Genomic DNA, 46889 nt, shown 5'->3' on the forward strand with positions numbered 1-46889 from the left:
GCAGGCTCGCCTCCGGCCCCACCAACAGGACGATGCCCCCCAGCCCCAGCATCACGCCCCAAAGCCGCTGCCACTCGAAGGTCTCGTTGCCCATCAGCACAGCGATCGGCAACGAGAACATGGCGACCGAGGCGATCACGATCGACATCACCCCGCCCGACAGCTGGGCCGCCGCTGTGTAAAAGAAGATATCCGGCAAGACCGCCCCGCACAGCGCCACCATCAGGAACAGCCGCAGGTAGGCCCGTGCGAAGACAGGCCTGCGCCCCCGCAAAAGCGTCACCGCGCCTAGGCAAACCACCACGATGATCAGCTGCCAGAAGATCAGGCCGAAGGGCTGGTGCCCGGTGCTCACCGCAATCTTGCTCAGCGGAATCGACAGGCCCCACCCCAGCCCCATGGCAACCAGAGCGGCATAAAGCCCGAGGGTCCGCCTCATGGACCGCTGGCCGCCAGCCGCCCGCCCTCGCGGACCATCTCAACCCGGACCGCTTTTCCGGTGGCGTCGTCCGTCTCCACGTACAGCCCGCACAAGGTCACCTCGCCCAGGGCCGGCGTGAATCGCTCCTTGCCCATCCCGGTCACGAAGCGCCGCATCGGCTCGGTCTTGTCCATGCCGATCACGCTCAGGTAATCGCCGCACATGCCCGCATCCGACTGAAAGGCGGTGCCGCCCGGCAGGATCTGCGCATCGGCGGTGGGCACATGGGTGTGGCTGCCCACGACGATGCTTGCGCGCCCATCGCAGTAATGCCCCATGCCCATCTTCTCGCTGGTGGCCTCGCAATGGATGTCGATCAGGCTGGCCTGCACCGCGCCGCCCGGCAAATGCGTCCGCATCACCGTGTCCACGGCGCTGAACGGGTCGTCAAAGGCCCGTTTCATGAATACTTGCCCCAGCACCTGCGCCACCAGCACCTTGCGCCCCCGCGCATCGGAAAAGACGGCCGAACCGCGCCCCGGCGCGCCCTTGGCAAAGTTCAGGGGCCGCACGATCCGCGGCTCGCCCTCGATATATTGCAGCATGTCCTTCTGGTCGAACGCGTGATCGCCCAGCGTCAGGCAATCCGCGCCCGCCTCCAGCAACGCCTTGGCATGTGCCCCGCTCAGCCCCATCCCGCCGGTGGCGTTCTCGCCGTTGACCACGACGAAATCCACCTTCCACGCCTCGCGCAGGCCCGGCAAACGCTCCGCGACGGCCTGCCGCCCGGCCCGGCCCATCACGTCTCCAAGATACAAAATCTTCATGGCAAAACTGGTAGAGACACCGCTTCCAAAGGGCAAGGGCCAGCGATGCCCGACCGCCGTCCCGGGCTTGATCCGGGACCTCGCACCTCCTCGCGCCGCCCGACCTCAGCCCGACACAACCTCGTAGCGCGTCTCAAAGACAATAGGAAACGCCACCGACCGCGCCACGAAACAGACCTCGTGAATGCGCCCATGGATCGCATCCGCCGCCTCAAGGTCGGTGCCCTCCGGCACCGTGATCACCGGGCGCAGCACGGCCCGCGTGAACCGCCCCTTGCCCGAGCGCTCGACTTCCGCCTCTCCCAGCGGATCGTCAACATATCCCTGCACCGCGATCCCCGCGTCGCTGGCGAAGTGCAGGTACCACAGCATGTGGCACGCACTCACCGTCGCCAGCAACAGGTCTTCGGGATTGTGCAGGTTCGCGTCTCCGCCCAGCATCGGATCGTTCGAACACGCCACCACCGGCTTGCCCGGTGTCTCGATGTTCCACGTTCTGTCATAGCCCTTGTAAGTCCGGGTGCCCTCGCCCCGGTTGCCGGTCCAGACCACCTTGGCGGTGTAGTCGCGGGTGTCCATGTTCATCTCCTTCCGGCAGGCGCGAGAGGTTTGCCGCGCGAGCGCCAGACTACGGGATGGCGACCCAACAGTTGGTCAGGGCACTTTATCTCAACAACTTCCGCAAAACCTCAAATCAAATCGCCAGCGTCCCCCAATTGCCAGCCCGTCGCACCAAAGGTGCGCCGTATATAGTCGGCACGCCTTCGGCGTGACGGGCGGTCCCCCTTTCGGCGATTGCGTGCAATCGCCTTTCGGTCAGCGGACGATCGCGCGGCGGCGCACCAAGCTGCGCCTTGCTTCCGCGCGTTTAACAACATCGACCGCCGTGGTGGAAAAAGCCGCCCGCATCAGAACGAAATAACTTCTTTCTCCGTCACCACCATGTCCAGCGGCTGGTCCGTGGGCTCCAGCGGCAGCCCCTCGGCCTCCTGCGCCGCAAAGGCAAAGCCGATGGCCAGCGTCGCCCGCTTGCCTCTCAACAACTCCAGTGTCCGGTCGTAGAACCCCCCGCCATAGCCCAGCCGACCGCCATTCCGGTCGAACGCCACCAAAGGCACGATCAGGATCTCAGGCTCGAAGAAATTGTCGACCTCAGGCACTTTTGCCCCGAACGGCCCATCGCATAGCGCCCCGCCCGGCTCCCAGCGCGAGAACTTCAACGGCATCCCCTCGCCTTCGATCACCGGCACGCCAACGGCGCCATGCGCCGTCGCCTCGCTCATCGCCGGCAACGGATCGATCTCGGTGCGAATGGGCATGTATCCGGCCAGCGGCACGCCGCGATACCCGGCAAGAACGCCAGACAACAGGCCCGCCCCGGCGCCTTCTGCCGCTTCAAACGCAGCCTTGCGCCGCGCGAACGCCGCCTTTCGCGCCGCCGCCTTCACCTCCGCCAGGTCGCTCACAGCAGCACCACCGCCGCAAGGCCCAGGAAGGCGAAAAAGCCCACCACGTCCGTCACCGTCGTCACGAACGCGCCCGAGGCCAGCGCCGGATCAACGCCCACCCGGTCCAGCACCACCGGAATGACCGTGCCCGCCAGCCCGGCCATCACCAGGTTGATCACCATCGCAGCGCCTATGACGTAGCCCAGCTCCGGCCCGCCGAACCACAGCACGCCCACGATCCCCATCACCACGGCAAAGATCAGGCCATTGACCAGCCCCACCAGCACCTCGCGCCGGATGAACCGCCACACGTTCGATCCTGTAAGGTCCTTCGTCGCAATCGCCCGCACCGCCACGGTCAGGCTCTGCGTGCCCGCGTTGCCGCCCATCGACGCCACGATCGGCATCAAGACCGCCAGCGCCACGATCTGCGCAATCGCCGCCTCGAACTGCGCGATCACAAGTGACGCCATGATCGCCGTCACAAGGTTCACCGCCAACCAGGGAAACCGCCGCTTGGTGGTGCTGATGACCCGGTCGCTCAACGATCCTTCCTCGCTCACACCGGCCAGCCTCAGGATGTCCTCCTCGTGTTCCTCGTCCAGAACGGCCATGGCGTCGTCGATGGTGATCACCCCCACTAGCCGCTCGTCCTCGTCCACCACCGGGGCGGAAATCAGGTGATACTGGTTGAACGCATAGGCCACGTCGCCCTCGTATTGCTCGGCGGGAATGACATGAAACGTCTCTTCCACCAGCGAACTCAGCATCACCTCCCGGCGCGACGCCATCAGCTTGCCCAGCGTCACGTTGCCCACCGGCTTCAGCCGCGGGTCCACCAGCACGATATGATAGAACTGGTCCGGCAGATCATCCTGGTCGCGCAAGTAATCGATCGCCTCGCCCACGTTCCAGTGCTCCGGCGCCATCACCACCTCGCGCTGCATCAGGCGCCCGGCGGAATATTCAGGGTAACTCAGTGACTGCTGCACCAGCGTCCGGTCACTGTCCTCCAGAACCCCCAGGATCTCCGCAGCGCGGCTTTCCTCCATGTCCTCGACAAGGTCGACCACATCGTCCGACTCAAGGTCACGCACCGCGTTGGTCAGAACCTCCGGCGACAGGATCGAGATCACCTCCTCGCGGATCGTCTCGTCCAGTTCCGTCAGCACGTCGCCGTCGAACTCGTGTCCGTAAAGCTCGATCAGCCGGCGGCGGTCGAAGGAATTGATCTGCTCCAGAAGGTCGGCGATGTCGGCGGGGTGGAACGGCTCCAGCTCCTGCCACAGCATCGCCTGGTCCCCGATATCCACGGCATACATGATCCGGCCCACGGCCTTCTGATCCAGCACATAGGCGCTGTCCTCGCGCTCAGGCTCCCGCTCGGGTTCGGGCACCTGCGCGGGCTCGCGTTCTTCGGTCACGTCGTCCTGCTGGTTTTCGGTCATCGCGCGCTCCCAGGTTCTGCGGCACATGTAGGACGAAGCGCGGGGAAATCACAACGCGATATGCAGCATTTACGCCGCCGTTCACGACTTCTATCCTTCTCACGACCAGCCCCGAGGAAACCATCCCGCATGACCACCCAGCGCATCCTGACCGGGCAAGTCCTCTGCTTCACCCGCTCACCGTTCGAAGGCGATCCCGCCGGCGCCGCCTGCCTCGACGAGGCTGTCCTGATCGAAAACGGCCTCATCTCCCGTACAGGGCCTTTGGCAGACCTGCGCGCCGCCGCTCCGGACGCCCGTATCGAGCGCTACGACGACCACCTCATCTCGCCCGGCTTCATCGACGCCCACGCGCATTATCCCCAGACCGCCATCATCGCCAGCTGGGGCAAACGCCTGCGCGATTGGCTGGAAACCTACACCTTCCCCGAGGAAATGCGCCTTTCCGATCCAGCCTATGCACGCGAGACAGCAAACCGCTACCTCGACCTGACGCTGGCCAATGGCACCACCACCGTCGCCACGTTCTGCACCTCCCACGCCCACAGCGCCGACGCCTTCTTTCAGGCCGCGCATATCCGCAACCTCCGCGCTGTCGCCGGCAAAACCTGCATGGATCGCAACGCCCCCGCCGCGTCGCTGGACACAGCCCGATCCGCCTATGACGACAGCGCCGCACTCATTGCCCGGTGGCACGGCACCGACCGGCTGACCTACGCCATCAGCCCGCGCTTCTCGCCCACCTCGACGCCAGATCAGCTCTCCGCCCTCGGTGCGCTCTGGTCCGAACACCCCACCTGCCTGATGCAAACGCATCTTTCCGAGCAGATCGAGGAAATCGACTGGGTCAAATCCCTCTTTCCCACGGCGCGCGATTATCTCGACACCTACGAGATGAACGGCCTCCTCGGCGCGCGCGGACTCTACGGCCACGCCATCCACCTCACCCCCTTGGAACGCGCCCGCCTGTCCGAGGTCGGCGCGGCGCTCATCCACTGCCCCACCTCCAACACTTTCATCGGCTCCGGCCTTTTCGATATCGCCGCGCGCTTCAATGACGGCCACCGCATCGGCCTTGCCACCGACACCGGCGGCGACTCGTCCTTCTCGATGCTGCGCACCATGGCGGCGGCCTACGAGATCGGCCAACTCACCGGCACCGCCCTGCATCCTGCCCAGCTCTGGTGGCTGGCGACGGCAGGCAGCGCCGACGCCCTGCACGTGTCCGACTGCATCGGCACCATCGCCCCGGGGATGGAGGCTGACCTCATCGCCATCGACCTCGCCTCGACGCCGGCAATCACCCAACGCGCGAACACGGCGAACGACATCTGGCAAGCTGTCTTCCCCACGATCATGATGGGCGACGACCGTGCAATCGCGCAGGTCTGGGTGATGGGAGAGCCGCAATCGTAGGGTGGGGTTACCCCCCACCATTCGAACCCCGCCACTCTGAGGCCAGTCGGTAAAGGAAAATGCCTGGCGCTGAACTACCCCGGTTTCAGCGCTCCGCGCTTCCGCATAAGGGAACATGGTGCGGGTGAAGGGACTTGAACCCCCACGCCTTGCGGCGCCAGAACCTAAATCTGGTGCGTCTACCAATTCCGCCACACCCGCATCGAGCCGCGTCTTAGCAAAGCCTTCGGATGGATGCGAGGACAATTTCCCCCGCAACACATCCACCAAATATGCCCAGCCCTTGAACAAAACGCGCGACATTAACGAAATCTTGACGTATGGTGATAAAAAATCTGAGGCAGAAAACAGAGCGAGATAGCCCATGGAACCGAAAACGGTCGGGGGCACAGGCGGGATAAATCCGTCCGGGGCCAAAGCGCAGGCCAGCGGCTTTGCCGCCGGTGCAGTTATCATGACATTGGACGGCGAGAAAACGGTGGAAGATCTCCGCCCCGGGGACCGCGTGATCACGCGCGACACCGGCATGGCCATCCTGAAGGACATCCCGGTTCAAACCCTGCGCACCCGGGCGATCCGAGTTCAGGCTGGATCGCTCGGTCACACCCGCCCCGTGCGCGACGTCCTGCTTCCCGCAGGCCAATCCCTGCTGATCCGCGATTGGCGGGCAGAGGCGATGTTCGGCTCGAAGCGCGCCGTGGTACAGATCTCGCAGCTTGTCGACGGCGAATTCATCACCGACGAGGGCGAGGCGGACCTGACACTCTATACTCTCGATTTCGACACGCCCCACATCGTCTATGTCGACGGGCTCGAAGTGGCCAGCACCACCGATATCGAAGCGCTGTCCAAAGCCGCGTGACCCTGTCCCGGGCCTGACCCGGGACCTCACACACTCAATACGCGCAACACCTTCGGCAACTCTTCCGGCAGATCCTCGGCGATCAGGCCCGGACCGAAAGAGCGGGCGCATTCCACATGTAACCATGCCCCTGTCTCCGCGGCCTGCATCGGCGCAAAGCCTCGCGCCAACAGCCCGGCAATGAACCCGGCCAGCACGTCCCCTGCCCCCGCCGTCGCCAGCCAGGGTGCAGACCGTTCATACTGGGCAGAGGTGATCGAACAGCGACCATCGGGATCGGCGATCACCGTATCCGGCCCCTTGAACAACACGACACATCCTGCCCTGTTCGCCGCCGCGCGCGTCGCATCCACCTTGGAATAGGCCGGGCCACTGGTGGGCGCCGCGTTCAGCTTCTCGGCAATATCCGGGAACAGCCGCGCGAACTCTCCGGCATGCGGGGTCAGAACACTTTGCTCATGCAACATGCCGAACAGCGTTTCCGGCTGCTCTGCAAACGCCGTCAGCGCATCCGCATCCAGCACCACCGACCGTGTAGGGTGGGTTTCCAACCCACCCCCCGCAAGCGCCGCCGGCACCAACTCGCGCGCCCGCTCGACGCCCAGCCCCGGCCCCAGGCAGACCGCATTCAACCGCCCGTCCTCCAGCACCGCTGCCAGCCCGTCGCCACCCTCGGCCCGACGCAGCATGATCGACGTCACGTGACACGCCACCTCCTGTTGCGCATTCGGCGGTACGCCCAGTGTTACCAGCCCCGCCCCGATCCTCAGCGCCCCGCGCGCCGCCAGCCGTGCGGCCCCGGTGCGCCCCGCGCCTCCTGACAGAACCAGCGCATGTCCGTGGCCATATTTGTGCGACGTCGCCGCCTTGCGCAGTCGCCCACCGGGCACCCGGTCCACCAACCGCACAACCCCGTCCGGCGCGGCATCTTGGGAGAGCCCGATGCTCTTGACCACCACCTTGCCCGCCTGTTGCGCCCCGCGTGACAGATAATGCCCCAGCTTGGCCTCATGGAAACTTACCGTCAGATCTGCGGTCGCAAAGGTACCCATTGCGCGACCGCTGTCGGCGCAAAGCCCTGAGGGTATGTCCACAGCCACGGTGCGAACATGTCTCGACTCTCGAAATCCATCGAACGCCACCAAAACTTGCGCAAGTCCCCCTTCCACGGGCCGGGAGAGTCCTGTTCCGAACACGGCATCCACGAAAAGGTCGGATTTTTCCCGATGCTCAATGTCGCGGCTCATGTCGCCAACCTTCCCCATCGCCGACCACCGCTGGTAATTCACACGTGCGTCCGGAGGCAGCTTGGCGGGGTCTCCATAGAGAATCACCTCCACGTCCCAGCCCCACTCCTTCAACAACCGCGCCACGACGAACCCATCGCCGCCATTGTTCCCCGGCCCGCACAGTACCACCGCCCGGTGCGGTGCCGCGGCCAACTCTGGCCACTCTTCGAATACTGCTGCGACCACGCCGCGCCCGGCGCGTTCCATCAGGTCCAGCCCGGTCGCCTCGCCCGACGCAATCGCGGCTTCTTCGATGGCGCGCATCTGGGCCGCGGTAAGCAATTCGGTCATTCCCGCTCCTTTTCGATTCAATTCCGCGCAAAAATAAGTCAACACGCCTAAATTTTAATCACTCAAAGGGTTCGCCCTGCCACAACTCCGCCCGAGCCTCCTATCCGATTGTGCCGCGTTAACAGAAATGATCTGCAAAGTCCGCAAGTCAGTCGGAGGAGTCGACCCATGAAAAAAATCGAGGCGATCATCAAGCCTTTCAAGCTCGATGAAGTGAAAGAAGCGCTTCAAGAGGTGGGTGTACAAGGCCTCTCGGTGATCGAAGTCAAGGGCTTCGGCCGCCAGAAGGGCCACACCGAGCTCTATCGCGGTGCGGAATATGTCGTCGATTTCCTGCCCAAAGTGAAAATCGACGTCGTGCTGGACGACGATCAGGTCGACGCCGCCATCGAGGCCATCGTCGATGCCGCCAAGACCGACAAGATCGGTGACGGCAAGATCTTCGTCAGCCCCGTCGAACAAGCCATCCGCATCCGCACCGGCGAGTCCGGTTCGGACGCGCTGTAAACTACACCTGGAACCACAACGAAGGGATCAATGGACATGAGCGCAAAAGATCTGCTCAAGACGATCAAGGACGAGGAAGTCGAGTATGTCGACATCCGTTTCACCGACCCGCGCGGCAAGCTGCAGCACGTGACGGTCATCGCCGACGAGGTCGACGAGGACTTCCTGGAGGAAGGCTTCATGTTCGACGGCTCGTCGATCGCCGGCTGGAAATCGATCGAAGCCTCGGACATGAAACTGATGCCCGACACCACCAGCGGCTACATCGACCCCTTCTATGCCGAGAAAACCATCTGCGTGCACTGCTCGATCGTCGAGCCGGACACCGGCGAAGCCTACGAGCGTGACCCGCGCGGCACCGCCGAAAAGGCCGAGGCCTACCTGAAGTCCAGCGGCATCGGCGACAGCGCTTTCATGGGCCCCGAAGCGGAATTCTTCCTCTTCGACGACGTACGCTTCTCCAACTCGATCAACAAGGTCTCCTACGAGGTCGACGCGATCGACGCGTCCTGGAATACCGACACCGAGTACGAGATGGGCAACATGGGCCACCGTCCGGGCGTCAAGGGCGGGTATTTCCCGGTCAACCCCACGGACGAATCCCAGGACATCCGCTCCGAGATGCTCTCGACCATGAAGCGCCTGGGCATGAAGGTCGACAAGCACCACCACGAGGTGGCCTCGTGCCAGCACGAGCTTGGCCTGATCTTCGGCACCGTGACCAAGCAGGCGGACGAGCTGCAGAAGTACAAGTACGTCATCCACAACGTCGCCGCCGCCTACGGCAAGTCGGCCACGTTCATGCCCAAGCCCATCGCGGGCGACAACGGCACGGGCATGCACGTCAACATGTCGATCTGGAAAGACGGCAAGCCGCTTTTCGCCGGTGACAAGTATGCCGACCTTTCGGACGAGGCCCTGTGGTACATCGGCGGCATCCTGAAGCACGCCAAGTCGCTCAACGCCTTCACCAACCCGTCGACCAACAGCTACAAGCGCCTGATCCCGGGCTTTGAAGCTCCCGTGCTGCGCGCCTACTCGGCCCGCAACCGCTCGGGCTGCGTCCGGATCCCGTGGACCGAGTCGCCGAAAGCCAAGCGCGTCGAGGCCCGCTTCCCCGATCCGTCGGCAAACCCCTACCTGTGCTTTGCTGCGCTTCTGATGGCCGGTCTCGACGGCATCAAGAACAAGATCGACCCGGGCGAGGCGATGGACAAGAACCTCTACGACCTGCCGGCCGAAGAGCTCGAAGGCATCCCGACCGTCTGCGGCAGCCTGCGCGAAGCCATGCAGGAGCTTCAGGCCGATCACGAGTACCTTCTGGCCGGTGACGTGTTCACCAAGGACCAGATCGAAGGCTATATCGAGCTCAAGATGGAAGAGATCGAAACTTACGAACACACGCCGCACCCGGTGGAGTTCGGCCTGTACTACAGCTGCTGATCTCTCAGCCAATCTGAAACGACGCGGGCGCCTTTTCCGGAAGGCGCCCGTTTTTTTCATCCTGTCCTTCAAAAAACACGCGAGGCAGTTGCTGGAAAATGGCGGATTCCCGCTCGTCCGCGAACAGTGCCCAATTGTTTTCATATTTGAAACGCACTGTGTTCACTAACTTTTTGGATGATCTAAATTCGATCGCGAACAACCAGGACTTGAAAAATGGCTCATACCGATAAACGCGTCACGGCAGGTCTGATCTTCATGGAAGAAAAAACAATCGACCTTCTGGATGCGGTCACGCGCACCGCCGAGGCCTTGACCGGTCTCTGCGAGGACGGCCGGTCGCTCGGCTTCCTGTCCGACCTGGACGCCGGGGTAGAGACCGAACATTACCGGATCGGCCTGACACTCAGCGACAATGTCGTGCTGCCGGGTCTGGAGCTGAAGGTCGGCACCCTGCTGCAGATCGACGTCTCCCGACGGGACCAAGCGGCGGGCGAACCCGCCACCGCGATGGATGCCGTGCTGGCCCGCGTGGCAATTGCCCTCAGCGATCAGCTACGTCCAGAGCACCTGCAATGGGTCGAGCCAAAGGCGATCCTGTCAGCTGAAGACGTCATGATGGCGCGCAAGCCTGCCGAGCATGAAACGCCCGAAACCGACAGGTTGCCGGACCAGACCGTGCGCGCCCGCGCCGCCCTGACCGAGATCGACGAGCTGCACACCAAGCTGGACGAGCGGTTGGAAAACACGCCGCCTCCGGTTTTGCCGATCCTGCCCTCGAAGGCGTTCTTCGGCGTGTCCGAAGGCATCATCGAAGACACGCCGGACACGCTCGCTCCAGCCATCGAGAACATTGCCGAGGAGACCGATCGCCTGCGCCTGGCGGCCTGGCTTTTGTCCTTGGCGGTGGCCTGCATCGCGCTGCCGGTCGGGCTGGCGCTGGTGATCATCAACCTGATCAAAGGTGAAAACCTGCGCCTCGTCTCACAGGCGGCGGCCCTTTCGGGGCTCTTCGTCTCGTTGCAGGCCAACGGCGCCACCGCCACCGCTGTGGAGGTCGTCCAGAGCGTGTTGCTTTGAGCTCCGCCCGGCACTCCGGCGGTCATCGGGTCGGCGTCTTCTCTGGCGCCGAGAATTGACTTTGTTCCCCGTTCCCCCTCGGCTAAGCTTGGACGGTCTGACCTGGAGTTGCCAATGTACCCGAAACTGAAATCCCGCATTTTCACGCTCGCCCTTGCCCTTGCCGCCTCCGCCACAACCGGAACGGTCGCGCTCGCGCAATGTGGCAATAACGCCAACGGATTCGAACAATGGAAGGCCGGCTTCGCCCAGCAGGCCCAGGCTTCCGGTGTCGGTCAACGTGGTCTTCAGGCACTGGCCCAGACCCGCTACGCCTCCAGCACCATCGCCGCCGACCGCAACCAGAAGAGCTTTCGTTACTCGCTCGACAAGTTCATGCAGGTGCGCGGCGCCAACACGATCATCGCCCAGGGCCGCAAGCGCAAGGCGCAGAACCCTGGCTTCTACAACTGGATCGAACAGAACTACGGCGTGCCCGCCGGGGTCATCATCGCCATTCACGGCATGGAAACCGGCTTTGGCGGCTTCATGGGCGACAGCTCGGTCGTCTCGGCCATCGTGACCCTGACCTATGACTGCCGTCGCTCGGACTTCTTCCGTCCGCACGCCATCGGCGCGCTGAAACTGGTGGATCGCGGCTCGATCACCATCAACACGCGCGGCGCCAAGCATGGCGAACTCGGCCATACCCAGTTCCTGCCGGGCAACGCGCTGACCTACGGCGTTGACGGCAACGGCGACGGCCGCGTGGATTTCTACAACCAGGCCGATGCTCTTGTGTCGACGGCGAATTTCCTGCGCCGCAAGGGGTGGCAGCCGGGCGCAGGTTACCAGCAGGGCCAGCCCAATTTCCGCGTCATCAAGCAATGGAACGCAGCCACAGTCTATCAACAGGCCATCGCCATCATGGGCGCCAAGATCGACGGCTGACGGCGCGGGGCTTGACGCAGAACCGCCGGCTGCCTATCTGCCGGGCTTACGGGGCGTCAGGCCCCCGCCGCCCGCAAGCCGCTCGGCCATGGTGAAGCCCTGACAGTGACATTGCATCGCCCCGGGGCACAGGCCGGGCAGCAACGCGGGCCCTGCCGATCTATCTGCCCCTTATGGGATCACTGCAATGACACAGACCACGCTTCCCCCGCGCGACGTGCTGAAAGGTCACGCGCGCAATCTTCGCCAGACCCTCAGCCACGCCGGAACGCCCATCAGCCACTCCACGGCGCTCGAACATGTGGCTCATCAATGGGGCTACCGTGACTGGAACACCCTGTCCGACGCCATCGCGGCTCCGGCTCCCCGCGTCTGGGCGCTGGGTCAACGGGTGTCTGGGCACTATCTCGGCCATGCGTTCACCGGCACCATCCGCTCGGCTCGCCGTCGCGGACCGAACCACGTGGAACTGGGCATCGACTTCGACACGCCCGTCGACGTGGTTGCCTCGACCCGCTTCAGCGCGCTGCGGAAACGGGTGACCTGCACGGTCGGCGCCACCGGGCGCACGGTCGAGAAAACCTCTGACGGACAGCCGCACGTTGCCCTTGACCTGACCTGACACCTCTGGCGTGCCGCACCTTCAAAAAGCGCGGCACGCCCCCTCAAATCAAGGCGCTCGGTCCGCTATCCGGGAGCGCCTTCTTGAACTTGCCACAATCTTTTCCAACGCCCGTCCCAGTTGCAGCATAGGTCTGGAATTTCCTAGACCCTTCGAAGGCAGAGTATGTACGACTCCCTACAGACCTCCATCGCGACTTTCGGCTATCGCCGCGCGCCAGTGGCGCAGGCCGGCGATATCGTTCACGCGATCGACGAGATGCTGCAAAACTCCGACGCCCAGCCGCGCCGGATTCACTGGGTCAGCGACTCCATCGCGATGATAGACCGGATCGGCGTGCGAATCGCCGTCGCTCTTTTGCCTCCCAGCCACGAGGATCGTTACACGCATCTCGTGCTTGCCATCGGGCGCAGTCCCGACGAACCGAACGGCGACGACCTTCTGGATGTCTCCTTCGCGCATCTTGCCGACCGATTGATCTATCGCATCAAGGACGACATGCCCTATGACACGATCATGCGCGGCGAAACGCCCGAAATGGTTGACCACGACCTGATCCTGTCGCTCTACGATCTTTTGCGCCAGTCGCCCCCCGCGTCCGGCCCCTCCGCTCCGGCCAATCTCGACGCACAGCCCGCCGCACGCCAACGCCGGACCACCACTGTCTTAACTACCGAAGAGTATTTCGACGTGATCCTGTCCGAAGAGGTGCCCGATACCGTCACGGCCGTGCCAAGCTGGCTTGAAAAACGCGCCGTGCCTACGAAGCCGCTGCGCCTGACAGTGCACACGATGGCGCTGTCGATCATGTTGTACACTGCCCCGCTCGGTGCATTTCTCTTCACGTATTCGATGCTGCGCGACATCACGGGTGATCGTTGATCGTCTCCACAAGGTCCTTGCAAAGGTGAAACGGGCGACACCCCTGGGTGCCGCCCTGCCTGTATGAAGCCTGTTTTTGTCCGGCTTTTCTGTTTCTGCACCTGGGTCAGGGATCGCACCCGCCCGGCTTTCCTTTTGCTATTGTCTCTTATAGCGAAACAATTTGACCGAATTAAGGCGGGCTGTTCACCTCTCCCACCGAGGGGGCATAACGGCTGACCATTCGGTAGGCCTTGCGCGGCCCCGACACGGCCCAGGTTGCGCGCCACTGAGGCCAGCCCGCAAAATCGTACTGCACATCATACATATCCGGATCGCACCAGTGCTGCGCCTCGCCGTCCTCGGTAATGCTGTGAAAGAACCGGCCATCCTCGAACATCACATCGATCCCGCCGCTCTTTCCGGCCCGCCACAGATACGCCCGTTCGGCCCGCATCGGCGCCTGCCCGGCCACGGTCAGCACGCCCGCCTCGCGATAGACCAACCCGCCCTGCCCGGGATTAAGCCGCGCCTCACCCTCGAACCGCGCGGGCGGCGCGCCCTCGTGCACCACGTCGCGCTCCAGCCGCCACGTTCCCTCGAATTCTGCCAGTTCCGGTACCAATCGCCACGCCCGTCTTGCCGCCACCCGTTCCTCCGTCTAAACCGCGCCCGACAGCCATTCAATCCAAAGGTCCGTTCGCATGATCCCTCGCTATTCCCGCCCCGACATGGTCGCCATCTGGGAACCCGCCACCAAATTCCGCATCTGGTACGAGATCGAGGCCCATGCCTGCGACGCGATGGCCGACCTTGGCGTGATCCCGCGCGAAAATGCCGAGGCCGTCTGGAAAGCCAAGGATGTCGAATTCGACGTCGCCCGGATCGACGAGATCGAGGCCGTGACCAAGCATGATGTCATCGCCTTCCTCACCCACCTGGCCGAGCATGTGGGCTCCGAGGAAGCGCGTTTCGTCCACCAGGGCATGACCTCCTCGGACGTGCTGGATACCTGCCTCAACGTGCAGCTCGTCCGCGCCGCCGACCTGCTGATCGCAGACATGGAAGACCTTCTCGCCGCCCTCAAGCGCCGCGCGTTCGAGCACAAGATGACCCTGCGCGTTGGTCGCTCCCACGGCATCCACGCCGAACCCACCACCATGGGCCTCACCTTCGCGCGCTTCTATGCCGAGATGGACCGCAACCTTACCCGCCTGCGCACCGCCCGCGCCGAGGTCGCCACCGGCGCCATTTCCGGCGCCGTCGGCACCTTCGCCAATATCGACCCCCGCGTCGAAGAACATGTCTGCAAGCAACTGGGCCTCGAACCCGAGCCCATCAGCACGCAAGTCATCCCCCGCGACCGCCACGCCGCCTTCTTCGCAACGCTTGGCGTTATTGCCTCGTCCATCGAGAACGTCGCGATCGAAATCCGCCACATGCAGCGCACCGAGGTTCTGGAAGGCGCCGAGTTCTTCTCGATGGGCCAGAAGGGCTCCAGTGCCATGCCGCACAAGAAAAACCCGGTCCTGACCGAGAACCTCACCGGCCTCGCGCGCCTCGTGCGCATGTCGGTGATCCCGGCGATGGAAAACGTGGCCCTCTGGCACGAACGCGACATCTCGCACAGCTCGGTCGAGCGGATGATCGGCCCCGACGCCACCGTGACGCTCGATTTCGCCCTCGCCCGCCTGACCGGCGTGGTCGACAAGATGATAATCTTCCCCGAGAACATGCTGGAAAACATGAACAAGTTCCCGGGCCTCGTGATGTCCCAACGCGTCCTTCTGGCCCTGACGCAAGCGGGCGTCAGCCGCGAGGACGCCTACGCCATGGTCCAGCGCAACGCGCTCAAAGTCTGGGAACAGCGCACGGATTTCAAAGAGGAATTGCTGGCCGATGCCGATGTCGTCGCCGCCCTCGGCACGGATCAGATCGAAGAGAAATTCGACATGGATTACCACACCAAGCATGTCGACACGATCTTCACCCGCGTCTTCGGGGAAAGCTGAATTTCCGGGCAGATCGGGCCACGAGCCGCGCAAGTTCGGGCTGAAACACTGGTCAGAGACCAATTTCGTGTTACCATCGGGGTCTTAGTGCAAAGGAGTTCAATCCATGAAGTCCAAGACCAAGACCATTCTGACGTCGTTCGCCCTCGTTCTGGGCACCACCGTTTCGGCCGCCGCGATGTGCCCCGGCAAATCGCAACAGGCCGCTTCCTGCGCCGAAGGCATGGTGTGGGACAAGAATACCGGCACCTGCGTCGAACAGACCATGAGCTGACCGGCGGGCCATATCCCGAAAAGAAGCGGCGCTCCCGGGTCCGGGCAGCGCCGTTTTCAAAGCGTTTCGTCTTTTACCTGAGCCATCAGCGAAAGGCGAAACGCGTGCAACGATTGTATGTTTTGCTGCGTTTCGCGGGTAAGCGGTGAGTCAGGTTTATCGCGAAACGCTTTAATCTTACCTTTAGCGGTTTCTTCACCACTCCCGCCCTAGTTTGCCGGAACGTCATCCGGGGACTGGAATGAGCAGCAGCAATTTTGGGCAACTGGCGCTTTCAGGGCCGTCCGCAAACGCGGCGGCCCAGCTGACTCGCCGGCAGAAGGCCGCGATCATCGTCCGTTTTCTCATCAACGAAGGCGCGGATGTTCCCTTGCAGGACCTGCCCGACGAATTGCAGCGCCGCCTGACCCAGCAAATGGGTACGATGCGCTATGTCGACCGCGCGACCCTGGCCGATGTCGTGGCCGAATTCGCCTCCGAGGTCGAGGCGATGGGCCTGACCTTCCCGCGCGGCGTCGCCGGCGCGCTCACCGCGCTCGACGGGCGCATCAGCCCGCAAACCGCCTCGCGCCTGCGCAAGGAGGCCGGCGTGCGCCAGTTCGGCGAACCGTGGGAACAGGTGCATACCGCCCAAACCGACGACCTGCTCGATATCCTGCAATCCGAAAGCACCGAGGTCGCGGCTGTCCTGCTGTCCAAGCTCGACGTGACCCGCGCCGCCGAACTCTTGGGAAAAATGCCGGGCGACGCCGCGCGACGCATCGCCGTCGCCATGTCCCAGACCGGCGCGGTCACCCCCGATGCCGTCGACCGGATTGGCCTGTCGCTTGCCGCACAACTGCACAGCGTGCCCGAAACGGCCTTTGCCGATGGCCCGGTCGAACGTGTCGGCGCCATCCTCAACTATTCCCCCGCCGCCACCCGCGACGACGTTCTCATGGGCCTCGACGAAAGCGACCAAGGCTTTGCGGCCAAAGTCCGCAAGGCCATCTTCACCTTCGTCAACATTTCCGAACGCCTCAATCCCATCGATGTGCCCAAGATCACCCGCGATGTCGAACAGGCCGCTCTGGTGCAGGCGCTGGCCCATGCCCAAACCAGCGAAGACACCAAGGAATCCGCCGATTTCATATTGGAAAACATGTCGAAACGCATGTCCGACGCCCTGCGAGAGGAAGTCGAGGCATTGGGCAAGTTCAAACCCAAGGACGGCGAGGCTGCCATGACCGACGTGATCAATGTCATCCGCACGCTGGAGGCCAGCGGCGAATTGCAGCTTATCGTGCCGGACGACGATGAAGAGGAAAACGCCTGAGGCTCAGCTTACCGGAAAGATGAAGCACTTGTCGCGCCGGATGGTCAGCCACATCGGCGTGCCGTTCCTGGGCAGGAACACCGCCGGCACCGTCACCTTGAAGCGTGGCCCGCCAAACGCCATTTCGAACTCGACCAGGCTTTCGCCCCCCATGAATCGCGCCCGACGCACTTCGCCGCGCACCGCCGTGCCGTCGCTGATCGTCGGCGCCGGGCCCTTGCCCGCGCGGTCGAAATCCAGCTTCACGTGCTGCGGGCGCACCACGATCTCCACCGCCTGCCCGTCCGGCACCCCCGGCGCCAGGAACTGGCCGAAAGGCGTCTGCGCCAGCGCGCCATGCACCTCTCCCTTCACCACGTTCACGTCGCTGAAGAAGGACACCGCCGCGCGGTCGGCGGGCGCGTTGTAGATGTTATACGGCGCGCCCTGCTGCACGATCCGCCCGTCGCGCATCAGCGCGATCGTGTCGGCCATGCGCATCGCCTCCTCGGGCTCGTGCGTGACCAGCAGCACCGCGGTGTCCTGCTCGCGCAGGATCTCCAGCGTCTCGTCCCGGATACCGTCGCGCAGCCGGTTGTCGAGCCCCGAAAACGGCTCGTCCATCAGCATGATCGAAGGCCGGGGAGCCAAGGCGCGGGCCAGCGCCACCCGCTGCTGCTCGCCCCCCGACAACTCGTGCGGAAAGTTGCGGTCATAGCCCTCCAGCCCCACGCGTTCCAGCAATTCGCCAACGCGTGCGGCCTTCTCATCGGCCGTTCCACCCAGCCCGAAGGCCACGTTTTCGCCCACGCGCAGATGCGGGAACAGGGCGAAATCCTGGAACATAAGGCCGATATGCCGCCGTTCGGGCGGCACGCGAAACACCGTATCGCAGACCAGCTTGCCATCGACCCAGATCTCGCCCGCGTCCTGCATCTCGACGCCCGCGATCATCCGCAGCGTCGTCGACTTGCCACAGCCCGACGGCCCCAGAAGGCACGTCACCTGCCCGGGCAGCACCGACAGCGACACGTCATCCACCACGATGCGCCCGTCGTAACGGCGCACGAGATTGCGTGTCTCAAGGCGCGGGGTGGTGTCCTGCACGTCAGCCTCTTCGCTTTTCCGATCGAATATGTCGGGCTTGCCGTCGCAGATAGCAATCCCGCCCGCCCCGCGCAAGATGCCGCCGCTCGCATGGGAAACACGCAAATGTGCGCCGAGGTCAGAATTTTCCGACTATCGCGATGCGACGGTTGTGCCTATCTGAATCGTACGAACGAGCAGCAAAACCAAAAAAACGACGGAACCTACCGATGCGAAAATACCTGATCTCCATACAGGTCGCCCTGATCGCCCTTCTGGCCATCACCGGCGCCCTGGCAAGCCCCGACACACCCCCCGCATGCCCGCTGGGCGAGGCCGCCCAGGTCGAAACCTGCAAGAAATAACAGGTCTCAGCCGCCCCGCGCTTTCTCGATCGCGGGGCGGATCTGGCCTTCCAATACGCGCTCGGTGATCGGCCCCGGAAATCGCAGCACGACCCGCCCTTCGCCGTCGATGACATAGGTCTCCGGTACGCCGTAAAGCCCCCAGTCCAGCGCCATGCGCCCGTTCGGATCGGCCCCGATGGCCGTATAGGGATCACCCAGTTCCTCCAGGAAACCCAGCGCATTGCCCGGCTGATCCTTGTAATTCACGCCGTAGATGGTGACGCCTTCCTCGGCCAGCGCCTCCAGGTGCGGATGCTCCACCCGGCACGGTGCGCACCAGCTGGCCCAGTAGTTCACCAGCTTCACGCCGCCACTGCGCAACTCCGCGTCGGTGAACGGCGTCTTGCCCTCCAGCGGAGTCAGCGCCACGGCGGGCGCCGGTTTGCCCTCGATGGCCGACGGCAACGCATCGGGGTCCTCGCGCTGCATCCCGATATAGAACACCGCGGCCAGTGCGGCGAAGATCACCGGCGGCAGCACCATGAGGAACGAGGTCTTAGGCATCCGATTTCCGCTTTCCTTCAATATCTTTCAGCGCGTTCTTCACGCGCACCGACCGCCGCCAGCTGAACAGGGCCAGCGCGATCAACAGCACCAGCGACACCGCATAGGACGACAGCACCGCCTCGGCGTATTTTCCAAGCTCCGGCATCACGCCTCCATCCTGTCACGTGCCAGGAGCGCCCGCATGCGCCGCGCCCGGATCTCGGTTTGCGTGCGCAGGAAGACCAGCGCGATGAACAGGAACACGAATCCCGCGATACACACCAACAGCGGGAAATAGAACACGTCCGCCACGTTCTCCTCCTTGTCGAGGCTCAGCGACGCCCCCTGGTGCAGCCCCTGGTTCCAGAACAGCACCGCATATCGGCTCAGCAGGGCAAAGACCGATCCCACGATGCACAGGATCGAAGTGAGATCGGCCGCCGTGTCGTCATTCTCGATGGCTTCCCATAGCGCGATGTAGCCGAGGTAGAACAGGAACAGGATCAGGAACGACGTCAGCCGCGGATCCCACGCCCACCATGTCCCCCACATCGGCTGGCCCCAGATCGCCCCGGTCGCCAGCGCTATCACCGTCATCACCACGCCCACGGGTGCGGCCGCGCGGGCCGCCAGCGCGCTGACGTGGTGTCGCCGCACCACCCATATCAAGGACGCCAGCAGCATCATGATCCACGCGTTGATCGCCATCAGCGCGCTCGGCACGTGCAGATATATGATCTTGACGGTCGAGCCTTGCCGGAAATCGTCCGGCGTGAAGAAAAAGCCCCAGATGAGCCCGGTCGCCAGGCAAAGCACGGCCAGCACCGACACCCACGGCAGAACCTTGTCCGTCGTGTCGATGAACTTCTTCGGGTTGGCGTATTCCCACAATGATGCCACGCGTGTGACTCCTCCGTTAACGCAGGTTGACCCTCAATACCGCAGCCGACGCGAAAGGCAAAAGCGCGATGGTGCCGCAGGTGATCCCCGCCAGCATCAGCATCGGCGTCGTGTAGTCCTGCCCGTCCACGCCCCGCCGCGCCATCTCGGCGCCAAAGATCAATGTTGGCACGTAAAGTGGCAGCACAAGCAGGCTCAGCAGCAGCCCGCCCCGGCGCAGCCCCACTGTCAGCGCCGCCCCGAACGCCCCGATCATGCTTAAGCCAGGCGTGCCCAGGAGCAGCGACAGCACCAATGGCCCATAGCCCTGCGCCGGCAGGCTCAACAGCACGCCCAGCACAGGGGCGGCCAGCACCAGCGACAATCCCGTCGTGACCCAGTGCGCCAGCCCCTTGATGGCGGCCACCGCCTCCATCGGCAGCGGGGCCGTGGCCAGCAAATCAAGGCTGCCGTCTTCCCAGTCCAGCGCGAAGATCCGGTCGAGCGACACAAGGCAGGCCAGCAGCGCGCCGATCCACAGGATCCCCGCCGCGATCCGCGACAACAGTTCCGATTGCGGCCCCACGCCGAACGGAACCAGCACCACGACGATCAGGAAGAACGCCAGCCCCAGGCCGAACCCACCCCCGGCCCGCACGGCCAGCCGTATGTCCCGCAGCAGAAGCGCCTTCACAGGAAGGCCTCGTCGAAATCATCCAGTTCCTGCCGCACCGCGCGAAAGGGCGCCACGTCCAGCACGGTCGCTTCGTCAAGGCCAAGGTCGATATGCGTGGCCAGCACCGCGATCCCACCTTCGGCCAGATGCGCCCGCACCACGGCGGCGAACATCGCAACCGCACGGGCGTCCAGCGACACGGTCGGCTCGTCCAGGATCCAGATCGCGCGGCCCGTCACCAACAGCCGCGCCAGCCCCAGCCGCCGCTTCTGCCCGGCAGACAGAAACCCTGCCGGCCGATCCGCCAAACCCTCCAGTTCATAAGCTGCCAAGGCGTGAGAAATCTCTTTGCCGCCAAAGACCTGCGCCCAGAAGCTCAGGTTCTCGACCACGCTCAGCGCGGGCTTGATCCCGTCCGCGTGTCCCGCGTAAACCACGCTGTCGGCGGGATAGTCCACTGTGCCCGAGACCGGCGGCTGCAACCCCGCCAGCGTGCGCAAAAGGGTCGTCTTGCCCGCCCCGTTCGGCCCGCGCAGCACCAGCGCCTCGCCCGCCGCGACGGCGAAACTCAGACCGTCCAGCACCCGCACGCCGCCGCGTGCCACGCAAAGGTCCCGGACCGTCAGGCGCATCGCCGGCCCACCGCTCTCAGACCGGCAACAGGGCCGCGGCCACGCGCCGCCCTTCCGAGATCAGCACATTATAGGTCCGCGCCGCCGCCGGCGAATTCATCGCCTCCACCCCGATGCCCGCCTCCTCCAGCGCGGTGCGGAAATCGCCCGGCACATGCGCGGTCTCGGCGCCCGTGCCGATAAACAGCACGTCAATCTTGTCCATCAGGTCCATCAGCGACGCGCTGTCCTCGTACCCGCCCCAGGCCTTTACCCCGTCCGGCCCCACGCAGACCGCGCCCTCGATCGCCTCTCCGCCGACGCGGAAAAAGCCCGGCCCATAGCCGTCGATCGGTTTCACATCGGAAAATGTTACCTCGTTCAGGCGCATCGCGTCCTCCTCAGTCCCACAGCGGCAAGCCCGAAACGACCGCCAGCGCGATCACCCCGTAGGCGGCCCAGCGATACAGCCGCTCGAGCGTGGGGTCAAACAGGGCTTGCCCGATCAGCGTGGTGATCAGGTAGGGCACCGACATCACGACGGCCAGCATGGCAAGCTCCGCCGTCACCGCCCCCTGCCACAGCAGGTTGGCGATCAGTACCACGTCGAGGGCGGCCAGGAACAGGATGGTGTTGCCCCGCACCGACTGCACCGCCGCCTGCCCGGACAGGTAGAACAGGATCACAACCGGGCCTGTCAGGCCGGTCAGGCCGCCGACGATCCCCGCCGCCGCCCCGATGGCCAAGAGCCCCGGCCGGGTGATGGTCTGTGTGTAACGCCACCCGGCGATCAGCGCCGCCAGCATGCCCGCCGCAACGCCTGTGATGATCCAGCGCACCGTGTAGTTGTCCAGAAGGTCCAGCAGCATCAGGCCCATCGGCACCGTCACCAGGGCCGCCAGCACCAGGACACCGACCTCTTTCGGCTCCCCCTGCCGCCAGGCGCCACGCAGGATCGCCGCGTTGCTGGCGATACCCGTCAGCATGATCACCACGATCACTTCCTTGGGCGACAGGAAAATATTGGCCACCGGCACCACGATCAGCGCCGTGCCGAACCCGGTGAACCCGCGCACGAGGCCCGCGACCCCGATGGCGAAACACAGCCAGACCAGACCCGGGGTGGCCAGCACCCCGCTCAGGATATCAGGCATCTATGTTCGCGAATTGCGTCCCGGCATTGGCGTCAGGCTTGGTCCAGTCGCGCTTGACCCCCAGCCACAGCAGAACCGTGCTGGCCACGAAGACCGAGCTGTAGGTGCCCACGATCACGCCCCAGATCATCGCGAAAACGAATCCGCGAATGACGTCGCCGCCCAGCACGAAAAGCGCCAGCAGCGCCAGAAGCGTGGTGACAGAGGTCATCATCGTCCGGCTCAGCGTCTCGTTGATCGAAATGTTCAGTACTTCTTTCAGCGGCTTCTTCTTGTATTTCCGCAGGTTCTCGCGCACCCGGTCAAAGACGACCACGGTATCGTTCAGCGAATAGCCCACGATGGTCAGAAGCGCCGCGATGATCGCAAGGTCGAACTGGATCTGCACTTCCGAGAATATGCCGATGGTCAGCACCACGTCATGCACCAAGGCGATGACCGCGCCCAGTGCGAACTGCCACTCGAACCTCAGCCAGATGTAGACAAGCACCGCTCCGATCGCCAAGAGCACCGCGATCACGGCGGTCTGGATCAACTCGCCCGACACTTTCGGCCCCACGCTCTCGACCGAGGTAAAGGTCAGGTCGGGCACCACTTCCTGCAACGCCGCCTCGACCTCCGCGATGGTATCCTGCGACACGCTTTCCTGCCCATCCTGCGCCTGGATGCGGATCATGGTCACGTTCTCGTCCGGGCCGAAGGTCGGGTCAAAGACTTCGGTGATGCTCACGTCGCCCAACTCCAGCGGCGTGATGGCGTCACGGTACTGCCCCACGTCCACCGTCTGCGCGCTTTCCGTCCGGATCGTCGTGCCGCCGCGGAAGTCGATGCCGTAATTCAGCCCCTGCAACAGGAACGACCCCAGCGCGATCACGATCAGGAAGCCCGACAAGCCCAGCGACAGCTTCCAGCGCTTGAAGAAATCAAGGTTCGTAACCGACGGCACCAGCTTCAGCGACCGCCCTTGCAAGACCGCCTTCGGCCGCTTGCGCTCGAACCACATCACCACGATCAGGCGGGTGACGAATATCGCCGTGAAGACCGACGTGATGATCCCCAGCCCCAGTGTGATGGCAAAGCCCCGCACCGGGCCCGAACCCATGGCATAAAGGATCAGCGCCGTGATGAAGGTGGTGATGTTGGCGTCCGTAATGGCGCTCAGCGCCTTCTCGTAGCCCAACTGGATCGCTCGCGACGCGCCCTTGGCCGTCTTCATCTCTTCGCGGATGCGCTCGAAGACCAGCACATTGGCGTCCACCGCCATACCGATCGTCAGCACGATCCCCGCGATCCCCGGCAATGTCAGCGTCGCCCCGATCATGCTCAGCAGTCCGAATATCAGACCGACGTTAATGATGAGGGCGATATTGGCAAACAGACCGAACACGCCGTAACTCGCCCACATGAAGGCCAGCACCAGCACGAAGGCCACGATACAGGCGATCTGCCCCGCCGCGATGCTGTCCGCACCCAGTTCCGGCCCGATGGTGCGCTCTTCGAGGAATTCAAGCTCGGCCGGCAGCGCGCCCGCCCGCAGCAATACGGCAAGATTCGTGCTGTCCTCGACAGTGAACTGCCCTGTGATGATTCCCGTGCCACCGGGGATATGCGCCTGGATCACCGGCGCGCTGATCACCTCGTTGTCCAGCACGATGGCAAAGGGATTCCCCACGTTCTCGGCCGTGTAATCCCCGAACTGCCGCGCCCCCGTCGGGTTGAACCGGAACGACACCGCGGGCCGCCCGTTCTGGTCGAAATCGGGCTGCGCATCCACCAGTTGCTCGCCCGTCACCACTGGCGCGCGCTCCAGGATGTAGAACACACCCTCTTCATCCACCGATGGCAGGATCTCGTTGCCGCCACCCGGAGTCTCGTTGCCGTTCGTCGTGCGACTCACCACGGGCTGAAAGGTCAGCTGCGCCGTAGTGCCGATGATGTCCTTCAGCTCCGCGGCACTGCCCACGCCCGGCACCTGGATCAGGATGCGGTCGGCACCCTGCCGCTGGATCGTGGGCTCGCGCGTGCCCATTTCGTTGATCCGGCGCTCGATGATCTCGCGCGCGGTACGCACGGTCTGCTCGTCGCTGGCCTGCCGTTCGGCCTCGCTCAGCGTGACCACGACCTCGTCGCCATCCACAGTCACCGCGATATCGTTCTGTCCCGCTCCCGCGACACTGGCCACCGGCCGCGCCAGCCCGCGCACAAGGCTCGCCGCATATTCAGCCTCGCTGGCATTCTCGACCAGCCGCACGCGCAGCTCCGGCGCGTCGGTGTCCTGCAACCGGATCGGCCCGACCCGGTCACGCTCTTCCCGCAACAGGTCGCGGATCTCCGGCCACATCGCCTCGATCCGCGCGTCATAGACATCCTCGACCTGCACCTCTGCCAGCAGGTGCGCCCCGCCCCGCAGGTCGAGACCAAGGTTCACCAGCCCCGAGGGCAGCCAATCGGGCCACATCTCGGCCTGTTCCTGCAACCCTTCGGCCTCTCCACCCATTTCCAGCGCCATGGTGGCGTCGTTATGGGTCTCGACGCGGGTGTAGAACCCGTTGGGCATCGCCAACAGCAGGCCCAAGGCCACACAGCCCCAAATCACCACGCGTTTCCAAAGGTCGATCTGAAGCATTCGAAGTGCCTTTTATGTCTCTATTGATTTTATCGGAAGGGCATCGCGCCCCGGATATCAGGCGGCGGGCTCGGTCTTCGACAGAACCTGCGCCACGGTGTTGCGCACGACGCGCACTTTAACACCCTCGGCGATTTCCACCTCGATCTCCTCGCCTTCCTTGACGCGGGTCACCTTGCCCACGATGCCGCCCTGCGTGACGATCTGGTCACCCTTGCGCAGCGCCGCGACCATCGCCTGGTGCTCTTTCAGCTTCTTTTGCTGCGGACGAATGAGCAGGAACCACATGATCACGAAGATCAGGATGAGCGGGATGAACTGGCCAATGGCTTCCATGCGAATCTGTTTCCTTTTCGGGCTTTGCAGCCCCCGGGGCCGCGTTTGCGCGAACCTAAGTCCGGCTTTGGCGTTTTGCAAGGCGCGAACCGGACCGCCTGCGGCAATGTCGCAGGGGCGCGTCAAACGCCCCGATAAGGCATAAATCGGCTGTCATCCGTCGCAGGTTACTTGCTACAACCCACCCCACGACTCAACCTGACCCGAGGACCAAGACGATGCACGACATCCGCGCCATCCGCGAAAACCCCACCCAGTTCGACGCCGCCATGGCCCGTCGCGGGGTGTCGAGCGCGTCGTCCGAGATCCTCGCGCTGGACGAAGAGCGCCGCGCCAAGATCCAGGCCGCCGAGACCGCGCAGGCCGATCAGAACAAGGCCTCCAAGGAGGTGGGTGCCGCCAAGGCCAAGGGCGACGAGGCCGAGTTCGAGCGCCTGCGCGCACTCGTGTCCGAGAAGAAGGCCGAGGTCGCCGCCATGCAATCCGAGGCCAAGGCACTCGACCAGAAGCTGACCGACCTGCTGATGACCCTGCCCAACCTCGCGCTCGACGACGTGCCCGAGGGCGAGGACGAAGACGACAATGTCGAGCTGAAACACTGGGGCACCCCCCGCGAATTCGATTTCACCCCGGTCGAGCACTTCGACCTCGCCGGCGTCAAACCAGGCATGGATTTCGAGACGGCCGCGAAACTCTCCGGCTCCCGTTTCGTGGTGCTGTCGGGCGCTGTCGCGCGGATCCACCGGGCACTGGCGCAGTTCATGATCGACACCCACGTCGAGGAAAACGGCCTGTCCGAGACCTGGACCCCCGTGCTGGTCCGCCCCGAGATGATGTACGGCACCGGACAACTGCCCAAGTTCGGCGAGGACAGCTACGAGACCACCAATGGCTGGTGGCTGGTGCCCACCGCCGAGGTGACGCTGACCAATATCGTCAATGGCCTCGTGGTAGACCAGGATTACCTCCCCCGCCGCTATGTTGCCCATACCCAGTGCTTCCGCTCCGAGGCGGGCAGCGCGGGCAAGGACACCGCCGGCATGCTGCGCCAGCACCAGTTCGAGAAGGTCGAGATGGTCTCGGTCACCCATCCCGACAAATCCCTCGAAGAGCACGACCGCATGACCGGCTGCGCCGAAGGCATCCTCGAACGTCTCGGCCTGCCCTACCGCACCATCGTCCTTTGCACCGGCGACATGGGCTTCGGCGCGCGCAAGACCCATGACATCGAGGTCTGGCTGCCCGGTCAGAACACCTATCGCGAGATCAGCTCGGTCTCCGTCTGCGGCGATTTCCAGGCAAGACGCATGAATGGCCGCTTCAAGCCCGCCGATGGCGGCAAGCCGCAATTCGTGCACACGCTCAACGGTTCGGGCCTCGCCGTCGGTCGCTGCCTCATCGCGGTGCTGGAAAACGGCCAGCAGGCCGACGGCTCGGTCGACCTGCCCGAGGCGCTGCACCCCTATCTGCGCGGCAAAACCCGGCTTCTGGCGGACGGCTCGCTGGGATAGGACACTTCGCGCGGAACCAAGGTGCGGCTCTGTCGCGCGATTGCCAGACCGCGGGATGGCGACCCACGGGCCTACTGTGCACTTTATTTCAGCAACATCCGCAAGACCTCGAATCGAAGTGCTAACCTCCCCCAATCGCCAGCCCGGGGGGCGGTCTGGCGATCGCGCGGCGGCGCGGCCCTGCCGCGCCTTGATTCCGCGCGATGCGATACAATACCGCCGTCCCGGGCTTGACCCGTGACCTCTTTGGCTACCCGCGCCCCCGGCATTGACCAATCCTTAATCATTGCGCGGCATCCTTACCGCCATGAAACACTTTTTGTATATACGCTGTATTGACGCGGAATATACGCGCGTCATAAATTCGTTACATGAAAAATGAAAAGCACACCCTGGCGGCGGCGGCTTTTCTGATAACGAGCACGCTGGCCGCCCCTTTGAGCGCCCTCAGCCTTGCAGAGCAGGCAGAGGCCTTCGCCACCTGCGCCGGGCGCTACTCCGCCATGGCCACGCGTCAAAGCGCGACCCACAACCCCGAAAGCGACGCCACCCGCGCGATGCAGACCAGCTTCGAATCCCTTTTGGAAGCCACCTTGCCCCATGCCGCCGAGGCTGGCATCGACCCGCGCCGCGCCCGCAGCTGGCAGGCCTCGGGCTGGTCCGAAATGGCCCAGCTCATGCGCCTGCAACAGCGCAGCGCCGACGCCACCCATGCCGACCGCGCCACCCGCGACATGCATCGCCGCCTCTCCACCTGCCGCCAACTCATCCTCTGACGCGGCATTTTCCGCGCCGCGCCCACTGGTCATTCTGCGCTGGTCAGCCTAGGTTGCATCCCTGAAACCGCAGCGTGACAGGGCCCCGCAGAATGGCGCAATCCGACAACCCCGCCGATCCCTTCAAAAAGGCGCTGGCCGAGGCCACCAAGGTGCTGGCCGACGACCCGGAGCTGAACGTCTCCTACTCGGTCGACCCCGCCGGGGTCTCGGGCGATTCCATGCGCCTGCCCCAGATCAGCCGCCGCATGACCAAGGACGAGGTGCTGCAGGCCCGCGGCACCGCCGACGCGCTGGCCCTGCGTCACAAATATCACGACGCGGGCACACACAGCCGCTACTGCCCGCCCGGAGACATGGCCCGCGACCTGTACGAGGCGATGGAAACTGCCCGCTGCGAAGCGATGGGCGCGCGCCACATGCCCGGCACCGCCGGCAATATCGACGCCAAGATCGGCGCCGAGGCCCGCCGCCGCGGCTATGACCAGATCACCGACCCCGCCGAGGCGCCGCTGGCCAATGCCGCGGGCTACCTCATCCGCCATCTAGCCACCGGGCGCGAGTTGCCGGACGGCGCGCGCAATGTCATGGACCTGTGGAAAGGCTTCATCGAGGAACAGGCCGGCGGCACGCTCGAGGACCTTCAGGCCAAGCTCTCCGACCAGTCCGAATTCGCCCGTTTCGCGCGCCAGATCATCGACGATCTGGGCTATGGCGACCAGCTTGGCGACGACCCCGACGCCCTCGACGACGACGAGCAGGAGCAGGAGGCCGAAACAGACCAGGAGGAAGAGGAACAGCCCGACAGCACCGGCGAGGATGACAGCGACGAGGCCGAGGCCGACGCCGATCCCGAGCAATCCCAGGAACAACAGCAGGACGAGGCGCAGGCTCAGGTCAGCATGGACGACATGGCCGACCAGGAGCAGGGCGACGAGACCGAAATGCCCGAAGGCGAGGCGCCGCTCGATCCCCCCGCGCCGCAACCCATCTCGGACGCCGACCCGAACTATGCCGTCTACAATTCCGCCTTCGACGAGGAAATCCACGCCGAAGATCTCGCCGAGCCCATCGAGCTCGAACGCCTCCGCGCCTTCCTCGACCAACAGCTCGAACCGCTCAAGGGTGCGGTCAGCCGTCTTGCCAACAAGCTGCAGCGCCGCCTGCAGGCGCAACAGAACCGCTCGTGGGAATTCGACCGCGAAGAAGGCATTCTCGATGCCGGCCGCCTCGCCCGCGTCGTGGCCAACCCCACCACGCCGCTCAGCTTCAAGGTTGAAAAGGACACCGAGTTCCGCGACACCGTGGTGACGCTGCTGCTGGACAACTCCGGCTCCATGCGAGGGCGGCCTATTTCCATCGCCGCCATCTGCGCAGACGTGCTGGCCCGCACGCTGGAACGCTGCAACGTCAAGGTCGAGATCCTCGGCTTCACCACCCGCGCCTGGAAAGGCGGCCAAAGCCGGGAGACCTGGCTGAACGAAGGCCGCCCGCAATTGCCCGGGCGCCTCAACGACCTGCGCCACATCGTCTACAAGTCCGCCGACGCCCCCATGCGCCGCACCCGCGCCAACCTGGGCCTGATGATGAAAGAAGGTCTCCTGAAGGAAAACATCGACGGCGAGGCCCTGGAATGGGCGCATCGCCGCCTTGCAGGCCGCCGAGAGGCGCGCAAGATCCTGATGGTCATCTCCGACGGCGCGCCGGTCGACGATTCCACCTTGTCGGTGAACCCGGCCAACTATCTCGAAAAGCACCTGCGCGACGTGATCGCCATGGTCGAGCGCCGCAAACAGGTGGAACTCCTGGCCATCGGCATCGGCCATGATGTGACACGCTACTACAACCGCGCCGTCACCATCACCGACGCCGACCAGCTGGCCGGGGTGATGACCGAACAGCTGGCCGCCCTTTTCGACAGCGACCCGCGCGCCCGCGCCCGCGTCATGGGCATGAAGCGCGCCAGCTAAGCACCTGAAACAGCTACGGCTTCCCTACGCCGCCCAGGCGGAATTTTGCAAAATTCCGCGCTGGAAAATTCCAATTTTCCAACCCGATTTCTTGCAAGAAATCGGCCCCTGCCCGCGCCCACACTTGCACTTCGCCCCGCGCGGCCCTAGCACTTTGCCCATGACAGATTTGCCCGACACCGTCTTCCAGTCCTTTTCCGAATCCGCCTCTCCCGAACAAGGCCCGCCGCGCCTGAAACTCCTGCGCGCGGAGCTGGAGCGTGACGGCGTCGATGGCTTCATGATCCCCCGCGCCGACGCGCACCAGGGCGAATACGTCGCCCCCGGCGACGAGCGGCTGGCCTGGCTCACCGGCTTCACCGGCTCCGCGGGCTTCTGCATCGTGCTGCGGGAGATCGCCGGCGTCTTCGTCGACGGCCGCTACCGCGGCCAGGTCCGCGCCCAGGTCGACACTGACCACTTCACCCCCGTCGACTGGCCAGCCACGCGCCCCGCAGGCTGGCTGAAAACCCACCTGCCTACGGGCGGCACAGTGGCCTATGACCCGTGGCTCTACACGCCCGAGCAGATCGCGGCGATCGAGGACGGCCTCAAGGGCACGCGGATCACACTGAAGGCCACCGACAACCTCGTCGACCGCACCTGGCCCGACCGTCCCGCCCCGCCCACGGGCGCCGTGCGCGTCTATCCCGACGATCTGGCGGGCAAATCCCACGCCGACAAACGCCGCGCGCTTGCCGCAACCCTGCGCGAGGACGGCCATCGCGCCGCCATCCTCACCCTGCCCGATTCCATCGCGTGGCTTCTGAACATCCGCGGCGGCGACATCCCCCGCAACCCGATCCCGCACGCGTTCGCCATCCTGCACGACGACGCGAAAGTCGACCTCTACATCGACCCCGCCAAGCTCGATGACGCCGTGCGCACCCATCTGGGCGACGATGTCACCCTCGCAATGCCGCAGGATTTCACCCCGGCCATCAGCGCCCTTGCCGGGCCGGTCCGGCTCGACCGAGGCTCGGTGCCCCTGCGCATCGTGTCCCTGCTCGAAGAGGCCGGCACCGACATCGCCTATGCCGGCGACCCCTGCATCCTGCCCAAGGCCTGCAAGACCGATGCCGAGATCGCCGCCAGCACCGAGGCGCATCTGCGCGATGCCGCCGCCATGTGCGCCTTCCTTGCGTGGTTCGACGCCCAAGCCCCCGGCACGATCACCGAGATCGACGTGGTGAAAAAGCTAGAGGCCTGCCGCCGCGACACCGGCGCGCTGCTCGATATCTCCTTCGACACCATCGCCGGGTCCGGCCCGCACGGCGCCCTGCCGCATTACCGCGTCTCGGACTCGACCAACCGCACGCTTCAGGACGGCGACTTGCTCGTCCTCGACAGCGGCGGACAGTACCAGGACGGCACCACCGACATCACCCGTACCCTGCCCGTGGGCCAACCGGGCGACACGGAACGCGCCGCCTTCACCCGCGTCCTGCAAGGCATGATCGCCATGAGCCGCGCCCGCTGGCCCAAGGGTCTTGCGGGGCGCGACCTCGACGCCATCGCGCGCATGCCCCTCTGGCGCGCCGGGCAGGATTACGATCACGGCACCGGCCACGGCGTCGGCGTGCATCTGTGCGTCCACGAGGGCCCGCAGCGCCTATCGCGCGCCTCGACCGAGCCTTTGCAACCCGGCATGATCCTCTCGAACGAGCCGGGATACTACCGCGAGGGCGCCTTCGGTATCCGCATCGAGAACCTCGTGGTGGTCACCCCCGCCCCCGCCCTGCCCGACGGCGACGACCGCAAAATGCTGCATTTCACGACACTCAATTACGTGCCCATCGACCGCCGCCTGATCGACGCGACCGCGCTCACCGGCGACGAACGCGACTGGCTAAACGACTACCACGCCACCTGCCGCGACCGGATCGGCCCGCGGCTCGACGATGCCACGCGCGACTGGCTGGACACGACGACCGCACCGCTCTGACACGATCCTGTCACACGGACGGGTCACAGAAGGGCATGTCAACGGGTTGACACCGGGCGGCGTCCCGGTGCCTATGACATTGCACGAGGGAAGGACAAGAAAAATGGCAAAGATCACGATCCACAAGGCAGACGGCACATGGACGGTCCGCGCAGGCGGCGCGGTACTGGTCGAAAGCAGGAACGCGCTGGTTCTGGCCGAGGAAGGCCTGAACGACGTGATCTATTTCCCGCGCGAAGACATCGCCATGGCGTTCCTCGACGAAAGCGATCACCGCACCACCTGCCCGCACAAGGGCGAGGCCAGCTACTTCTCGATCGTCACCAAGAGCAAGACCCTGGAAAACGCGGCCTGGAGCTATGAAGACCCCAAGTCCGACGTGGCCCGCATCAAGGACCACCTCGCATTCTATTCTTCCGACGACGTCACCGTCGAAAAGGTCTGACGCACCAGATTATTCGTACGAATAATCTCACCTGAAATTCTTCGTAGGAAGAATTTCAGGCCCCCGCCGCTGCACGACGCAGGCTGCGCCGGCGCGGAAACGGCACCAGCTTGCCGCTCTCTTCATCCCACAGCTTCAGCCGGAAACTGGCCAGCGCCTCGGGCCAGCGGATCTCGTCATGCACCCGCAACCCGTCGGGCAGGTTCTTCTGCGCCCGGCGCAGGTTATAGGACGGGATCTGCGGGTTGTAGTGATGCAGATCGTGGTAGGCGATGTTGCCCGTCCCGATATCCCACCAATGCCCCAAATCCAGGCTCGACGAGCCTTCCAGCGTCGCCTTGCGGAAATCCAGGTCCGGCTTGCGGTCCCAGTAGGTGTCCTCGAAATTGTGCTGCAAATAGACCAGGAACACGCCGATCACACCCGCCAGCACCGCACTTGCGCCCAGCACCACCAATCCCGGCACGCCCAAAAGCGCCCAGACAATGCCGACATAGGCCGCGACGGCGAAGTTATGCGCCACCACGCCCCACGGACCGACCCGCCGCGTGTTCGCCGGCCAGCGATAGGCAATGAAATAAGCATAGATCCCGCCCAGGCTCAGCATCACGACCGGGTTGCGATAGATCCGGTACCAGGTCCGCGTCGCCCGTCCTGCCGCGTTCCACTCCTGCAAGGTCATGGTGTAAACCTCGGTGGTCTCGCGATGCTCCAGGTTGCCGAGATAGGCATGATGCTGGTTGTGATTGAACTGCATCACCCGGTAAGGCGTCAGCGAAAACACCGACAGGACATGCCCCGCCACGTCGTTCCACCGCCGGGTGGCAAACAGCGAATAATGCCCGCAATCATGCTGCAGCACGTAGAGCCGCACAGATGCGAAGGCGAGCACGACCACGCAAGGCAGCACCGCCCACCACGCGGGCCAGGCCCAGGCCCCCAGCCCAAGTGCCGCGAAGTAAACCGCGAATGTGGCGCCAAGGCTCAGCGCGCCCATGGCGTCGGACTTGCCGGTATAGTCTTTCAGATAATCGCGGATGGTCATGGTCCAGCGCCCCCACAGGCCGAAAACATCTTGAACGAACGCACGCAATGCTACCATTGACGTCTCTAATTTGGAACTATTTCAGTCGTTTGCAAGAACAACATGACAGCCGACACATCGTGTTCCCGAAATCGCCGAAAGGGCCCCTCATGCACAAGGTCAAGGCCGTCTTCGCACTCGTTGCCGCCATCCTCTTCGCGCTGTCCCCGGTCTACAGTTCCGGCTTCAACGGGTTCAGCGCCGGGCAATTCCCGATCCCGCAGGACAATCCCCCGGTACAGCCGGCGGGCTTTGCGTTCTCGATCTGGGGACTGATCTATATCTGGCTTCTGGCCGGAGCGCTGTTCGGGCTTCTCAACCGCTGCGACGACCCAGCCTGGGACGCGATGCGCTGGCCCTATATCACCAGCCTCGTCATAGGGGCCGGGTGGATTCCGGTGGCCAATATCAATCCCGCCTGGGCAACCGTTCTCATCTGGATCATGTGGGCCAGCGCCGCTCTGGCTTTCCTGCGCATGGGGCGACGCGACCGGATCTGGCTGCGCACGCCGATCGCACTCTATACCGGCTGGCTGACGGCGGCGTCCTGCGTGGCGCTCGGCCTGCTGCTGGCAGGCTACGGCTATGTCTCGGAACAGACCGCGGCCATCGCCATGATCGTGCTGGCTCTCATCCTCGCGGCCGCCCTGCTGACGCTGCGCCCCGACACACCGGAATACGCCGCCGCTGTCATCTGGGCACTGGTCGGCATCGCTTTCGCCAATGCCGATCCCGTCAACTCGCCGGTGCTGGTCCTCTGCGGCGCGGGGGTCGTGGCCCTCGCGATCCTCGCCCTGCGCAAGCGGCCCGACCGCCTCAGCTAGACCCGCGCCCCTTGATGTGCTTGCGCAGCTTCGACGGACCGGCCTTCTTCTTCGCCTTGTACGGGTTCTTGTCCGATTGCGACCGCAGGGTCAGGCGAATGGGCGTGCCCGGCATGTCGAAATCGTCCCGCAACCCGTTGACAAGATAGCGCGAATAGCTCGCCGGCATCTTGTCGGGATGGCTGCACATCACCACGAAACCCGGCGGCCGCGTCTTGGCCTGCGTCATGTAGCGCAGCTTGATCCGCCGCCCGCCCGGCGCGGGGGGCGGATGCGCCTCCAGCACCCCTGTCAGCCAGCGGTTGAGCCGCGCGGTGCTGACCCGCCGGTTCCACACGTCATAGGCTTTCTCGACGGCGCCGTGCAGCCGGTCCAGCCCCTTGCCCGTCTTGGCCGAAACCGTGACCAGCGGCGCGCCGCGCAGCTGCGGCAACAGCCGCTCGAACGCCTCGCGCAGGTCGCGCAGCTTGCCCTGCTTGTCGTCCTCGATGTCCCACTTGTTCACCGCGACCACCACCGCACGCCCCTCGCGCTCGGCCAGGTCCGCGATGCGCAGGTCCTGCTGCTCGAACGGAATCGCCGCGTCCAGCAGCACCACCACGACCTCGGCGAACTTCACCGCCCGCAGGCCGTCGCTCACCGACAGTTTTTCCAGCTTCGCCTGCACCTTGGCCTTCTTGCGCATCCCCGCCGTGTCGAAAATCCGCACGGGCAGCCCGTCCCAGTCCATCTGGACCGAAATGGCATCGCGCGTGATCCCCGCCTCGGGTCCGGTCAACAGCCGATCCTCGCCCAGGATCTTGTTGATCAGCGTGGACTTGCCCGCATTGGGCCGCCCTACCACGGCCACCTGCAGGGGCCGCGCCTTGGTGGGCTTGCGCACGCCCTCGGGGTCCGCCTCGCCGTCCTCGTCAACGATCACGTCCACCTCTGGCGCTTCCGCCTCGGCCCTCTCGGCATAGCCGTCGGCCAGCGGCAACAGCGCCGTGTAAAGGTCGTGCATCCCCTCGCCATGTTCGGCCGACATGCGGATCGGCTCGCCGAGCCCCAGCGAATAGGCCTCCAGCACCCCGGCATCAGCAGCACTGCCCTCGGACTTGTTGGCGGCGACAAAGACGTGATCCGCCCGCTTGCGCAGGATCTCGGCGAACATCTCGTCAAGCGCCGTCACCCCGGCCCGCGCATCGATCAGGAACAGGCACACATCGGCCATGTCCACTGCCCGCTCGGTCAGCTTGCGCATCCGGCCCTCGAGGCTGTCGTCGGTTGCATCCTCCAGCCCCGCGGTGTCGATCACCGTGAATCGCAGGTCGGCCAGCCGCGCATCGCCTTCCCGCAGGTCGCGCGTCACGCCCGGCTGGTCGTCGACCAGCGCCAGCCGCTTGCCCACAAGCCGGTTGAACAGCGTGGATTTGCCCACGTTGGGGCGGCCCACGATTGCCAGTGTGAAACTCATCTTGTCAGGCTCCGGATCGGATGAACCGCGCGGACCCTGCGTATCAGGGCCGCCACGAAAGCGCCCTGTTACACCATGTCCGGCTTAACGGAAAGCCATCAACTGGCCCTTGGACGACACGACATAAAGCGTGCCTCCGGCCACCACCGGGTTGGTCGTCGCCCCGCCCGGCATCTGCACCTGTCCCAGCGATGCGCCATTCGTGGGGTCATAGAACCGCATCAAACCGTCGCTTGACGCGATGATCAGGCGGCCCCCGGCAATGATCGGCCCATAATGGGCAAAGATCCGCGCCTGTTTCCTAGGCTTCGACTTGGTGAAGAACGGCAACTTCACGTCCCACAGGCGGCGCCCGTCGGACTTGGCCAGCCGCAGCAGTTCGTTCCGATCAGACACCATGAAGATGGAATCACCCGCCGGCCACACCCGGTTCAGCGGCCCGTCGGCGGCGGTCCACAGACGCTCGCCATTGCCAAGGTTCAGCGCCACGGTGCGCCCGGTGTGATTGCCCGCGAATATCGTGTTGCCGTCGATCACCGGCTCGCCGGTCGTGTCCGCGATCTGGCCACTGGAATAGCCCTGCCGCCTGCCCGCGATCTGGGTGGTCCAGCGCCGCAGCCCGCCTTTCAGGAACGCGCCCTGCACCTCGCCCGAACCAAAGCCGAAGACCACGTACTTGTCCGAGATCGCCGGCGACGGCGCGCCCAGCACGTTCTGGATGTCGGGTCGCGCCTCCAACTGCCAGGCGATGCGCCCGTCGGTGCGGTCCAGCGCCCAGGCCAGTTCATCGCCCGCCACCACATAGACCAGGTCCCCCGCCACGGTGGGGCTGCCCGATCCGGTGGCGCGCAAGTTCTGCTGCCACTGCTCGGCGCCGGTCGAGGCGTCCAGCGCGGTCAGAAGGCCAAAGCCCGAAGAGACGAAAAGCTGCCCGTTATCATAGGCCAGACCGCCGCCGCTGCCGTCGATGCTGTTGTCGTTCTCGGGCACCAGGTCACGGGTCCAGACCTGCTGACCCGCCGTGGTAAAGGCCGATACCTGCGCCCGCGCATCCAGCGTGTAAACCATGCCCCCGCCCACGACCGGATCGGCGGTAATGCGCGACTTGCGCCCGTCACCCTGGCCGATATTCGCCGTCCAGGCCAGCTGGGGCGTGCCGCGCAGGGCCGGGTGCGCCACGCGGGTGCGGGCGTTGGAAATGCTCTGGGTCCAGCTGGCGTTGCTGCGCGCCGCCGGAAGGGCAAGCCGCGGCACGCTGCCCGACACTGTCTGCGGGGCCAGGTCCGGTTCGCCCTGCTCGGTCTGCAGGATCTCGCTGACCTCCAGCCGTTCGCCGGTCAGGATGTTTTCCTTCTTGGCACAGGCCGCAACAAGGCACAGCGCACTCAGGCCAATCACTCCCGCTAACGTCTTCACCGCTGTCGCCCCCGTACTGTCCTCAGGCGTCGCCCCCTCAGGGGTGCCGCAAACCTTAGTTGCCGTCGGTCGTGCCGCCCGGCTCTTCTTCAATGTCACCGTCCAGCGCAACAATCAACTGCTCGGCGCGCCGACGCAAGCCCGCTGTGGCTTCCGCGCTTTCGTAAATACCCCGCAAACGCTCCAGCGCGGCGTCCCGGTCGCCCGTTTCCAGGTCGACCAGCGCCAGCTGCTCCTCGGCCAGCAAGCGCACGATTCCGCTGCTCGCGGCCATGCCCTCCAGCCGGCTGCGCTTATCCTCGGCGCTCAGGCCGGAGCCCGGCAGCGCCACCGCCTTCAGGGTCGCGATCTGACGGTAAACCAGCGGCACCTCGGCGGAATCGGCCAGGCTCAACAGCTGTTCGACCGTCTCGGGCGCCATCTCCGCCCCGCCCTCGCCCGCCGCCAGCAGGCCGACAATCGCCCGCGCGCCGCCGGTCTCTGTCTGGATCGCGTCAAGCGCCGCATTGCGGGCCGCACGCTCTTCCTCGCCCAGCGCGGCGATAATCGCATCGCCCAGCGCCTGCGCCTCGGCGCGCTCCTGCGCCTTGCGCCACTCGTTATAGGCCGCGCCCCCGACCAACAGCAGCACCGCCAGGATGCCGATCCAGCCATAGCGCCTGAAATTGCGGTACAGACGGTCGCGGCGGACTTCCTCGGTCACCTCGTCGATGAAACTGTCAGACTGGCTCACTGCGCACTGCCCTTCTCCAAAAGTTCGCCCCTCTTACCGCGTCGTCCCGGCGCTGCCAAGGGGCGCGCGGATACATCCCCGCCACATCCCTCGGCCGTGCGCCACCCGGCGCATCACGGCGGGTTGAACAGTTCGCGCAAAAGGACTAATCTGAACCGGATAGTTCAGCGTATTACACCACAAAGATGCATGGCCTCCCAGGTCACGTCCCTGTAAACTAAATTAGACAACGTCCGGAAAGCCTTTTCATGCGACTTTTCCCCATCCTCGCCGCCATCCTCGTCAGCGCGGCAATCTATGCCCTCGTGATGGAGCGTGACCGCATGTCCGCCCTGCTCGCCCCGGTCGAGGACTCCCAGCCGGCTCCGGCGGTCGCGCAAGAGACCGAAGCGGGCGACCGTCTGACCGAAACCGGGCAAGAACGCGACGGCACCGTCGGCGTCGTGGCCCTGAAATCCACCGCCCGCACCATCGACAGCGCCGTCACAGTAAGGGGCCAGACCGAGGCCGACCGCCAGGTCGAGCTGCGCGCCGAAACCGCCGGACAGATCGTCTCGGACCCGATCCGCAAGGGCGCCTTCGTCGAACAGGGCCAAACCCTCTGCCAATTGGACCCCGGCACGCGCGAGGCCAACCTGGCCGAGGCGCTGGCCCGCCTGGCCGAGGCCAAGTCACGCATCCCCGAGGCCGAGGCCGCCGTGCCCGAGGCCGAGGCCCGCATCCAGGAGAGCCGCGCCCGCCTGGTCGAGGCCCGCGCCGTGCTCAACGAGGCCGAGATCAATGCCAACGCCGCTGAAACACTCTCGACCGACGGCTTCGCCTCGCAGACCCGCGTCGCGCAAACCCGCGCCGCCGTCGAAGGCGCCAAGGCCCAGATCACCAGCGCCGAGGCCGCGCTCAAGGCCGCCCAATCGGGCGAGGAAACCGCCGCCGCGGGCATCGAGGCGGCACGCTCGGGCGTACAAAGCGCCGAGGCCGCCGTGGCCTCGGCCCGCAAGGATATCGACCGGCTGACCATCAAGGCGCCCTTCTCGGGCCTGCTGGAATCGGATACAGCCGAGCTTGGCAGCTTCCTTCAGGCCGGCACGCTCTGCGCCACGGTAATCCAGCTCGATCCGATCATGCTGGTGGGCTTCATCCCCGAAACCGAGATCGCCAAGGTCTCCCTCGGCGCGCCCGCCACCGCGCGGCTCGCCTCTGGCGGCACCGTCGAAGGCGAGGTCACCTTCATCTCCCGCGCCGCCGATCCCACCACCCGCACCTTCCGCGTCGACATCCGCGTCCCGAACGAGGATCTCGCCCTGCGCGACGGCCAGACCGCCGAGATCAACATCGACTCCGAAGGGCTGCAAGCGCATCTTCTGCCGCAATCCGCCCTCACGCTCGACGATGACGGCGCGCTCGGGGTCCGCATCGTGACCCCCGACAAGACGGCACAGTTCAAGCCCGTGACCCTGCTGCGCGACAGCCCCACGGGCGTTTTCGTCACCGGCCTCGCCGACACCGAGAACGTCATCATCATCGGCCAGGAATTCGTGGCCGACGGCGTGCCCGTCAAGCCCACCTACAGGGAGACCATCCAATGACGGGCATCGTCGACTGGGCCTCGCAACGCGCCCGGATGGTGATCGCCTTCATCATCCTGTCGATCGTCGCAGGCACCACCGCCTATATCTCCCTGCCCAAGGAAGGCGAGCCGGATATCGAGATCCCGGCGCTCTTCGTGTCGGTGAACTTCCCCGGCATCTCGGCCGAGGATTCCGAGAAACTGCTCGTCAAGCCCATGGAAACAGAGCTTTCCGATCTTGATGGCTTGAAGGAAATGACCGGCACGGCAGGCGAAAACTATGCCGGCGTGGCGCTGGAGTTCGAGTTCGGCTGGGACAAGTCCCAGATCATGGCCGACGTGCGCGACGCCATGAACGCCGCCGAGGCCGACTTTCCAGAAGGCGCCGAGCAGTACACGATCAACGAGATCAACTTCTCCGAGTTTCCCATCATCATCGTGTCGCTTTCCGGCCCCGTGCCCGAGCGCACGCTGGCCCGCATCGCCAAGGACCTGCAGGACCGGCTCGAAGGGCTGGAACCCGTGCTCGAGGCCGGCATAGCCGGCAACCGCGACGAGATGGTCGAGGTGGTCATCGACCCTCTGCGGCTCGAGGCCTACAACGTCACCGCCAACGAGCTGCTGACCGTCGTCCAGAACAACAACCAGCTGATCGCGGCGGGCGAGGTCGACAGCGCGCAGGGCGCCTTCTCGGTCAAGATCCCCTCGTCCTTCGACGACACCGGCGACATCTACGACCTGCCGATCAAGACCAATGGCGACCGCGTGGTCACGCTGGGCGATCTGGCCCGCATCAACCTGACCTTCGAGGACCGCGCCGGCACCGCGCGCTTCAACGGCGAGACGGCGATCGCCCTGCAGGTGGTCAAGCGCAAGGGCTTCAACATCATCGACACGGCCGCGCTGGTGCGCAAGGTCGTGGCCGAGGCCGAGAACAACTGGCCGTCCGAACTTCAGGTCGCGGTACAGGTCGACAGCTCCAACGACCAATCCCGCATCATCGCCTCGATGGTCTCGCAGCTCGAAGGCTCGGTGCTGACCGCCATCGCGCTGGTGATGATCGTCACGCTGGCGGCCTTGGGCATCCGCCCCGCCCTGCTGGTGGGCTTCGCCATCCCCACCTCGTTCCTGCTGTGCTTCGCGCTCTTGGCCGTGATGGGCGTGCCGGTCTCGAACATCGTCATGTTCGGCCTGATCCTCGCCGTGGGGATGCTGGTGGACGGCGCCATCGTGGTGGTCGAATACGCCGACAAGCAGATCGCCGAGGGCGAAGGCCCGATGCACGCCTACGTGGCCGCCGCCAAGCGCATGTTCTGGCCGGTGGTCAGTTCCACCGCCACCACGCTCTGCGCCTTCCTGCCGATGCTCTTCTGGCCCGGCGTGCCGGGGCAGTTCATGATGATGCTGCCCGTCACGCTCATCTTCGTGCTGTCGGCCTCGCTGCTGGTGGCGCTCGTCTACCTGCCCGTGATGGGCGGCGTCACGGGCCGCATCGAACGCTGGTTCACCCTGCGGATCGAATCCATCGCCACCACCCGCTGTTACCTGCATATCGCACTGGCCGTGCTGGCGGTCGGCGGTCTGCTGCTGGCCGGGCAGGCCATACCGCCGCTGGCCGCCCAGGCTGGCGCGCAGTTTGCGGGCATGGACGGCGGCGATATCCTCGGCTCGGTCATCCCGTCGCTGCTCACCGCCTTCGGCCTCGGGCTCGGCATGGTCATCGCGGGCGGCGTGGCCCTCGCCGGCGCGCTGACCGCGCTTCTGTGCGTGCTGGCGCTCTTCCGCCGCCTGTCGCTCCTGTGGGACAGCCTCGACACCTGGCAGGCGCGCAAGCTGCCCTTCCCGGTGGCACGCGGCCTGATCTTCGCGGCTGCGGCCATCGGCGTCGCATGGGGCTTGGGGCTGGACTGGGCCGCCGCCATCGTCCTCGCGCTCATCGTCTTCGCCGCCATCGCGATCCGGCAATACACCCGCCTGCACCGCGCCCAGCGGATCGACGCAGGCTATCGCCGCTCGCCCTTCGGGTGGATCATCCATTCCATCGCCGCCAACCCGATCATGCCGCTTGTGGCCTTCTGCGCCATCTTCGTCTTCGTCGGCTCGGTGCTGATGTATTACGTCAACAACAACAACGGCACCGAGTTCTTCGTGGAATCAGAGCCCGAGAACGCCATCGTCTATGTCCGCGCCCGCGGCAACCTCTCGATCGGGCAGAAAGACGCCCTGGTCCGCGAGGCCGAAGAGGTCGTGTTGCAACATCCCAACGTGCTCAGCGCCTTCTCCTTTGCCGGCGATGGCGGGCTCAACAACAACACCGGTGGCGCGCAGCCCCCGCTCGACACGATCGGCCAGGTCCAGTTCGAGCTGGTCAAGTGGGAGGACCGCCCGACCACTTACGAGACGTGGTTCACCATCCCCTTCCTCGACTACGATGTGCAGCGCCGCGTCAACGACCCCACGGCCGGCGGCGAACGCACCATCGACCAACTGACCGCGCAGCTGGAACAGATCCCCGGCATGAAGGTCGAGATCCTGTCGCTGGAACAGGGCCCCGCCTCGGCCAAGCCCGTGCACCTGCGCCTCAAGGGCGACAACTGGGAAGAGCTTCAGGCTTTCACCGCCCGTGCCCGCGAAAAATTCGAAGAGACCCGCGGACTCGAACTGATCGAGGATACGCTCCCTCTGCCCGGCATCGACTGGCAGATCGACGTCGACGTGGAAAAGGCCGGCCGCTTCGGCGCGGACGTCGCCACCGTGGGCGCGATGGTCCAGCTGGTGACGCGCGGCATCCTGCTCGACACCATGCGCGTGCCCTCCTCGGACGAGGAAATCGACATCCGCGTCCGCCTGCCCGCCGAGGACCGCGTGCTGTCCACCCTCGACACGCTCAAGGTCCGCACCAATGACGGTCTCGTGCCGCTGTCGAACTTCATCACCCGCCGGCCTGTGCCGAAACTGGCCCAGATCGACCGCGTCGACCAGACCCGCTATTTCGACGTCAAGGCCGCCGTGGTGGACGGCCTGACCGTGACGACGACCGGCGAGAACGGCGAGGAAACGCAAGTCCCCCTCACCGCCAACGAGCGGATTGCAACCCTGACCGAATGGCTGGACTCATCGGACATTCCGCGCAGCATATCGTATGAATGGACTGGCGACGCCGAGGACCAGGAAGAATCCGGCGCCTTCCTGCAACAGGCCTTTCTCGGGGCGCTCGGGCTGATGTTCATCATCCTGCTGGCGCAGTTCAACTCGGTCTACAACGCCGTCCTCGTGCTGCTGGCGGTGATCCTGTCCACCACCGGCGTCCTCATCGGGATGCTGGTAATGAACCAGCCGTTTTCGATCATCATGACCGGCACCGGCATCGTGGCGCTCGCGGGCATCGTGGTGAACAACAACATCGTGCTGATCGACACCTACCAGGAATATTCCCGCTACATGCCGCGGATCGAGGCAATCACGCGCACGGCCGAGGCTCGCATCCGCCCCGTCCTGCTGACCACCATCACCACGATGGCGGGCCTTGCACCGATGATGTTCGGCCTCAGCCTCGATTTCTTCGGCGGCGGCTACACCTTCAACAGTCCCACCGCGCTGTGGTGGAAGCAACTCGCCACCGCGGTCGTCTTCGGCCTCGGCATCGCCACCGTTCTGACGCTCGTCTTTACGCCCTCCATGCTGGCGCTGCGCATCTGGGCCACGACCTATGTCCTCTGGGGGGCGCAGCTTCTGGCCAAGCTGTCCTTCGGCCGCACCAGCCGCGCCGCCCGCGACTGGGCACTGTCGCGTCAGGCCGGCCGCGTCCGCGCGCCCGAGATCATCTGGACCGAAACCATCCCCGACAGCGCCCACGAGGATGACGACACCCCGCCCACAGAAAAATCCCTCCGCGCCGCCGAGTAGGCCCGCGTAGGGTCGGTGATACCCCACGCGCCCCGCGTCCCTCGTGCCCGGCGCTCACGCGTCGCCGTCCGGCGCCAGGTCGAGTGTCACGACCCATTGTCTGTCCCCGGTCTTGCCGTGAAAGACCACATTCGTGCCAACCTGCAGCCCCGGCCAAAGCTCGGGAAAATCGGCCTCACGCGCCCGGACCAGGGGATTGCCGGCCTTCGCGCACCAGATATGCGCGACACTTCCATCGTCTGAAAAATACAGAATTGTCCCGTGGTACATGTCGCCTCTTGCTTTGCGCGTCGTTGGCGTCGGTCTTTCGCACCAAAACCAGAAGAAACTTGTAAACAGGAGCCAAGAAGCCTCGCTCTAACGCAGTCCCCCAACCACGTGAAGAGCAAATTAGCCGCGTGAAGCGACGTATCAATAAGACAAAGTCAAGGCTTTGAGAAAAATGGAAAAATTTCCAAGATAGCGCAGGTGCGCCCCAAGGTTTTGAAACCTTGGACCGGCCGTTTCAGCGTTAGCGCCGTGTCTCACCGGCCCGGTAGCAACGCCGGGCCAATCCCCCCGAACCATGGTTTATCAACTCCAAGGGGTCATAACCGGCCTCAGGCCGCCCGCTCCCGCTCGCTGGCCTGCCGCGCCCACAGGCCAGCATAGCGCCCCTCCCGCGCCAGCAGATCGGCATGGGTGCCTTCCTCGACGATCCGCCCGTCTTCAAGAACCACGATCCGGTCCGCATCGGCCACCGTCGACAAACGGTGCGCGATGGTGATCACCGTGCGGCCCTCGCCCGCCCGGCGCAGCGCATCCTGGATCTCGCGCTCGGTCTCGGTGTCCAGCGCAGACGTGGCCTCGTCCAGCAGCAGGATCGGCGGGTCCTTCAACAGCGTACGCGCGATACCCACGCGCTGCTTCTCGCCACCCGACAGTTTCAGCCCGCGCTCCCCCACCTGCGTGTCATACCCCTTGGGCAAGCCCTCGATAAACTCGTGGATCTGCGCCGCCTTCGCCGCCGCCTCGATCTCGCCTTGAGTGGCTCCGTCGCGGCCATAGCCGATGTTGTACCCGATCGTGTCGTTGAAAAGCACCGTGTCCTGCGGCACCACGCCGATGGCCGCGTGCAGGCTCTCCTGCGTCACACCGCGCACGTCCTGCCCGTCGATTTCCAGCGCCCCGCCGCTCACGTCGTAGAACCGGAACAGCAGCCGCCCGATGGTGGACTTGCCCGACCCCGACGGGCCCACCAGCGCCACGGTCTCGCCCGCCGCCACGGTCAGCGAAATACCGTGCAGGATCGGTCGCTCGGGGTCATACCCAAAGGAAACGTCCCGAAACCGCACCGACCCACCTTCAATTTCCAGACCTTTTGCATCCTTATCGTCGGTCACATCCGGGTTTTTCTCTAGCAAATCGAACATTTCCGCCATATCGACCAGGCTCTGGCGAATCTCGCGGTACACGGTGCCCAGAAAGTTCAACGGCATGGTGATCTGTATCATGTAGGCGTTGACCATCACGAAATCGCCCACCGTCAACGCGCCGCTCTGCACGCCCATTGCTGCCATCACCATCACCGCCACCAGCCCGCCGGTGATCAAAAAGCTTTGCCCGACATTCAGAAAGGCCAGCGAATACGATGTCTGCAGCGCCGCCGTCTCGTAGCCTTCCATCGCCCGGTCATATCGCGCCGCCTCGCGCCCCTCGGCGCCGAAATATTTCACCGTCTCGAAATTCAGCAGGCTGTCGATCGCCTTCTGGTTGGCGTCGGTGTCCTGCTCGTTCATCCGGCGGCGCAGCTTCACCCGCCACTCCGTCACTTTGAAGGTAAACACCGTGTAGGCCGCGATCACCCCTACCACCACGGCAAGGTACGAGAAATCGAACAGCGTCCACAGTACCACGCCGATCATCAGAAGTTCCAGGATCAGCGGCCCGACGGAAAAGAGCAGAAAGCGCAGCAGGAACTCCACGCTTTTCACGCCCCGCTCGATGATCCGACTCAGCCCCCCGGTCTTGCGCGTCATGTGAAAGCGCATCGACATGTGGTGAATGTGCTGAAACGTCTCCAGCGCCAGCCGTCGCAGACCCCGCTGCGCCACGGGCGCAAAGATCGCGTCGCGCAACTGCTGGAAGCCGACGTTCATCAGCCGCGCCATGCCATAGGCCACTGTCAGCCCGATCGCGCCCGCGCCCAGCATCCACGCCGCCTCCTGGCCTTCCCCGGCCAGCTGATCCACCGCCGCCTTGTAGAAAAACGGCGTCCCCACGGCCACGACCTTGGCCAGCACCAGCGCGATCATCGCCAGCACCACCTTGCGCTTGGCCCATGTCTGTCCCTCCGGCCACAGGTATGGCGCCACCCGCCGGATCACTTGCAGGCCGTTTTCCGGCATTTCCGTCGCTGTCGTGGGTCTGCGCCGCATCTGATCTCCTTCATCCCTCCGGTGACATAGGCCAAGCCCGCCGCCAAGGCCAGACGCACCACCGCACAGTTGTGTCGCAGTTTTCCGGGTTTGCTTTGGAACCAATCCCGCCCTGCCAGAGTTACCCGCGTAAGAGCAGGCAACGGGCCTGACTAACAGGAGAAAGACATGCGTTTCATCGCAGCACTTACCGCCCTTTTCGCCCTCGCCGCATGCGAGACGACCGAAGGGTTCGGGCGCGACCTGTCCAACCTCGGTAACGATATCGAGGAAGAGGCCGAAGAAAACGATTGAGCCCTCTTTCGAGCGGCGGCGTGATCCCCCGATCCAACATTGATCACGGCGCTTGCCAAGGAAAGTTACAAGGCCCCGGCGCATCCCGCGTCGGGGTTTTCCTTTGCCCGGGCTATTCCGCCACCACCTGGTCGGGGATGGAAAACACCTGCCCCGGGTAAATCAGGTCGGGGTCGCGGATCCGGTCGCGATTGGCCTCGAAAATGCGCACATACTCGATCCCCTCGCCGTAATTGCGCCGCGAAATCCCCCACAGCGTATAGCTCGGCTGCACCGTCACCGCCTGCACCAGCTTGCCCGCCTGGGTGGCCTCGGCCAGCAGCGTCTCGTCCTCGCGCTTGAAGGGCGTCTCGACCCGGCTGGTGACATTGCCCTCCGCATCCACCTCGTCGATCCGCAGGGTATAGACGCCGGTATCCACCTCCGGCAGGTCCGTGCCCCAGCTTCCATCCGCCTCGATCCGCGAGGTCGTGACCGGCTTGTTGTCCAGGTAGACGCGCACGAACCCGTCGCTGGTGCCCCGGCCCGACAATTCCACTTTGCCGCTGTCCGAATAGCTGATCGCGTCCAGCGCCACGATAGACATCACCTCCGGGCTGGCGTCTCCCGGCGCGGGCTGGATCACCCGCACGCCGTCCGCGTCGGACATCAGCACCGCCGCCCCCGGAGCGGGATCGCGGCTTTCGTCCGCGTCAGTGCCGGCGGGGACAGGGCTGTTGACGGTCTGCGCGCCGTTGGCGGTGTCGTCGCCCTGCCCGGTTCCGTCCTGCCCGGTCCCGGCCTCGCCCGCCGTCGCGGTCGTCGCCGTGTCATCGCCTTCGCTCCCGGTGGCCCCCGCTCGCTCAGCTCCAGTCTCGCCCGTCGTCGCCGTCTCATTGCCTTCGGTCGCGGTGGCAGACCTGGTTCCTGCCCCAGCTGCACTGTCCGCCGCCGTCTCGGGCACCGTCCCGGACTGCACCGCATCGGTGCCGTCCCCGGCCTCGCTCTCCGGTGCCGCCTCCGGCGTCCCACCGTCACCTTCGGGTGCTGCCGGATCCGACAACATCGCCGTCTCGAGTCCGGGCGCCGTCTCCTCCGACGCGGCCTCCGCCACTGTCGCTGCCGGCTGAACGGTCTCGTCCGACTCCGTTGCCTGCGTCGTCGCGGTATCGGTCGGACCGGCGGGCTGCCCCTCTTCGTCGAGGCTCGCGTCTTCCGCACCACCCGACGCCGGCGCCTCC

Annotated in this window: 45 protein-coding genes and 1 tRNA gene (1 of these 46 cut by a window edge); 21 read left to right on the plus strand and 25 right to left on the minus strand. The window is 64.9% G+C overall.

Annotated elements, in window-relative coordinates:
* The 5 genes from RBB18_RS10380 to mgtE form a co-directional block, all read right to left on the minus strand.
* Positions 1–439: the 5' portion of a DMT family transporter gene (locus tag RBB18_RS10380; RefSeq protein WP_103763998.1), read on the minus strand. Its footprint begins 518 nt before the window's first position; 439 of the gene's 957 nt are visible here — the first part of the coding sequence; the start codon lies at positions 437–439; its stop codon lies beyond the left edge, outside the window.
* Positions 436–1248: a TIGR00282 family metallophosphoesterase gene (locus tag RBB18_RS10385; RefSeq protein ID WP_306111952.1), complete on the minus strand. Its 813-nt coding sequence runs from the start codon at positions 1246–1248 to the stop codon at positions 436–438. Before RBB18_RS10385 ends, RBB18_RS10380 begins: the two co-directional genes overlap by 4 nt.
* 105 nt (positions 1249–1353) lie before the next feature.
* Positions 1354–1827, minus strand: coding sequence for an OsmC family protein (locus RBB18_RS10390; protein ID WP_306111951.1), 474 nt, complete (start codon positions 1825–1827; stop codon positions 1354–1356).
* 329 nt (positions 1828–2156) lie between these two features.
* On the minus strand, positions 2157–2714 hold the full coding sequence (locus tag RBB18_RS10395) for a 5-formyltetrahydrofolate cyclo-ligase (RefSeq protein ID WP_306111950.1): 558 nt from the start codon (positions 2712–2714) through the stop codon (positions 2157–2159).
* Positions 2711–4144 carry a magnesium transporter gene (gene mgtE / locus RBB18_RS10400; RefSeq protein WP_103764095.1) on the minus strand — a complete coding sequence of 478 codons (1434 nt, stop codon included), beginning with the start codon at positions 4142–4144 and terminating at the stop codon, positions 2711–2713. The genes RBB18_RS10395 and mgtE overlap by 4 nt, the downstream gene beginning before the upstream one ends.
* Before the next feature lie 129 nt (positions 4145–4273).
* Between mgtE and guaD the strand changes: the two genes are divergently transcribed.
* A complete protein-coding gene (gene guaD, locus RBB18_RS10405; protein ID WP_306111949.1) occupies positions 4274–5560 on the plus strand; it encodes a guanine deaminase in 1287 nt (428 codons plus the stop codon).
* A 116-nt stretch (positions 5561–5676) separates the two neighbouring features.
* Here the strand turns inward: guaD and RBB18_RS10410 are convergent.
* A tRNA-Leu gene (locus RBB18_RS10410) sits at positions 5677–5761 on the minus strand.
* A gap of 163 nt (positions 5762–5924) precedes the next feature.
* On the opposite strand from RBB18_RS10410, the gene RBB18_RS10415 reads away from it, so the two are divergent.
* Positions 5925–6422 carry a Hint domain-containing protein gene (locus RBB18_RS10415; RefSeq protein ID WP_103764003.1) on the plus strand — a complete coding sequence of 166 codons (498 nt, stop codon included), beginning with the start codon at positions 5925–5927 and terminating at the stop codon, positions 6420–6422.
* 26 nt (positions 6423–6448) lie between these two features.
* On the opposite strand, the gene RBB18_RS10420 is transcribed toward RBB18_RS10415, so the two are convergent.
* Complete coding sequence (locus RBB18_RS10420) at positions 6449–8002, minus strand: NAD(P)H-hydrate dehydratase (protein WP_306111948.1); 1554 nt, start codon at positions 8000–8002, stop codon at positions 6449–6451.
* A 168-nt stretch (positions 8003–8170) separates the two neighbouring features.
* On the opposite strand from RBB18_RS10420, the gene RBB18_RS10425 reads away from it, so the two are divergent.
* The 6 genes from RBB18_RS10425 (at position 8171) to RBB18_RS10450 (ending at position 13466) form a co-directional block, all read left to right on the plus strand.
* A complete protein-coding gene (locus RBB18_RS10425) occupies positions 8171–8509 on the plus strand; it encodes a P-II family nitrogen regulator (RefSeq protein ID WP_103764005.1) in 339 nt (112 codons plus the stop codon).
* Positions 8510–8545: 36 nt separating this feature from the next.
* The gene (gene glnA, locus RBB18_RS10430; RefSeq protein ID WP_274593287.1) at positions 8546–9952 is read left to right on the plus strand and encodes a type I glutamate--ammonia ligase; all 1407 of its coding nucleotides are present in this window, start codon (positions 8546–8548) and stop codon (positions 9950–9952) included.
* Positions 9953–10168: 216 nt separating this feature from the next.
* A complete protein-coding gene (locus RBB18_RS10435; RefSeq protein WP_274593286.1) occupies positions 10169–11032 on the plus strand; it encodes a hypothetical protein in 864 nt (287 codons plus the stop codon).
* 114 nt (positions 11033–11146) lie between these two features.
* A complete protein-coding gene (locus RBB18_RS10440) occupies positions 11147–11962 on the plus strand; it encodes a lytic transglycosylase domain-containing protein (RefSeq protein ID WP_306111947.1) in 816 nt (271 codons plus the stop codon).
* A 187-nt stretch (positions 11963–12149) separates the two neighbouring features.
* Positions 12150–12584, plus strand: a complete 435-nt coding sequence (locus tag RBB18_RS10445; RefSeq protein WP_306111946.1) for a glyoxalase superfamily protein — start codon at positions 12150–12152, stop codon at positions 12582–12584.
* 165 nt (positions 12585–12749) lie between these two features.
* Positions 12750–13466: a hypothetical protein gene (locus tag RBB18_RS10450; RefSeq protein WP_306111945.1), complete on the plus strand. Its 717-nt coding sequence runs from the start codon at positions 12750–12752 to the stop codon at positions 13464–13466.
* 172 nt (positions 13467–13638) lie between these two features.
* On the opposite strand, the gene RBB18_RS10455 is transcribed toward RBB18_RS10450, so the two are convergent.
* Positions 13639–14094, minus strand: coding sequence for a DUF6314 family protein (locus RBB18_RS10455; protein WP_274593282.1), 456 nt, complete (start codon positions 14092–14094; stop codon positions 13639–13641).
* Between the two features lie 55 nt (positions 14095–14149).
* On the opposite strand from RBB18_RS10455, the gene purB reads away from it, so the two are divergent.
* The 3 genes from purB (at position 14150) to RBB18_RS10470 (ending at position 17046) form a co-directional block, all read left to right on the plus strand.
* A complete protein-coding gene (gene purB / locus RBB18_RS10460) occupies positions 14150–15457 on the plus strand; it encodes an adenylosuccinate lyase (protein ID WP_103764010.1) in 1308 nt (435 codons plus the stop codon).
* A gap of 106 nt (positions 15458–15563) precedes the next feature.
* The gene (locus RBB18_RS10465) at positions 15564–15731 is read left to right on the plus strand and encodes a hypothetical protein (protein WP_170067234.1); all 168 of its coding nucleotides are present in this window, start codon (positions 15564–15566) and stop codon (positions 15729–15731) included.
* A 241-nt stretch (positions 15732–15972) separates the two neighbouring features.
* Positions 15973–17046 carry a flagellar motor switch protein FliG gene (locus RBB18_RS10470; protein ID WP_103764011.1) on the plus strand — a complete coding sequence of 358 codons (1074 nt, stop codon included), beginning with the start codon at positions 15973–15975 and terminating at the stop codon, positions 17044–17046.
* Between the two features lie 3 nt (positions 17047–17049).
* Here RBB18_RS10470 and RBB18_RS10475 read toward each other — a convergent pair whose 3' ends face one another.
* On the minus strand, positions 17050–18132 hold the full coding sequence (locus RBB18_RS10475; protein WP_103764098.1) for an ABC transporter ATP-binding protein: 1083 nt from the start codon (positions 18130–18132) through the stop codon (positions 17050–17052).
* 209 nt (positions 18133–18341) lie between these two features.
* On the opposite strand from RBB18_RS10475, the gene RBB18_RS10480 reads away from it, so the two are divergent.
* The gene (locus RBB18_RS10480) at positions 18342–18476 is read left to right on the plus strand and encodes a hypothetical protein (protein ID WP_281255073.1); all 135 of its coding nucleotides are present in this window, start codon (positions 18342–18344) and stop codon (positions 18474–18476) included.
* A 6-nt stretch (positions 18477–18482) separates the two neighbouring features.
* Here RBB18_RS10480 and RBB18_RS10485 read toward each other — a convergent pair whose 3' ends face one another.
* The 9 genes from RBB18_RS10485 to yajC are packed head-to-tail and all read right to left on the minus strand — an operon-like array spanning position 18483 to position 25286.
* Positions 18483–19022 (minus strand): DsbE family thiol:disulfide interchange protein, encoded by a 540-nt coding sequence (locus RBB18_RS10485; protein WP_306111944.1) that lies wholly within the window; start codon positions 19020–19022, stop codon positions 18483–18485.
* Positions 19015–19170, minus strand: coding sequence for a heme exporter protein CcmD (locus RBB18_RS10490; RefSeq protein ID WP_371931625.1), 156 nt, complete (start codon positions 19168–19170; stop codon positions 19015–19017). Before RBB18_RS10490 ends, RBB18_RS10485 begins: the two co-directional genes overlap by 8 nt.
* Complete coding sequence (locus RBB18_RS10495; protein WP_103764014.1) at positions 19170–19904, minus strand: heme ABC transporter permease; 735 nt, start codon at positions 19902–19904, stop codon at positions 19170–19172. The genes RBB18_RS10490 and RBB18_RS10495 overlap by 1 nt, the downstream gene beginning before the upstream one ends.
* 16 nt (positions 19905–19920) lie before the next feature.
* Entirely contained in the window at positions 19921–20577 is a 657-nt protein-coding gene (gene ccmB / locus RBB18_RS10500) for a heme exporter protein CcmB (protein ID WP_306111943.1), read from the minus strand.
* Positions 20574–21191, minus strand: a complete 618-nt coding sequence (gene ccmA / locus RBB18_RS10505) for a heme ABC exporter ATP-binding protein CcmA (protein WP_306111942.1) — start codon at positions 21189–21191, stop codon at positions 20574–20576. Before ccmA ends, ccmB begins: the two co-directional genes overlap by 4 nt.
* Before the next feature lie 16 nt (positions 21192–21207).
* A complete protein-coding gene (locus tag RBB18_RS10510; RefSeq protein ID WP_306111941.1) occupies positions 21208–21561 on the minus strand; it encodes an Mth938-like domain-containing protein in 354 nt (117 codons plus the stop codon).
* A gap of 10 nt (positions 21562–21571) precedes the next feature.
* Positions 21572–22324, minus strand: a complete 753-nt coding sequence (locus RBB18_RS10515; protein WP_306111940.1) for a sulfite exporter TauE/SafE family protein — start codon at positions 22322–22324, stop codon at positions 21572–21574.
* Positions 22317–24950: a protein translocase subunit SecD gene (gene secD / locus RBB18_RS10520; RefSeq protein ID WP_306111939.1), complete on the minus strand. Its 2634-nt coding sequence runs from the start codon at positions 24948–24950 to the stop codon at positions 22317–22319. Before secD ends, RBB18_RS10515 begins: the two co-directional genes overlap by 8 nt.
* A 57-nt stretch (positions 24951–25007) precedes the next feature.
* Positions 25008–25286, minus strand: a complete 279-nt coding sequence (gene yajC, locus RBB18_RS10525; protein ID WP_103764020.1) for a preprotein translocase subunit YajC — start codon at positions 25284–25286, stop codon at positions 25008–25010.
* A gap of 218 nt (positions 25287–25504) precedes the next feature.
* Between yajC and serS the strand changes: the two genes are divergently transcribed.
* The 5 genes from serS (at position 25505) to RBB18_RS10550 (ending at position 31972) form a co-directional block, all read left to right on the plus strand.
* Positions 25505–26797 carry a serine--tRNA ligase gene (gene serS / locus RBB18_RS10530; protein WP_306111938.1) on the plus strand — a complete coding sequence of 431 codons (1293 nt, stop codon included), beginning with the start codon at positions 25505–25507 and terminating at the stop codon, positions 26795–26797.
* A gap of 371 nt (positions 26798–27168) precedes the next feature.
* Positions 27169–27573 carry a hypothetical protein gene (locus RBB18_RS10535; protein ID WP_103764022.1) on the plus strand — a complete coding sequence of 135 codons (405 nt, stop codon included), beginning with the start codon at positions 27169–27171 and terminating at the stop codon, positions 27571–27573.
* A gap of 92 nt (positions 27574–27665) precedes the next feature.
* The gene (gene cobT, locus RBB18_RS10540) at positions 27666–29543 is read left to right on the plus strand and encodes a cobaltochelatase subunit CobT (RefSeq protein WP_103764023.1); all 1878 of its coding nucleotides are present in this window, start codon (positions 27666–27668) and stop codon (positions 29541–29543) included.
* A gap of 160 nt (positions 29544–29703) precedes the next feature.
* Positions 29704–31527 (plus strand): aminopeptidase P family protein, encoded by a 1824-nt coding sequence (locus RBB18_RS10545; protein ID WP_306111937.1) that lies wholly within the window; start codon positions 29704–29706, stop codon positions 31525–31527.
* A 103-nt stretch (positions 31528–31630) separates the two neighbouring features.
* Positions 31631–31972: a DUF427 domain-containing protein gene (locus tag RBB18_RS10550; protein WP_103764025.1), complete on the plus strand. Its 342-nt coding sequence runs from the start codon at positions 31631–31633 to the stop codon at positions 31970–31972.
* Between the two features lie 55 nt (positions 31973–32027).
* Here the strand turns inward: RBB18_RS10550 and RBB18_RS10555 are convergent, their stop codons facing one another.
* Entirely contained in the window at positions 32028–33074 is a 1047-nt protein-coding gene (locus RBB18_RS10555; protein ID WP_371931626.1) for a fatty acid desaturase, read from the minus strand.
* A 92-nt stretch (positions 33075–33166) separates the two neighbouring features.
* Here RBB18_RS10555 and RBB18_RS10560 point away from each other — a divergent pair, with 92 nt between their 5' ends.
* The gene (locus RBB18_RS10560; RefSeq protein WP_306111936.1) at positions 33167–33880 is read left to right on the plus strand and encodes a hypothetical protein; all 714 of its coding nucleotides are present in this window, start codon (positions 33167–33169) and stop codon (positions 33878–33880) included.
* Here the strand turns inward: RBB18_RS10560 and der are convergent.
* From der to RBB18_RS10575, 3 genes are all read right to left on the minus strand, one after another.
* Complete coding sequence (gene der, locus RBB18_RS10565; RefSeq protein WP_274593267.1) at positions 33873–35336, minus strand: ribosome biogenesis GTPase Der; 1464 nt, start codon at positions 35334–35336, stop codon at positions 33873–33875. The genes RBB18_RS10560 and der overlap by 8 nt on opposite strands.
* Before the next feature lie 84 nt (positions 35337–35420).
* A complete protein-coding gene (locus tag RBB18_RS10570; protein WP_245890513.1) occupies positions 35421–36752 on the minus strand; it encodes a PQQ-like beta-propeller repeat protein in 1332 nt (443 codons plus the stop codon).
* 55 nt (positions 36753–36807) lie between these two features.
* On the minus strand, positions 36808–37485 hold the full coding sequence (locus RBB18_RS10575; RefSeq protein WP_306111935.1) for a hypothetical protein: 678 nt from the start codon (positions 37483–37485) through the stop codon (positions 36808–36810).
* 248 nt (positions 37486–37733) lie between these two features.
* Here RBB18_RS10575 and RBB18_RS10580 point away from each other — a divergent pair, with 248 nt between their 5' ends.
* Positions 37734–39071 carry an efflux RND transporter periplasmic adaptor subunit gene (locus tag RBB18_RS10580; RefSeq protein ID WP_306111934.1) on the plus strand — a complete coding sequence of 446 codons (1338 nt, stop codon included), beginning with the start codon at positions 37734–37736 and terminating at the stop codon, positions 39069–39071.
* A complete protein-coding gene (locus RBB18_RS10585) occupies positions 39068–42958 on the plus strand; it encodes an efflux RND transporter permease subunit (RefSeq protein WP_306111933.1) in 3891 nt (1296 codons plus the stop codon). Before RBB18_RS10580 ends, RBB18_RS10585 begins: the two co-directional genes overlap by 4 nt.
* Positions 42959–43012: 54 nt before the next feature.
* Here RBB18_RS10585 and RBB18_RS10590 read toward each other — a convergent pair whose 3' ends face one another.
* Together RBB18_RS10590 and RBB18_RS10595 are read right to left on the minus strand one after the other, a co-directional pair.
* The gene (locus RBB18_RS10590; RefSeq protein ID WP_103764032.1) at positions 43013–43228 is read right to left on the minus strand and encodes a hypothetical protein; all 216 of its coding nucleotides are present in this window, start codon (positions 43226–43228) and stop codon (positions 43013–43015) included.
* A 329-nt stretch (positions 43229–43557) separates the two neighbouring features.
* Positions 43558–45375, minus strand: a complete 1818-nt coding sequence (locus RBB18_RS10595; protein WP_306111932.1) for an ABC transporter ATP-binding protein/permease — start codon at positions 45373–45375, stop codon at positions 43558–43560.
* A 168-nt stretch (positions 45376–45543) separates the two neighbouring features.
* Between RBB18_RS10595 and RBB18_RS10600 the strand changes: the two genes are divergently transcribed.
* On the plus strand, positions 45544–45669 hold the full coding sequence (locus RBB18_RS10600; RefSeq protein WP_103764034.1) for an entericidin A/B family lipoprotein: 126 nt from the start codon (positions 45544–45546) through the stop codon (positions 45667–45669).
* A gap of 112 nt (positions 45670–45781) precedes the next feature.
* Here the strand turns inward: RBB18_RS10600 and RBB18_RS10605 are convergent.
* The coding region (locus RBB18_RS10605) for a LysM peptidoglycan-binding domain-containing protein (protein WP_306111931.1) at positions 45782–46889 on the minus strand (1108 nt) is incomplete at its 5' end.

Origin of the sequence: Roseovarius sp. MMSF_3298, from assembly GCF_030733705.1 — a bacterium.
Taxonomy (GTDB): Bacteria; Pseudomonadota; Alphaproteobacteria; order Rhodobacterales; family Rhodobacteraceae; genus Roseovarius; species Roseovarius confluentis.

Excerpts from the sequence above, each read along its gene's own strand:
- RBB18_RS10385 (WP_306111952.1), bottom strand. The coding sequence starts at position 1,248 with ATGAAGATTTTGTATCTTGGAGACGTGATGGGCCGGGCCGGGCGGCAG.
- RBB18_RS10390 (WP_306111951.1), bottom strand. The coding sequence starts at position 1,827 with ATGGACACCCGCGACTACACCGCCAAGGTGGTCTGGACCGGCAACCGG.
- mgtE (WP_103764095.1), bottom strand. The coding sequence starts at position 4,144 with ATGACCGAAAACCAGCAGGACGACGTGACCGAAGAACGCGAGCCCGCG.
- guaD (WP_306111949.1), top strand. The coding sequence starts at position 4,274 with ATGACCACCCAGCGCATCCTGACCGGGCAAGTCCTCTGCTTCACCCGC.
- RBB18_RS10415 (WP_103764003.1), top strand. The coding sequence starts at position 5,925 with ATGGAACCGAAAACGGTCGGGGGCACAGGCGGGATAAATCCGTCCGGG.
- RBB18_RS10420 (WP_306111948.1), bottom strand. The coding sequence starts at position 8,002 with ATGACCGAATTGCTTACCGCGGCCCAGATGCGCGCCATCGAAGAAGCC.
- RBB18_RS10425 (WP_103764005.1), top strand. The coding sequence starts at position 8,171 with ATGAAAAAAATCGAGGCGATCATCAAGCCTTTCAAGCTCGATGAAGTG.
- glnA (WP_274593287.1), top strand. The coding sequence starts at position 8,546 with ATGAGCGCAAAAGATCTGCTCAAGACGATCAAGGACGAGGAAGTCGAG.
- RBB18_RS10435 (WP_274593286.1), top strand. The coding sequence starts at position 10,169 with ATGGCTCATACCGATAAACGCGTCACGGCAGGTCTGATCTTCATGGAA.
- RBB18_RS10440 (WP_306111947.1), top strand. The coding sequence starts at position 11,147 with ATGTACCCGAAACTGAAATCCCGCATTTTCACGCTCGCCCTTGCCCTT.
- RBB18_RS10445 (WP_306111946.1), top strand. The coding sequence starts at position 12,150 with ATGACACAGACCACGCTTCCCCCGCGCGACGTGCTGAAAGGTCACGCG.
- RBB18_RS10450 (WP_306111945.1), top strand. The coding sequence starts at position 12,750 with ATGTACGACTCCCTACAGACCTCCATCGCGACTTTCGGCTATCGCCGC.
- purB (WP_103764010.1), top strand. The coding sequence starts at position 14,150 with ATGATCCCTCGCTATTCCCGCCCCGACATGGTCGCCATCTGGGAACCC.
- RBB18_RS10465 (WP_170067234.1), top strand. The coding sequence starts at position 15,564 with ATGAAGTCCAAGACCAAGACCATTCTGACGTCGTTCGCCCTCGTTCTG.
- RBB18_RS10470 (WP_103764011.1), top strand. The coding sequence starts at position 15,973 with ATGAGCAGCAGCAATTTTGGGCAACTGGCGCTTTCAGGGCCGTCCGCA.
- RBB18_RS10480 (WP_281255073.1), top strand. The coding sequence starts at position 18,342 with ATGCGAAAATACCTGATCTCCATACAGGTCGCCCTGATCGCCCTTCTG.
- RBB18_RS10485 (WP_306111944.1), bottom strand. The coding sequence starts at position 19,022 with ATGCCTAAGACCTCGTTCCTCATGGTGCTGCCGCCGGTGATCTTCGCC.
- RBB18_RS10490 (WP_371931625.1), bottom strand. The coding sequence starts at position 19,170 with ATGCCGGAGCTTGGAAAATACGCCGAGGCGGTGCTGTCGTCCTATGCG.
- ccmA (WP_306111942.1), bottom strand. The coding sequence starts at position 21,191 with ATGCGCCTGACGGTCCGGGACCTTTGCGTGGCACGCGGCGGCGTGCGG.
- RBB18_RS10510 (WP_306111941.1), bottom strand. The coding sequence starts at position 21,561 with ATGCGCCTGAACGAGGTAACATTTTCCGATGTGAAACCGATCGACGGC.
- RBB18_RS10515 (WP_306111940.1), bottom strand. The coding sequence starts at position 22,324 with ATGCCTGATATCCTGAGCGGGGTGCTGGCCACCCCGGGTCTGGTCTGG.
- secD (WP_306111939.1), bottom strand. The coding sequence starts at position 24,950 with ATGCTTCAGATCGACCTTTGGAAACGCGTGGTGATTTGGGGCTGTGTG.
- yajC (WP_103764020.1), bottom strand. The coding sequence starts at position 25,286 with ATGGAAGCCATTGGCCAGTTCATCCCGCTCATCCTGATCTTCGTGATC.
- serS (WP_306111938.1), top strand. The coding sequence starts at position 25,505 with ATGCACGACATCCGCGCCATCCGCGAAAACCCCACCCAGTTCGACGCC.
- RBB18_RS10535 (WP_103764022.1), top strand. The coding sequence starts at position 27,169 with ATGAAAAATGAAAAGCACACCCTGGCGGCGGCGGCTTTTCTGATAACG.
- cobT (WP_103764023.1), top strand. The coding sequence starts at position 27,666 with ATGGCGCAATCCGACAACCCCGCCGATCCCTTCAAAAAGGCGCTGGCC.
- RBB18_RS10545 (WP_306111937.1), top strand. The coding sequence starts at position 29,704 with ATGACAGATTTGCCCGACACCGTCTTCCAGTCCTTTTCCGAATCCGCC.
- RBB18_RS10550 (WP_103764025.1), top strand. The coding sequence starts at position 31,631 with ATGGCAAAGATCACGATCCACAAGGCAGACGGCACATGGACGGTCCGC.
- RBB18_RS10555 (WP_371931626.1), bottom strand. The coding sequence starts at position 33,074 with ATGGTAGCATTGCGTGCGTTCGTTCAAGATGTTTTCGGCCTGTGGGGG.
- RBB18_RS10560 (WP_306111936.1), top strand. The coding sequence starts at position 33,167 with ATGCACAAGGTCAAGGCCGTCTTCGCACTCGTTGCCGCCATCCTCTTC.
- der (WP_274593267.1), bottom strand. The coding sequence starts at position 35,336 with ATGAGTTTCACACTGGCAATCGTGGGCCGCCCCAACGTGGGCAAATCC.
- RBB18_RS10580 (WP_306111934.1), top strand. The coding sequence starts at position 37,734 with ATGCGACTTTTCCCCATCCTCGCCGCCATCCTCGTCAGCGCGGCAATC.
- RBB18_RS10585 (WP_306111933.1), top strand. The coding sequence starts at position 39,068 with ATGACGGGCATCGTCGACTGGGCCTCGCAACGCGCCCGGATGGTGATC.
- RBB18_RS10590 (WP_103764032.1), bottom strand. The coding sequence starts at position 43,228 with ATGTACCACGGGACAATTCTGTATTTTTCAGACGATGGAAGTGTCGCG.
- RBB18_RS10595 (WP_306111932.1), bottom strand. The coding sequence starts at position 45,375 with ATGCGGCGCAGACCCACGACAGCGACGGAAATGCCGGAAAACGGCCTG.
- RBB18_RS10600 (WP_103764034.1), top strand. The coding sequence starts at position 45,544 with ATGCGTTTCATCGCAGCACTTACCGCCCTTTTCGCCCTCGCCGCATGC.